Annotated in this window: 60 protein-coding genes and 3 tRNA genes (1 of these 63 cut by a window edge); 24 read left to right on the top strand and 39 right to left on the bottom strand. The window is 69.9% G+C overall.

Annotated elements, in window-relative coordinates:
* Positions 1-123: 123 nt before the first annotated feature.
* Positions 124-471: a thioredoxin gene (gene trxA / locus ASH02_RS00595; protein ID WP_056684583.1), complete on the bottom strand. Its 348-nt coding sequence runs from the start codon at positions 469-471 to the stop codon at positions 124-126.
* 99 nt (positions 472-570) lie between these two features.
* On the opposite strand from trxA, the gene ASH02_RS00600 reads away from it, so the two are divergent.
* Entirely contained in the window at positions 571-1,143 is a 573-nt protein-coding gene (locus tag ASH02_RS00600; RefSeq protein WP_056684580.1) for an NADPH-dependent FMN reductase, read from the top strand.
* A 27-nt stretch (positions 1,144-1,170) separates the two neighbouring features.
* Here the strand turns inward: ASH02_RS00600 and ASH02_RS00605 are convergent, their stop codons facing one another.
* The 5 genes from ASH02_RS00605 to ASH02_RS00625 form a co-directional block, all read right to left on the bottom strand.
* A complete protein-coding gene (locus tag ASH02_RS00605; RefSeq protein WP_235532616.1) occupies positions 1,171-2,232 on the bottom strand; it encodes an alanine racemase in 1,062 nt (353 codons plus the stop codon).
* Positions 2,233-2,257: 25 nt separating this feature from the next.
* Positions 2,258-4,282 carry a spermidine synthase gene (locus tag ASH02_RS00610; protein WP_056684575.1) on the bottom strand — a complete coding sequence of 675 codons (2,025 nt, stop codon included), beginning with the start codon at positions 4,280-4,282 and terminating at the stop codon, positions 2,258-2,260.
* A gap of 77 nt (positions 4,283-4,359) precedes the next feature.
* A complete protein-coding gene (locus ASH02_RS00615; protein WP_056684572.1) occupies positions 4,360-4,767 on the bottom strand; it encodes an arsenate reductase ArsC in 408 nt (135 codons plus the stop codon).
* A complete protein-coding gene (locus ASH02_RS00620) occupies positions 4,764-5,435 on the bottom strand; it encodes an aquaporin (RefSeq protein WP_082563928.1) in 672 nt (223 codons plus the stop codon). Before ASH02_RS00620 ends, ASH02_RS00615 begins: the two co-directional genes overlap by 4 nt.
* A complete protein-coding gene (locus ASH02_RS00625; RefSeq protein ID WP_056684569.1) occupies positions 5,432-5,791 on the bottom strand; it encodes an ArsR/SmtB family transcription factor in 360 nt (119 codons plus the stop codon). The genes ASH02_RS00620 and ASH02_RS00625 overlap by 4 nt, the downstream gene beginning before the upstream one ends.
* A gap of 78 nt (positions 5,792-5,869) precedes the next feature.
* Here ASH02_RS00625 and ASH02_RS00630 point away from each other — a divergent pair, with 78 nt between their 5' ends.
* Entirely contained in the window at positions 5,870-6,292 is a 423-nt protein-coding gene (locus ASH02_RS00630) for an ArsI/CadI family heavy metal resistance metalloenzyme (protein ID WP_056684566.1), read from the top strand.
* Here the strand turns inward: ASH02_RS00630 and ASH02_RS00635 are convergent.
* The gene (locus ASH02_RS00635) at positions 6,214-7,008 is read right to left on the bottom strand and encodes a VOC family protein (RefSeq protein ID WP_162251001.1); all 795 of its coding nucleotides are present in this window, start codon (positions 7,006-7,008) and stop codon (positions 6,214-6,216) included. The two genes, ASH02_RS00630 and ASH02_RS00635, sit on opposite strands and share 79 nt — an antisense overlap.
* Positions 7,009-7,156: 148 nt before the next feature.
* Here ASH02_RS00635 and ASH02_RS00640 point away from each other — a divergent pair, with 148 nt between their 5' ends.
* Positions 7,157-8,038 carry a pyruvate, water dikinase regulatory protein gene (locus tag ASH02_RS00640; protein ID WP_056684563.1) on the top strand — a complete coding sequence of 294 codons (882 nt, stop codon included), beginning with the start codon at positions 7,157-7,159 and terminating at the stop codon, positions 8,036-8,038.
* Complete coding sequence (gene ppsA / locus ASH02_RS00645) at positions 8,035-10,407, top strand: phosphoenolpyruvate synthase (RefSeq protein ID WP_056684560.1); 2,373 nt, start codon at positions 8,035-8,037, stop codon at positions 10,405-10,407. The genes ASH02_RS00640 and ppsA overlap by 4 nt, the downstream gene beginning before the upstream one ends.
* Positions 10,408-10,586: 179 nt before the next feature.
* Here the strand turns inward: ppsA and ASH02_RS00650 are convergent.
* A tRNA-Arg gene (locus tag ASH02_RS00650) sits at positions 10,587-10,659 on the bottom strand.
* 63 nt (positions 10,660-10,722) lie between these two features.
* Positions 10,723-11,058 carry an ArsR/SmtB family transcription factor gene (locus tag ASH02_RS00655; RefSeq protein WP_056685258.1) on the bottom strand — a complete coding sequence of 112 codons (336 nt, stop codon included), beginning with the start codon at positions 11,056-11,058 and terminating at the stop codon, positions 10,723-10,725.
* 141 nt (positions 11,059-11,199) lie between these two features.
* Here ASH02_RS00655 and ASH02_RS00660 point away from each other — a divergent pair, with 141 nt between their 5' ends.
* Together ASH02_RS00660 and ASH02_RS00665 are read left to right on the top strand one after the other, a co-directional pair.
* Entirely contained in the window at positions 11,200-13,035 is a 1,836-nt protein-coding gene (locus tag ASH02_RS00660; protein WP_056684557.1) for a phosphoenolpyruvate carboxykinase (GTP), read from the top strand.
* A 113-nt stretch (positions 13,036-13,148) separates the two neighbouring features.
* Complete coding sequence (locus tag ASH02_RS00665) at positions 13,149-14,135, top strand: hypothetical protein (protein ID WP_056684554.1); 987 nt, start codon at positions 13,149-13,151, stop codon at positions 14,133-14,135.
* Between the two features lie 521 nt (positions 14,136-14,656).
* On the opposite strand, the gene ASH02_RS00670 is transcribed toward ASH02_RS00665, so the two are convergent.
* Positions 14,657-14,747, bottom strand: a tRNA-Ser gene (locus tag ASH02_RS00670).
* A 60-nt stretch (positions 14,748-14,807) separates the two neighbouring features.
* Positions 14,808-15,254, bottom strand: coding sequence for a hypothetical protein (locus tag ASH02_RS00675; RefSeq protein WP_235529983.1), 447 nt, complete (start codon positions 15,252-15,254; stop codon positions 14,808-14,810).
* Positions 15,255-15,354: 100 nt separating this feature from the next.
* Between ASH02_RS00675 and ASH02_RS00680 the strand changes: the two genes are divergently transcribed.
* Both ASH02_RS00680 and ASH02_RS00685 read left to right on the top strand, forming a co-directional pair.
* Positions 15,355-15,729, top strand: a complete 375-nt coding sequence (locus ASH02_RS00680; protein WP_056684551.1) for a hypothetical protein — start codon at positions 15,355-15,357, stop codon at positions 15,727-15,729.
* Positions 15,730-15,780: 51 nt separating this feature from the next.
* Positions 15,781-15,868, top strand: a tRNA-Ser gene (locus tag ASH02_RS00685).
* Between the two features lie 140 nt (positions 15,869-16,008).
* Here ASH02_RS00685 and ASH02_RS00690 read toward each other — a convergent pair.
* The 3 genes from ASH02_RS00690 to ASH02_RS00700 form a co-directional block, all read right to left on the bottom strand.
* Complete coding sequence (locus ASH02_RS00690; RefSeq protein WP_056684548.1) at positions 16,009-16,245, bottom strand: biotin/lipoyl-binding carrier protein; 237 nt, start codon at positions 16,243-16,245, stop codon at positions 16,009-16,011.
* Between the two features lie 111 nt (positions 16,246-16,356).
* Positions 16,357-17,433: a hypothetical protein gene (locus ASH02_RS00695; RefSeq protein ID WP_235529984.1), complete on the bottom strand. Its 1,077-nt coding sequence runs from the start codon at positions 17,431-17,433 to the stop codon at positions 16,357-16,359.
* Positions 17,434-17,443: 10 nt separating this feature from the next.
* The gene (locus ASH02_RS00700; RefSeq protein WP_056684542.1) at positions 17,444-18,229 is read right to left on the bottom strand and encodes a carbon-nitrogen hydrolase family protein; all 786 of its coding nucleotides are present in this window, start codon (positions 18,227-18,229) and stop codon (positions 17,444-17,446) included.
* A gap of 58 nt (positions 18,230-18,287) precedes the next feature.
* Between ASH02_RS00700 and ASH02_RS25430 the strand changes: the two genes are divergently transcribed.
* From ASH02_RS25430 to ASH02_RS00715, 3 genes are read left to right on the top strand one after another with little or no spacing between them, the layout of a single operon-like run.
* Entirely contained in the window at positions 18,288-19,280 is a 993-nt protein-coding gene (locus ASH02_RS25430; RefSeq protein WP_082563991.1) for an NTP transferase domain-containing protein, read from the top strand.
* Positions 19,281-19,319: 39 nt separating this feature from the next.
* Positions 19,320-20,288: an NAD(P)H-quinone oxidoreductase gene (locus ASH02_RS00710; RefSeq protein WP_056684539.1), complete on the top strand. Its 969-nt coding sequence runs from the start codon at positions 19,320-19,322 to the stop codon at positions 20,286-20,288.
* Positions 20,289-20,339: 51 nt separating this feature from the next.
* Positions 20,340-20,951, top strand: coding sequence for a bacterial proteasome activator family protein (locus ASH02_RS00715; RefSeq protein WP_056684536.1), 612 nt, complete (start codon positions 20,340-20,342; stop codon positions 20,949-20,951).
* Here ASH02_RS00715 and ASH02_RS00720 read toward each other — a convergent pair.
* The 5 genes from ASH02_RS00720 to serS all read right to left on the bottom strand — a co-directional run bounded on the left by ASH02_RS00720 (position 20,948) and on the right by serS (position 25,148).
* Positions 20,948-21,568, bottom strand: coding sequence for a hypothetical protein (locus ASH02_RS00720; RefSeq protein ID WP_056684534.1), 621 nt, complete (start codon positions 21,566-21,568; stop codon positions 20,948-20,950). The genes ASH02_RS00715 and ASH02_RS00720 overlap by 4 nt on opposite strands.
* 14 nt (positions 21,569-21,582) lie before the next feature.
* Positions 21,583-22,179 (bottom strand): hypothetical protein, encoded by a 597-nt coding sequence (locus tag ASH02_RS00725; protein ID WP_056684532.1) that lies wholly within the window; start codon positions 22,177-22,179, stop codon positions 21,583-21,585.
* 70 nt (positions 22,180-22,249) lie between these two features.
* A complete protein-coding gene (locus ASH02_RS00730; protein WP_056684529.1) occupies positions 22,250-23,041 on the bottom strand; it encodes a Cof-type HAD-IIB family hydrolase in 792 nt (263 codons plus the stop codon).
* Positions 23,038-23,874, bottom strand: coding sequence for an HAD family hydrolase (locus ASH02_RS00735; protein ID WP_057294104.1), 837 nt, complete (start codon positions 23,872-23,874; stop codon positions 23,038-23,040). Before ASH02_RS00735 ends, ASH02_RS00730 begins: the two co-directional genes overlap by 4 nt.
* Positions 23,874-25,148 (bottom strand): serine--tRNA ligase, encoded by a 1,275-nt coding sequence (serS, locus tag ASH02_RS00740; RefSeq protein ID WP_056684522.1) that lies wholly within the window; start codon positions 25,146-25,148, stop codon positions 23,874-23,876. Before serS ends, ASH02_RS00735 begins: the two co-directional genes overlap by 1 nt.
* A 115-nt stretch (positions 25,149-25,263) precedes the next feature.
* On the opposite strand from serS, the gene ASH02_RS00745 reads away from it, so the two are divergent.
* Positions 25,264-26,844: a diacylglycerol kinase family protein gene (locus ASH02_RS00745; protein WP_056684519.1), complete on the top strand. Its 1,581-nt coding sequence runs from the start codon at positions 25,264-25,266 to the stop codon at positions 26,842-26,844.
* Positions 26,845-26,975: 131 nt separating this feature from the next.
* On the top strand, positions 26,976-27,461 hold the full coding sequence (locus tag ASH02_RS00750) for a nitroreductase family deazaflavin-dependent oxidoreductase (protein WP_056684515.1): 486 nt from the start codon (positions 26,976-26,978) through the stop codon (positions 27,459-27,461).
* Between the two features lie 136 nt (positions 27,462-27,597).
* Here ASH02_RS00750 and ASH02_RS00755 read toward each other — a convergent pair whose 3' ends face one another.
* Together ASH02_RS00755 and pheA are read right to left on the bottom strand one after the other, a co-directional pair.
* A complete protein-coding gene (locus ASH02_RS00755) occupies positions 27,598-27,993 on the bottom strand; it encodes a DUF4446 family protein (RefSeq protein WP_056684512.1) in 396 nt (131 codons plus the stop codon).
* Positions 27,994-28,016: 23 nt separating this feature from the next.
* Positions 28,017-28,955, bottom strand: a complete 939-nt coding sequence (gene pheA / locus ASH02_RS00760; RefSeq protein ID WP_056890451.1) for a prephenate dehydratase — start codon at positions 28,953-28,955, stop codon at positions 28,017-28,019.
* A 22-nt stretch (positions 28,956-28,977) separates the two neighbouring features.
* Between pheA and ASH02_RS00765 the strand changes: the two genes are divergently transcribed.
* Positions 28,978-29,583, top strand: coding sequence for a TMEM165/GDT1 family protein (locus ASH02_RS00765; protein ID WP_056684505.1), 606 nt, complete (start codon positions 28,978-28,980; stop codon positions 29,581-29,583).
* A 25-nt stretch (positions 29,584-29,608) separates the two neighbouring features.
* On the top strand, positions 29,609-30,844 hold the full coding sequence (locus ASH02_RS00770) for an arginine deiminase (protein ID WP_056684501.1): 1,236 nt from the start codon (positions 29,609-29,611) through the stop codon (positions 30,842-30,844).
* 5 nt (positions 30,845-30,849) lie between these two features.
* On the opposite strand, the gene ASH02_RS00775 is transcribed toward ASH02_RS00770, so the two are convergent.
* From ASH02_RS00775 to ASH02_RS00785, 3 genes are all read right to left on the bottom strand, one after another.
* On the bottom strand, positions 30,850-32,052 hold the full coding sequence (locus ASH02_RS00775; protein ID WP_057294105.1) for a hypothetical protein: 1,203 nt from the start codon (positions 32,050-32,052) through the stop codon (positions 30,850-30,852).
* Between the two features lie 273 nt (positions 32,053-32,325).
* Positions 32,326-33,261: a DUF5926 family protein gene (locus tag ASH02_RS00780; RefSeq protein ID WP_056890453.1), complete on the bottom strand. Its 936-nt coding sequence runs from the start codon at positions 33,259-33,261 to the stop codon at positions 32,326-32,328.
* Between the two features lie 10 nt (positions 33,262-33,271).
* A complete protein-coding gene (locus tag ASH02_RS00785) occupies positions 33,272-34,045 on the bottom strand; it encodes a glycerophosphodiester phosphodiesterase family protein (protein WP_056890454.1) in 774 nt (257 codons plus the stop codon).
* A 31-nt stretch (positions 34,046-34,076) separates the two neighbouring features.
* On the opposite strand from ASH02_RS00785, the gene ASH02_RS00790 reads away from it, so the two are divergent.
* Genes ASH02_RS00790 through ASH02_RS00800 form a run of 3 tightly spaced genes read left to right on the top strand, consistent with a single transcriptional unit; the run spans position 34,077 to position 36,756 of the window.
* Positions 34,077-35,252 carry a benzoate/H(+) symporter BenE family transporter gene (locus ASH02_RS00790; protein ID WP_235529985.1) on the top strand — a complete coding sequence of 392 codons (1,176 nt, stop codon included), beginning with the start codon at positions 34,077-34,079 and terminating at the stop codon, positions 35,250-35,252.
* A 53-nt stretch (positions 35,253-35,305) separates the two neighbouring features.
* Positions 35,306-35,899 (top strand): RNA polymerase sigma factor, encoded by a 594-nt coding sequence (locus ASH02_RS00795; protein ID WP_056890456.1) that lies wholly within the window; start codon positions 35,306-35,308, stop codon positions 35,897-35,899.
* Entirely contained in the window at positions 35,896-36,756 is an 861-nt protein-coding gene (locus ASH02_RS00800; RefSeq protein WP_057294106.1) for a hypothetical protein, read from the top strand. Before ASH02_RS00795 ends, ASH02_RS00800 begins: the two co-directional genes overlap by 4 nt.
* A 155-nt stretch (positions 36,757-36,911) precedes the next feature.
* Here ASH02_RS00800 and ASH02_RS00805 read toward each other — a convergent pair whose 3' ends face one another.
* Complete coding sequence (locus ASH02_RS00805) at positions 36,912-37,712, bottom strand: hypothetical protein (protein WP_056890458.1); 801 nt, start codon at positions 37,710-37,712, stop codon at positions 36,912-36,914.
* 144 nt (positions 37,713-37,856) lie between these two features.
* On the opposite strand from ASH02_RS00805, the gene ASH02_RS00810 reads away from it, so the two are divergent.
* The 3 genes from ASH02_RS00810 to ASH02_RS00820 all read left to right on the top strand — a co-directional run bounded on the left by ASH02_RS00810 (position 37,857) and on the right by ASH02_RS00820 (position 40,316).
* Positions 37,857-38,435: a hypothetical protein gene (locus ASH02_RS00810; protein WP_056890459.1), complete on the top strand. Its 579-nt coding sequence runs from the start codon at positions 37,857-37,859 to the stop codon at positions 38,433-38,435.
* 207 nt (positions 38,436-38,642) lie between these two features.
* Positions 38,643-39,194, top strand: a complete 552-nt coding sequence (locus tag ASH02_RS00815; RefSeq protein ID WP_156409677.1) for a calcium-binding protein — start codon at positions 38,643-38,645, stop codon at positions 39,192-39,194.
* A 192-nt stretch (positions 39,195-39,386) separates the two neighbouring features.
* Complete coding sequence (locus ASH02_RS00820) at positions 39,387-40,316, top strand: hypothetical protein (protein WP_156388564.1); 930 nt, start codon at positions 39,387-39,389, stop codon at positions 40,314-40,316.
* Between the two features lie 46 nt (positions 40,317-40,362).
* Here ASH02_RS00820 and ASH02_RS00825 read toward each other — a convergent pair whose 3' ends face one another.
* The 3 genes from ASH02_RS00825 to ASH02_RS00835 all read right to left on the bottom strand — a co-directional run bounded on the left by ASH02_RS00825 (position 40,363) and on the right by ASH02_RS00835 (position 42,654).
* Positions 40,363-40,953, bottom strand: a complete 591-nt coding sequence (locus tag ASH02_RS00825) for a TetR/AcrR family transcriptional regulator (protein WP_056890462.1) — start codon at positions 40,951-40,953, stop codon at positions 40,363-40,365.
* A gap of 97 nt (positions 40,954-41,050) precedes the next feature.
* The gene (locus tag ASH02_RS00830; protein WP_056890463.1) at positions 41,051-42,265 is read right to left on the bottom strand and encodes an ATP-binding protein; all 1,215 of its coding nucleotides are present in this window, start codon (positions 42,263-42,265) and stop codon (positions 41,051-41,053) included.
* A 104-nt stretch (positions 42,266-42,369) separates the two neighbouring features.
* A complete protein-coding gene (locus ASH02_RS00835) occupies positions 42,370-42,654 on the bottom strand; it encodes a hypothetical protein (RefSeq protein ID WP_200949901.1) in 285 nt (94 codons plus the stop codon).
* Between the two features lie 209 nt (positions 42,655-42,863).
* Here ASH02_RS00835 and ASH02_RS00840 point away from each other — a divergent pair, with 209 nt between their 5' ends.
* Together ASH02_RS00840 and ASH02_RS00845 are read left to right on the top strand one after the other, a co-directional pair.
* Positions 42,864-43,730, top strand: coding sequence for an Fpg/Nei family DNA glycosylase (locus ASH02_RS00840; protein ID WP_056684466.1), 867 nt, complete (start codon positions 42,864-42,866; stop codon positions 43,728-43,730).
* Positions 43,731-43,740: 10 nt separating this feature from the next.
* Positions 43,741-44,073: a rhodanese-like domain-containing protein gene (locus tag ASH02_RS00845; protein WP_056684462.1), complete on the top strand. Its 333-nt coding sequence runs from the start codon at positions 43,741-43,743 to the stop codon at positions 44,071-44,073.
* A 6-nt stretch (positions 44,074-44,079) separates the two neighbouring features.
* Here the strand turns inward: ASH02_RS00845 and ASH02_RS26545 are convergent, their stop codons facing one another.
* The 5 genes from ASH02_RS26545 to aat all read right to left on the bottom strand — a co-directional run bounded on the left by ASH02_RS26545 (position 44,080) and on the right by aat (position 47,122).
* Complete coding sequence (locus ASH02_RS26545) at positions 44,080-44,628, bottom strand: hypothetical protein (protein ID WP_200959025.1); 549 nt, start codon at positions 44,626-44,628, stop codon at positions 44,080-44,082.
* Between the two features lie 31 nt (positions 44,629-44,659).
* Positions 44,660-45,139: a hypothetical protein gene (locus ASH02_RS00855; protein ID WP_056890466.1), complete on the bottom strand. Its 480-nt coding sequence runs from the start codon at positions 45,137-45,139 to the stop codon at positions 44,660-44,662.
* 140 nt (positions 45,140-45,279) lie between these two features.
* The gene (locus ASH02_RS00860; RefSeq protein ID WP_056684452.1) at positions 45,280-45,624 is read right to left on the bottom strand and encodes a hypothetical protein; all 345 of its coding nucleotides are present in this window, start codon (positions 45,622-45,624) and stop codon (positions 45,280-45,282) included.
* A 193-nt stretch (positions 45,625-45,817) separates the two neighbouring features.
* Positions 45,818-46,345 carry a hypothetical protein gene (locus tag ASH02_RS00865; protein WP_057294108.1) on the bottom strand — a complete coding sequence of 176 codons (528 nt, stop codon included), beginning with the start codon at positions 46,343-46,345 and terminating at the stop codon, positions 45,818-45,820.
* 117 nt (positions 46,346-46,462) lie between these two features.
* A complete protein-coding gene (aat, locus tag ASH02_RS00870) occupies positions 46,463-47,122 on the bottom strand; it encodes a leucyl/phenylalanyl-tRNA--protein transferase (protein WP_057294109.1) in 660 nt (219 codons plus the stop codon).
* A gap of 18 nt (positions 47,123-47,140) precedes the next feature.
* Between aat and ASH02_RS00875 the strand changes: the two genes are divergently transcribed.
* Complete coding sequence (locus ASH02_RS00875) at positions 47,141-47,821, top strand: EcsC family protein (protein WP_056684441.1); 681 nt, start codon at positions 47,141-47,143, stop codon at positions 47,819-47,821.
* On the opposite strand, the gene ASH02_RS00880 is transcribed toward ASH02_RS00875, so the two are convergent.
* The 6 genes in view from ASH02_RS00880 to ASH02_RS00905 are tightly spaced (at most 42 nt apart) and all read right to left on the bottom strand, a layout consistent with a single transcriptional unit that may run on beyond the window.
* The gene (locus ASH02_RS00880) at positions 47,782-48,996 is read right to left on the bottom strand and encodes a hypothetical protein (protein WP_056684438.1); all 1,215 of its coding nucleotides are present in this window, start codon (positions 48,994-48,996) and stop codon (positions 47,782-47,784) included. The two genes, ASH02_RS00875 and ASH02_RS00880, sit on opposite strands and share 40 nt — an antisense overlap.
* Positions 48,993-50,132 (bottom strand): hypothetical protein, encoded by a 1,140-nt coding sequence (locus tag ASH02_RS00885; RefSeq protein WP_056684433.1) that lies wholly within the window; start codon positions 50,130-50,132, stop codon positions 48,993-48,995. The genes ASH02_RS00880 and ASH02_RS00885 overlap by 4 nt, the downstream gene beginning before the upstream one ends.
* A 4-nt stretch (positions 50,133-50,136) precedes the next feature.
* Positions 50,137-51,225: a hypothetical protein gene (locus tag ASH02_RS00890; RefSeq protein ID WP_056684430.1), complete on the bottom strand. Its 1,089-nt coding sequence runs from the start codon at positions 51,223-51,225 to the stop codon at positions 50,137-50,139.
* A gap of 42 nt (positions 51,226-51,267) precedes the next feature.
* Entirely contained in the window at positions 51,268-52,185 is a 918-nt protein-coding gene (locus ASH02_RS00895) for a hydroxymethylglutaryl-CoA lyase (RefSeq protein ID WP_056684427.1), read from the bottom strand.
* Entirely contained in the window at positions 52,182-54,098 is a 1,917-nt protein-coding gene (locus tag ASH02_RS00900) for an acetyl/propionyl/methylcrotonyl-CoA carboxylase subunit alpha (RefSeq protein ID WP_056684425.1), read from the bottom strand. The genes ASH02_RS00895 and ASH02_RS00900 overlap by 4 nt, the downstream gene beginning before the upstream one ends.
* A 4-nt stretch (positions 54,099-54,102) precedes the next feature.
* Positions 54,103-54,781: the 3' portion of a carboxyl transferase domain-containing protein gene (locus ASH02_RS00905; RefSeq protein ID WP_327152741.1), read on the bottom strand. It continues 914 nt past the right edge of the window; only the last 679 of its 1,593 coding nucleotides appear in the window; its start codon lies beyond the right edge, outside the window; its stop codon occupies positions 54,103-54,105.

A 54,781-nucleotide genomic window follows, 5' to 3' on the forward strand; every position in this document is an offset into this window, starting at 1 on the left:
TGAGACATCAACTGTCACCGATGTCCAGATGCAGAATCGTCACCGATGTCCTGAGACATCACAAAATGCGGCCACATCGACGTCACAACCATGCACGTGCACGATCGTGGTCGCCCGCTGCGGTCAGGCGTCTTCCTCGACGGGTGACAGGTCGAGGTCGCGCACGGCGGTGATGACCTGCTCAAGCGCCTCGGCGGGGAGCGCGCCGGGCTGGGAGAAGACCAGCTGGCCCTGCTTGAAGGCCATCAGCGTCGGTATCGAGGTGACCCTGGCCGCGGCGGCAAGCTGCTGCTCCTCCTCGGTGTTGATGCTGCCGAAGACGATGTCGGCGTGCTTCTCGGCCGCCGCCTCGTAGATCGGCGCGAACTGGCGGCACGGGCCGCACCACGACGCCCAGAAGTCGACCAGCACGATGTCGTTGCTGGTCACGGTGGTCTCGAAGTTGGCGGCACCCAGTTCGATGGCAGACATGGCATCGAGCCTAACCCGACACGCGTTGTGCTCAACCGGCCTCACCCGCCATGGTGGGTACGGCGCACTCGGCACCAATGACTGATGTGGAGGACTGCGATGACTGTGCACACCGTCGGACACCTGATCGGCAGCCTGTCGAAGGACTCGATCAACCGCCGCCTGGCGACGGCGCTGATCAAGCTCGCCCCCGACAACCTCACCTTCGAGGAGGTGGTCATCAAGGACCTGCCGCTCTACAACCGGGACCTCGACGTCGACTACCCGCCGGCCGCTCGCGCCCTCAAGGATCACCTGTCCCGAGTCGACGCGATGCTTTTCGTCACCCCGGAGTACAACCGCGACATCCCCGGCAGCCTCAAGAACGCCATCGACTGGGCCAGCCGGCCGTACGGCAAGAACTCCTTCTCCCGCAAGCCGTCCGCAGTCATCGGCGCCTCCGTCGGCGCGATCGGCACGGCGGTCGCCCAGCAGAACCTGCGCAGCGTGCTGAGCTTCTGCGACTCGCCACAGATGAACTCACCCGAGGCCTACATCCAGTTCACCGACGGCCTCGTGGACGACGACGGCAACGTCACCAATCCCGCGACCGAGGAGTTCCTGCGCGGCTTCATGGCCAACTTCGGCGAGTTCGTCACCCGCGTGCGAGCCGTGATCCCGCCCGAGGCCTGAGCCAGGACCGGGGTGACGCCTCGCCGTTCACGTGTTCCGCCCGCGGGCGTCGACCGGCCACTGCAGTCGTACGCCGTCCTCGAGCACAGTGAAGGTGTCGGCCAGGTTCACCGCGTTGCAGGCATGGTTCGGCACCACCCGGACCCGGCTGCCGAGCACCGGGAGCGGGCCGCCCATCTCGACCACCGCGTGGTGCTCGGAGAGCCCGACGATGCGCGCCTCGGGGTGCTCGAGCAGCCGGCCGAAGCCGGTCGCGTACACCGCACGGTCGGCACCGAGCGCCTTGCTGCCCGCGTCGAGTACGGCGCGACCGCCGGCGTGGCTGATCACCGTGGCGACACAGGTCAGCGCGATGTCGTCGGGCCGGGAGCTGCCGAGCTCCCACTGCTGGGCGTCGCCGAAGACGTAGACGCCGGGCCGCAGCTCGGTGACCGCCGAGTCGTCCTCGAGGCTGGCCGCCAGGCTCGGCGTCGAGCCGCCGCTGACGATGCGGGCAGGCAGCCCCACGGCCTCGAGGGCGGCGGCCGCTGCGGCCAGTGCCGCGGACTCGTCAGCCGCCGCGGTCGTCGTACGGTCCGGTGCGTAGCTGTGGCCCGGGAAGGTGAAGACGCCGACCACGTCGTGGCCGGCCTGGCGGGCTGCCGCCGCCACCGTGCCGGCGGAGTCGGGGGCGACGCCGGTTCGGTGATGTCCGCTGTCGACCTCGACCAGCACGCGTTGCGGTCCAGCCAGCGCCAACTGCGCGGCGGCCTCGGCGGAGTCGACACCGACGCTGAGCGTGGCGCGTTCGGCGAGTGAACGGAGGCGTGCGGCCTGGGCCTCGGAGACCCAGAGCGGGTACGCCACGAACACGTCGTCGCACCCCGCCTCCACGAAGACCTCGGCCTCACCGATCGTGGCCACGGTGATGCCGGCCGCACCTGCCTCGATCTGGCGGCGGGCGATCTCGACGCACTTGTGGGTCTTCACGTGCGGTCGCACCGCCACGCCGCGGGAGGCCGCACTGGCGGCGACCCGCGCGATGTTCGCGTCCATCCGCGCGGCGTCGATCTCGAGGTACGGCGTGGGCTGCTCGTCGACTCGGGTCACGCCGTGAATCTAGCGGCAGCGCACGTCACGCAGGCACGGTGGCGCGAGGCTTGAGCAGGAACGCGGCGAGGTAGAGCACCCCCACCACGATCAGCAGGTTGCGGTAGCCGGTGAGCAGCGCGGCGTACTCCAGACACCCGCCGACGATCGCGCCGAGAAGGTTCACGCCGAACGCCGCCTGGGAGTCGCCGGACTCGGCGAACCGTTTGGCGAACGCGATGTTGGCCAGGTAGATCGGCGCGAAGGCCAGCAGCACCGCCACCAGCAGTCGCGGGGTGAAGGCCAGTCCGAGCAGCCAGCTCGGCTGGACCACCCAGGCGACCGCGAGCGAGACGGCGACCAGGGAGAACACCACGGACAACGACGGCGTGCGGAACCTACGGGTGGTCTCCACGGCCGCCAGCACGATCAACAGCACGCCAGCGAAGACCATCGCGTTCACGAACCAGGTGGTGCCGAACAACAACGCGAAGGTGGCGATGTTCTTGGTCTCCAGCAGCAGGAACGCGGCCCCCATGAAGAACAGGTCCGCGTAGGGACGCATCGCCCGCAGCGGGCCGCCGAACGCCCGCACCAGGAGGAGCGAGATGAGCAGGATCCCGCCGAGCGCCCACAGGTAGATCGTCGGGATCATGCCGTCGTCGTAGTAGAGGAACGGTGCGTTGTCGGTGGCCGGCTCGAGGTACGACGACGGCAGCGCGTGGTTGTCCGGCCCGCACCTCTGGTTGGAGGGGTCCTTCGCGACCGAGACGACCGCCGTGGCCGCCCCGTAGGTGTCGATGCACGGCGCGTGGCCGAACGCCGCGGCCGCCGTACCGCCGAGCCGGTCGATCAGCCAGTCCTGACGGTAGTAGTTGTACATCGCGAAGACACCGTCGTCGGTGAGGTGATCGCGGGCGGAGCGCAAGGCCTCCTCGGTGAAGAGGAACGACTCGAGTCGGATCTGCGAGGCACCGCTGACCAGCGACAGGGAGTCGGGCAACGCGAACAGGATCAGGTCGTACTTCTTGTCGGTGCGCTCGAGGAACGCCCGGCCGTCGTTGATGTGCCGGGTCACCCGCGGGTCCTGGTAGGCGCCGTCGGGGTTGCCGTCCACCCCGATCTCCACGATCCGCGGATCGATGTCGACGGCGTCCACGTGCTCCGCGCCCTTCTCGAGCGCGATCGCCACGTCGGAACCGGATCCGGCGCCGACGACCAGCACGTCGCGCAGGCGCGTCTGCTCGCGCCGTTCGTAGGGAGCGCCGTAGATCTCCGAGGCGCGGTTCAGCTTCCAGTCGGCCGAGGACATCGACTGGTGCGGCACGCCGTTCACCGAGATGTAGACCCGGGTGCCCGAGGGTGCGTCGACGGACTCCGTCGTGACCTTGTAGTAAGGCGACCAGGAGACGCCCGCGGCGGTGGACTCGGCGACCAGCGTGGCCACGAGAACGACCCCCGCCAGCAGCGCGAGCCAGCGCTGCCATCCGCCGACCAGCACGAGCAGGGCGATGCCGACGATGCTTCCCCAGACGTACGACGGGGCGTGCAGCAGGGAGAGCACCGAGAACGCGACGATCCCGCACAACGAGCCGACCAGGTCCCACCGGTACGACGTGAGCGGGGGCAGCTGGGCGAAACAGCGGCCGACCGCCTCGGCGGGTCCGGCGAGGATGGCGGCAACCACGAGGAAGACGATCGGCAGCACCAGCCAGGCGGGAGGCCCGGTGGTCTTCAGTGCGGTGAAGAAGATGACGTCGGCGCCCTGCCGGTCGATGGAGACCGGGTAGTGACGCACGACGAGCACCAGGCCGGCGAGCAGCACCGGCGTCCACGGCAGCACCGACCAGGACTTGCGTGAGATGAGGAAGCCGATCCCGATGCCGAGGAACGAGCCGAGAAGCACGAAGTTCGTGAAGTAGGACAGGTGCACGATGTTCGCGCCGAGCCAACGGATGAGCGCCAGCTCCAGGAACAGCATGACGGCGCTGGCCAGCACCAGCCGGGGAGCCGGGCGCGCCACCGCGCGCAGGTCGAGCGAAGATGACTCCTGGGTCCCTGTGGTGACCATGACTCTCCCCGGTTCGCGCCGTGTGGTGCGGGCACGTCGAGCATGGCAGAACGGGAGTGCCGGCGGGAGGGACCGATCTAGACGTTCGGGGCGATCTCGGCGATCAGGGCCTCGATGCGGGTGCGGATCTCGTCGCGGATCGGGCGCACCGCCTCGACTCCCCGGCCGGCCGGGTCGTCGAGCTCCCAGTCCTCATAACGCTTGCCGGGGAAGAACGGGCACGCGTCGCCGCAGCCCATCGTGATCACCACGTCGGAGACCTGCACCGCCTCGGTGGTGAGCACCTTCGGCTGCTGGGCGGCGATGTCGACGCCGACCTCGGCCATTGCCTCGACCGCGGCCGGGTTGATCGAGTCCGCCGGCGCCGAACCCGCCGAGAGCACGTCGACCCGGTCGCCGGCGAGGTGCTGCAACCAACCGGCGGCCATCTGGGAGCGACCGGCGTTGTGCACGCAGACGAACAGGACGGTGGGCTTGCCTGTCATGGAAGCGCCTTTCCGGGCATGAGGTAGCGGACCAGGCCGAGGGCCAGGGCGCCGCCGACCAGCTGCATGAGCACGAACATCGGCACGTCGGCCGGGGCGATGCCGGCGAAGGTGTCGGAGAACATCCGTGCCACCGCGACCGCCGGGTTGGCGAAGCTGGTCGAGCTGGTGAACCAGTACGCCGCGGTGATGTAGCCGCCCACGGCGTACGCGACGGTGTCACCGCGACCGGTGCGCACGGCACCGAAGATGATCAGCACCAGCCCGAACGTCGCGACGACCTCGGCCAGCCACTGGCCGCCGCCGTCACGACTCGTGGCGGCGATCGAGATCGCGTCGAGGTCGAACATCAGGTTCGCCAGCACGGCTCCGGCGATTCCGCCGAGCAGCTGTGCGGCGATCGTGCTGGCGGCCTCGAGGCGGCCGATGCCGCCGAGGACGAGCTCGACCAGGGTCACCACGGGGTTGAACGCCGCCGAGACCGGCTGCAGGGCGAGGATCAGCGCGACCAGTGCGGCACCGGTGACCAGACTGTTCTCCAGGAGCTGGAGGCCGACGTCATTCGGCGACAGACGTGAGGCGGCGATGCCGGAGCCGATCACGGCCATCACCAGGAACGCCGTACCGACGAACTCTGCGACCGCGCGCCGAGTCAGATCCGGCGTCACCCGGCCACACCGCCGATGAGCGCGCCGAGGTCGGTCAGCGCCTCCGGCCGGACCGTGTAGTAGACCCAGACGCCGCGCTTGCTGCGGTCGAGGAGGCCGACCTCGTGGAGCACCTTGAGGTGGTGGCTGATCGTCGGCTGGGAGAGGTCGAAGGCGTCGTTGAGGTCGCACACGCAGGCCTCGCCGCCTTCGTGGGAGGCGACCAGGGACAGCAGCCGCAGGCGCACCGGGTCGGCCAGGGCCTTGACCAGTGGCGCGATCCGCTCGGCCGCGTCGGCGGTCAGCGGCTCCTTCATCAGGGGCGAGCAGCAGGCCACGGTCTGCACGGGCGTCAGCTCGATCAAGGACTTCGACATGAATCTATATTGACAGATGTCGATATCTGGGTGCAAGGTGGTGGGACATCGACATTCATCTATGTATTGGAGAAGCTCATGTCACGCGTCCAGCTGGCACTCAACGTCGACGACCTCGACGCCTCGATCGCCTTCTACAGCACGCTCTTCGGCACCGAGCCGGCCAAGCGCAGGCCCGGTTACGCCAACTTCGCCGTGGCCTCGCCGCCGCTGAAGCTGGTGCTCATCGAGAACCCCGGCAACGGCGGGTCCATCAACCACCTCGGCGTCGAGGTCGCCGACACCGACACGGTCGACGCCGAGCAGACCCGGCTGGCCGAGGCCGGCTTCGCCTCTGTCGAGGAGCGCGGAACCACCTGCTGCTACGCCAAGCAGGACAAGTTCTGGGTCGAGGGCGCCCCGAACGGCGAGCGCTGGGAGATCTACACCGTGCTGTCCGACAGCGAGTCGTTCGGCAAGGCCGCGATCGTCGAGGGCGAGGGCTCCGCCTGCTGCGCCTGAGGGGGCGGGAGGATGCAGAACTCGTTGCCCGACGGGTCGAGGTAGGAACGCCACGGCAGCTCACCCCACTCCGGGTGCAGTCGACTGCCGCCGTGCTCGGCGATGAGGGCCTCGACCTCGTCGGCGTCCTCGCCTCGCTCGAGTCGGACGTCGAGGTGCAGCCGGTTCTTCGTCGCCCCCTTGGGAGCCGGCTCCGCGCAGAACTCGAGCAGCGGGCCCTTCAGCGAAGGGTGGCGCAGCGACCGGGGCGCGGAGGCCGTCACCTCCGACCAACTGGTCAGCCAGGCCCAGAACTCCCCATCGCGGTCGGGGTCGGCGGAGTGGAGCACGAAGCTCGCGACGGGACCGCTGTCGGCGTACTCCGCGCGATCCTCCAGCACGCACAGGGCGTTGCCCTCCGGGTCGGCGAGCACCACCCAGGGCTCGTCGCCCTGGCCGATGTCGAGGTGTCGCGCGCCCAGTCCGAGCAACCGGTCGACCTCCTCGCCCTGGCGTACGCCGCCGGCGAGGTCGAGGTGCAGCCTCGGCGAGGCCTCCGGCGGCCCGGTCACCGGTTGGAAACAGAGATCGAGGGTCGGCCCGCCCTCGATGCTGAGCCGGGTCTCGAACCCGTGTTCCGGGTCGTCGGTCAGCGTCTCGCCGCCGACCACCGCCTCCCAGAACCGGCCCAGCCGCTGCGGTTCGACGGCGTCGATGACGAGGTTCTCCAGGTACATGAGCCCACCGTGGCGCAGCGGCCGCGACACCTCAAGCGATTAACCGCGGTCCGCACCACGGCCCTGACAGCCCGTACGACGCCCGGGTGCGCCATGCTGGTGACGCCGAGACACTGGTCTCGCCAGGAGCCGGGAAGGGACGCGCGGGGTGAACGACGACGACGACGGCGTGGTGCCGGTCTTCTTCCTGTCCGACAGCACGGGCATCAGCGCGGAGACTATGGGCAACGCCCTGCTGATCCAGTTCCCCGACCTGCGCTTCGACCGCACGGTGATCCCGTTCATCTCCTCCGTCGACGAGGCCCGCGAGGTGGTCGCGCGACTCGACCAGGCCCTGGACGAGAACGACCGGACGCCCCTGGTGTTCATCACGGCCGCCAGCGACGAGGTGCGGCTGGAGCTGCAACGCACCCGCTGTCCGGTCATCGACTTCTTCGACATGCACATGCAGGCGGTCGAGTCGATCCTGCAGACCCGCGGCACCCGACTGCCCGCCCGGCTGCACGGTCTGGGTGACATCAAGCGCTACAACAGCCGCATGCAGGCGATCGAGTACACGATCGAGCACGACGACGGCCAGAGCGTCCGTGGCCTGGAGAAGGCCGACGTCATCCTGCTGGCTCCGTCGCGCTGCGGCAAGACGCCGACGTCGATGTACCTCGCGCTCCAGCACGGCCTGTTCGTGGCCAACTACCCGATCGTCGAGGACGACTTCGCGACCATCGAGCTCCCCGAGCCGGTGCGGCACCTGCGTGAGCGCTGCTTCGGGATGACGACCTCGCCCCAGCGCTTGGCCGCCGTACGAGAGGAGCGTCGGCCCGGGTCGACGTACGCCTCGCTGGAGCAGTGCACCTTCGAGCTGCGCCGCACCACCGAGATGTTCGCGCGACACCGACTCCCGGTCGTCGACTCCTCGACCATCTCGGTCGAGGAGATCTCGACCATCATCCTGCAGCGGCTCAAGAAGGATGAAGTCGACGCCCCCGAGCTTTCCCGCAACCGGAACACCCGCACCAGGAGCACACGATGAGCGAGTCCCCCAACGTCCGACCCTTCGCCGAGCTGGGGCTCAGCGACCTCGAACAGGTCGGCGGCAAGAACTCGTCCCTGGGCGAGATGGTGAGCAACCTCGCCGCACTGGGCGTCAAGGTTCCCGACGGCTTCGCGACCACCGCCGACGCGTTCCGGCGCTTCATCGGCGACACCGGCCTGGCCGAGGAGATCTCCGCGGCCCTCCGCGAGCTCGACACCGACGACACGCAACGCCTCGCCGAGGTCGGCCGGTCGCTGAGGGAGGCCGTCGCGAGCCGACCGTTCCCGGCGGACCTCGAGGCCGACATCCGTACGGCGTACGACGCGCTCGTGGCCGGGCGTGACGACGTGTCCTTCGCGGTGCGCTCCAGTGCGACCGCCGAGGACCTCCCCGACGCCTCCTTCGCCGGCCAGCAGGAGACCTTCCTCAACATCGTCGGCATCGACGGCGTGCTGCAGGCGATCCGCGAGGTGTTCGCCTCGCTCTACAACGACCGCGCCATCGCCTACCGCGTGCACCACGACTTCGACCACGACGCCGTCGCACTGTCGGCCGGCGTGCAGCAGATGGTGCGCTCCGACATCGGCGCCTCCGGGGTCATGTTCACGATGGACACCGAGTCCGGCTTCGACGACGCCGTGTTCGTGACGTCGTCGTACGGCCTGGGCGAGGCGGTCGTGCAGGGTGCGGTCAACCCGGACGAGTTCTACGTCTACAAGCCCGCATTGCGCGCCGACCGCCCCGCGGTGCTCAAGCGCGGCGTCGGCTCCAAGGCCACCAAGATGGTCTACACCGACGACCCGGCGGTCGGGCGGACCACCGAGTTCGTCGACACCGACCCCGCCGAGCGCGGATTGCTGAGCCTGACCGACGCCGAGGTCGAACAGCTCGCCCGGCACGCGCTGACCATCGAGGAGCACTACGGCCGGCCGATGGACATCGAGTGGGGCAAGGACGGCCTCGACGGTGAGCTCTACATCCTCCAGGCCCGGCCCGAGACGGTGATGTCGCGCGCCGGCGTGCAGCAGCGGTTCCGGATGAACGCCAAGGACGGCACGGTCGTCGTCGAGGGACGCGCGATCGGCCAGAAGATCGGCGCCGGAGCCGTGCGGGTGATGACCTCGATCGACCAGATGCACGAGTTCGTCGAGGGCGAGGTGCTCGTCGCCGACATGACCGACCCCGACTGGGAGCCGATCATGAAGCGGGCCTCGGCGATCGTCACCAACCGCGGCGGGCGCACCTGCCACGCGGCGATCATCGCCCGCGAGCTCGGCATCCCCGCGGTCGTGGGCACCGGACACGGCACCCGCGAGCTGGCCGACGGGCGCGAGGTCACCGTCTCGTGCGCCGAGGGCGACACCGGCCTGGTGTACGACGGCACGCTCGACTTCAGCATCGAGGAGACCGAGTTGTCGTCGATGCCCGAGATCCCCACCAAGATCATGATGAACGTCGGCACTCCGGAGCAGGCGTTCGCCTTCGCGCAGCTCCCCAACGCCGGCGTCGGCCTGGCCCGGCTCGAGTTCATCATCAACCGCCAGATCGGCATCCATCCCAAGGCGCTGCTCGACCTCGACTCCCTCGACGAGCCGCTGCGCTCGCAGATCTCCGACGCGGTCAAGGCGTACGCCACTCCCCGCGACTTCTTCGTGCAGCGGGTCGCGGAGGGCATTTCGATGCTGGCCGCCGCGTTCGCCCCGGAGCCGGTGATCGTCCGGATGAGCGACTTCAAGTCCAACGAGTACGCCAACCTCGTCGGCGGCGACCTCTACGAGCCGCACGAGGAGAACCCGATGATCGGCTACCGCGGCGCGTCGCGGTACCTCTCCGAGGACTTCGCGGAGTGCTTCGCGATGGAGGCCGAGGCACTGAAGTTCGTGCGCGACGAGATGGGCCTGACCAACGTCAAGATCATGATCCCCTTCGTGCGCACCCTCGCCGAGGCTGAGGGCGTCATCTCGCTGCTGGGCGAGCACGGCCTGGTCCGCGGTGAGAACGGCCTCCAGGTCGTGATGATGTGCGAGGTCCCGTCGAACGCGATCCTGGCCGACCAGTTCCTCGAGCACTTCGACGGCTTCTCGATCGGCTCCAACGACATGACCCAGCTGACCCTGGGCCTGGACCGCGACTCCTCGCTCGTCGCCGCCTCCTTCGACGAGCGCGATCCCGCCGTCCTCTTCATGCTCGAGCGCGCCATCAAGGCCTGTCGGGCCGCCGGGAAGTACGTCGGCATCTGTGGCCAGGGCCCGAGTGACCACCCGGACCTCGCCGAGTGGCTGCTCAAGCAGGGCATCGAGTCGATGTCGCTGAACCCGGACACCGTCGTCGACACCTGGCTCGCACTGTCCAAGGTCGAGGTCTGACGCGGCGGTTCATCTCTGCGGAGCGACCCGGATTCGACACCTGCACGATCCGGGTCGCTCTTTCGCGGAAATCCGTGTCAGAGCTCGACACCTGCACGATCGTGGTCACCCCTCTCGCGACGAAGCCCGCCTGAAATGCGTGAAGGCCCCGACCAACTGGTCGGGGCCTTCTCGCTCTGCGCGCCTGTAGGGATTCGAACCCCAAACCTTCTGATCCGTAGTCAGATGCTCTATCCGTTGAGCTACAGGCGCTCATCCTCGCCGACGAGCGCGAGGACTGGAAGAGAATAGCCGAACCGGTGAGGTTCGGCGAAATCAGGAGCCCTCTCGCAGTTCGGCGAGCAGTCCCTCGGTGTCGCTCCAGACCGATTCGAGGATGCGACGTCCGGCCTTGAGGAGGTCCGCGATGTCGGTGGTGCTGATCGCGTAGACGACCGTCGTGCCCTCGCGCGCCGATGTGACCAGTCCTGCCCTGCGGAGGACGGCCAACTGCTGCGACAGGCTCGAGGACTCGACCTGCAGATCCGCGAGCAGCTCGCGCACAGGCATGGGCCGCTCCTGGAGGAGCTCGAGGACCCGGATCCGCACGGGGTGTCCCAAGGTGCGGAAGAGGTCTGCCTTAGCCTGATTGATGGGGATACTGGTCGTCATCTTCACCTCCCTTGGTCTCACCGGAGATGAACACTACATTAGTTGCAAACTTCTTCAACTAGTGTAACCCTGCATGCACGGGGTGGGACTTACGCAGTTCCACCGAAACCGACACTTCCACCGAGAGGGTCAAGGCACACGATGGCAGACGTTGAGGCAACACTGGATGCGGCAGGGGTCACCAACCCCGACGTTCGTGAGTATGTCCGTTACTACGCGGAGCTCACCGGCGCAGAGCGCGTCGAGGTCGTCAGCGCCGCAGACGACGCCCGCCTGATCCAGGAAGCGCTGGACGCCGGCGAACTCTTCCCGGCCGGCGAGGGGCGCTACTACTCGCGCAGCTACCACAAGGACACCGCGCGCTCCGAGGAGCGCACCATCGTCGCGACGAACGACGAGAAGGACCGCGGCGTCTACAACAACTGGAAGCCCGCCTCGGAGATGAAGCCGCTGCTCGAGGACCGCATGCGCGGCGCCTCGGCCGGCAAGACGATGTACGTCATCCCCTACCTGATGGCGCCTCCCGGCAACGACCTCGCCCAGTGGGCCAGCGGTGTCGAGCTGACCGACGCCCGCACCGTCGTGCTGCACATGATCCGCATGGCCCGCGTCGGTGTCGAGCACGTCAACGACGCCGGCAACGACTTCGTCCGCGCCGTCCACGTGACCGGCGACCTGGAGAACCTCGGCCAGGGCACGGACGCCGACCAGCGCTACTTCGTCACCGTCGGTGACGAGCGCACGATCCTGCACTTCGGGTCGTCGTACGGCGGCAACGCGCTCCTGGGCAAGATCGCCCACGGCCTGCGCCAGGGCGCGTACGACGGCTGGGCGAGCAAGAAGTTCCTCGCCGAGCAGTACATGCTCATCGGGATCCACGACAAGGAGACCGGCAAGGACTACCACATCTGTGGTGGCTTCCCGAGTGCCTCGGGCAAGACCAACCTCGCCATGATGCTGGCCCCCGACTCCCTCGGTGAGCGCTACCACGTGTCGTTCTACGGTGACGACATCGCGTGGCTCTGGGTGAACGAGGAGGACGGCAAGCTCTACGGGATGAACCCGGAGTTCGGTGTCTTCGGTGTCGCCAAGGACACCAACGAGAACACCAACCCCACGGCGCTGCACTCGGTCGACCCGGGCACCGGCACGATCTTCACGAACGTCGCCTACAACCCGAACACGCAGGAGGTCTGGTGGGAGGGCCGCACGCCCAGCCACCCCGAGGACGTGCACGGCTGGCTCGACTGGACCGGCTCGCCGATCGCCGACCGCAAGGACAGCGACTCGTCCCCGTGGGCGCACCCCAACAGCCGCTTCACCACGACGCTCGACAACGTCCCGAACATCGCGAAGGACTACAACGCCGCGGCCGGCGTCCCGATCGACGCGATCATCTTCGGTGGCCGCACCCGTGACCGCGAGCCGCTGATCCGCGCGATCACCGACCTCGCCGAGGGCGTCTACGACGGCCTCACCCTGGGTGCCGAGGCGACCGCCGCGGCCGAGGGCAAGGAGGGCGTGCTCCGCTACGACCCGATGTCGAACCGCCCGTTCATGGCGTACGGCGAGGGCGACTACGCGCAGCACTACCTCGACATCGTCGGTGCCGCCAAGGAGCAGCCGATCTTCGCGCACGTCAACTGGTTCCAGCGTGACCCGCAGGACGGCCACTTCCTGTGGAACGGCTACCGCGACAACCTGCGTCCGCTCCTGTGGCTCCTGCAGCTCAAGAACGGCGAGGTGAAGGGTCGCCAGACCGCAGTCGGCATCATCCCGCTCGAGGAGGAGCTCCAGCTCGAGGGCATGAACACCAAGCCCGAGGACCTCAAGACGATCCTGTCGATCGACAAGGCGCGTTGGCAGGAAGAGATGGCCAACCGCGAGGAGCACCTCAAGCAGTTCGACAACATGCCTGAGGCGATCTGGGAGGCCCACCGCCGCGTGGCCGCCGACCTGGAGAACGAAGAGGCCTGACCTCACCAGCACGTCAAGGACGGCCCCGGACTCATCGCGAGTCCGGGGCCGTCCTGCGTCGTCTGCCCGAACTCCGGCATAATCGGTCCCAGGCATCGAGTGGAGGGCGTGTCTTGGAACAACAGACTGGCCAGCAGCGTCGTGAGCTCTTCGAGTCCGCGGCGAGCAGGTTGTTCGAGGACGTCGCCGCAGCGGGCGGAGTCCCCGTCGACGACCCCGTGCTGTCGCGCGACCGGGCAGCCACCGACCTCCTGATCGAGCTCGGACTGCTGAGCCTCGAGGGCACCCGCTACGTCGTGGTCGACCCCCACTCGGCCCAGGCCGCGATCGTGGCGCCACTGGGCCAGCAGGGTGCGCAGATGATCGCCGAGTCCAGCCGCTGGGCCCAGGCCTTCAGCAGCCTCAGCCAGGCCTACCGGCGTTCACCCTCGACGGTCGACGGACCGATCACACGGTTGCGCGGTGACCAGATCGACCGGTTCCTCGCGGACGTCGTACCCAGCGCCCAGACCGAGCTGCTCACCGCCCAGCCGCAGACCGGCCACTCACTCGCTGCCCAGAAGGCCGCGGGCAACCGCGACGTCGCCGCGTTGCAGCGCGGCGTCTCCATGCGCACGATCTACCAGCACGCGGCCCGTCGCAGCCGCGGTGCGCGGGCGTACGTCGACCGGGTCACCGGTGCCGGCGGCGAGGTGCGCACCCTCGACGAGTTCTTCAACCGGCTGATCGTGGTCGACCGCGAGGTCGCGATCATCCCGGCCGGTGACGACCTCGACGTCGCCCTGGCGATTCGCGACGTCGACATGGTCGCCTACCTCGTCGACATCTTCGAACGCTTCTGGAACCGCGGCCGCCCCTTCAGCAGCAGCGAGGCGGGCGTGGTGAAGGGCATTGCCGACGAGCAGCGGGCGATGGCCATCCGCATGCTCAAGGAGGGCCACTCCGACGCCACCTGCGCCAAGCGGCTCGGGGTCAGCCCCCGCACGTACGCCGGCTACGTGGCGGAGCTGAAGGAGGCCTACGACGCGCAGACCCGCTACCAGCTCGGGTACCGCATGGGCCAGCAGGAAGCCCGCGACTCCCGACGCAAGAGGTCCTGAAATAGCGGCGAGGGCAACAACCGTGGTTGTTGCCCTCGCTCTGAGACGAGCCGGGGGGATGGCTCAGGGACCGAACATGTGGGGGGTTGGTTGGTCCTCGTCTCAGGTCTCTGTTGTTGTCCTCGTCGTGCGGCTACTCACTGCTGTCTGTGTTGGTCGAGGCGATGTGGCCCCAGCCGGTGTCGTCCAAGGCCTGCGCCTGCGCCCCAAAACTGCCTACCCCGAGAAGCAGTCCTGTCGTCAGCACCGTGGCCGCGACTCGACGGACGAAAGTCTTCATGTCGATTGTCCCCACTTCTATTCACATGTACCCCGCACAACCAGTGTGCGCCACCCCATTGCAGAACTCCACCAAATGGAACTGCACAAATCGGCATTGCAACTACTTGCAAATGTTACCCACTGTGACCATGCCCGCGACTCCCGAAAATGGGGGATGACCTGCATCGATCGAGACGGTCATGGTGCGCGGACACAGATGTCCCGCGGCACCTTCGACGGTGCCGCGGGACATCACAACGCGGAGGCGGAGGGATTTGAACCCTCGATGGGGTTGTAGCCCCAAACCCGCTTAGCAGGCGGGCGCCATAGACCGGACTAGGCGACGCCTCCAAGATGCGCGCCTAGGGTACCCAAAGAGGCGCGCAGGCACAGAATCGGGTGGCCCCGGTGTCAGCGGCGCGCGCCGGGGCGACCGTCGAGGTGGTCCTGCAGCTCGCGGACGAACTGCTCCCGGTCGACGGCCAGCACCTCGACGGGGATCGTCGTGGCACCGCCGCTGCGCAGGCGCAGCACGACGCACGGCGACCCGGCGATGGTGTCGGTGACGACCTGCTCGACGTCGAGCCATCGGGCCTGCCGGACGCCGGCACCGCGCACGAAGCGGACCCGGTAGCCGTCACCGGTCAGGCGGACGATCCAGGCCCTGCGGTTCAACACCCACCCGAAGCCGAAGATGCCGACGACGCAGACGACCACGGCCGCGGTGAGCAAGGCGATCGGGGCGGAGAACAGCACCACGACCGCCGTGGCGACGAAGACCAGGCCCCCGAGGACGAGCAGGGCAAGGCCCAACATTCGGGCGGCGAGGAGCGGAGCGAGGCGATAGTCGGACGACACGGGCACGATTCTCCCCGACGCGCCGGGGGTGGCCGAATCCGGTCTTGTCTGGGCGCGTGATGCAGGTCACACTCGATGCAATGACTCCCGGGAGGTCCGCATGAGAGACCAGGTGCAGCACGCGCTCGCGGCGCTTGCCCAGATGCTCGATGCTCCGGTGACCAACGGCACCGCTCTCGGGAACTGGCGTTGGACGGTCCGGCAACGCCTGGCCGCCGTACGCGACGGACTCTCGCTGGAGTCGGCCCAGGCCGCCGACGGGTGGCTGGTCGCGCGTGAGGGCAGCGTGCTGCGTGAGCGCACGGTGCTGATGACCAGACTGTCCGCGCTCGGACCGGCCGTTCTCGAGGCGGCCGACGTCTCCGCAGTGCGTGAGGAGCTGCGCCGGGTCGTCGCCGACATCAGCCACCACCGGCAGCGCCTCCACGACCTGGCCTACGACGAGGTCGAGCTCGAGCTCGGGGGCTCGGAGTAGCCGGCAGCCGCCCGGTTAGACTTCCCCGTGCACTCTCCCCGGAGAGGGCACGGAGGGGTGCCGGAGTGGCCTATCGGAACCGCCTTGAAAGCGGTCGTAGGGAGACCTACCGCGGGTTCGAATCCCGCCCCCTCTGCCAGTTGTCCTGACCGAGTCGATCGTGCCGGGCGTCAGTTCGGCCGTCTTCAGCTCGGCAGGGTCCAGCTCGGCCGGTCAGTTCGGCCGGTCAGCTCGGACGGTGAGTTCGGCCGGTCAGCTCGGACGGTGAGTTCGGCCGGGTCAGGGCGCGTCGAGCAGGGTGACCAGGATGTCGCCCTCCTGCACCACGTCACCCGAGGTGACGCGCACGTTGGTCACCGTGCCGTCCTTCTCGGCGAGCACCGGGATCTCCATCTTCATCGACTCCAGCATCAGCAGTGTGTCGCCGGTGGCCACCGCGTCACCGATTGCGACCTCGACGGACATCACGTTCGCCACCATCTCCGCCACGACGTCGGTTGCCTGCTCGCGTGTCATGCCCGCGAACCTACTGGCCGCAGTACGGCGCGACTACAGCGCCCCTGTGGACTCTTCGACACCTGCTGGCGGGGGCGAAGTGTCATGGACGCCGCGTTACACGCGGAGTGGTCAGCGGAGGGGGCGGAAGCGGCTCGACTCCGGACGCGAGGCGGTCTGCTCCTCCGCGCGTCGGGCGCGACTGCCTCGCGGTCCGGTCAGCGCGAGGTCGACGCGGATCACGACGTACCCGAGGCCGAGGCCCAGGATCGTGGAGTAGACGATGATCAGGGCGGCCTCGAGCCAGCCGGTCATCGGGTTGATCAGGATGCCGGAGACCGAGCAGGTCGAGCCCACACCGAACGCGCAGATCCACCAGCCCTGGCGCCGACGGGCCCGCAGGTGGGTGCCGTAGACCAGTGCCGGGACGCCCACCAGCACCTGGATCGGTCGGGGCACGGCACCGAGGTTGGCGCGCATCCAGCGGACGCCGTCGAGGATGTCGTCGACGAACTCCTCGGAGCCGTAGCGCCGGATCAGCTCGGCGTACGCCAGGGCCACTGTGAGGGCGACGGTGCCAACCGCCACGACGATCAGCCCGCGGCGGCCGAGGCCGTGCAGCCCGGCGCCGAGGCGGTAGACCAGCACGACGACGAGCATGAAGGCGAGGGCCAGGGAGACGTAGTCGTAGCGCTCGAGGGACACCGTCGGTCGGAAGCCCACGACACCGAGGGAGCCGACGCAGCCGACCACCACGGTCACGCAGACCTCACGGGCGGCGAGGCGGAACTTGCGGGCGGGCACGGTGGCCATCACCGCGAGCACACTCGAGATCACGGCGGTGAGTACGGCGGCACCGGTGCGCATCCGCTCCATGTCGGAGATCACGGTGGTCAGGCCCATCGCCAACGCGAGTGCGCCGAAGATGAACGGTCGACCCCCGGTGCGGGCCGCCAACGCCACCGCGTAGACCGTCGAGATCGTCACGGCCGCGGCCTGGTCCAGCCAGTCGGGGCCGAAGCCGAGCACCGAGCACAGTGCGGCCGCGACCGAGGCCAGCACCGCAGCCACCGCGAGCGCGATCGTGGTGGACCGGAGCCGCCCCGAGGGCGCGGACGCGGGCTTCTGGAACCGCTGTCCCATGCGCGACATCCGGGAAGGGGGACGCTCGGCGACCCGTCGACCGGTGGCGCGTTCAGGGCTGGACACGGCGCACAGGTTATCCCGGTGGGTGCCGACGGTTCGCCAGCGAGGGGTTGGTGGCCCGCGCCTCGTCGATGACCCGCCGCTCGAGACGCGCGGTGAGCACGGTCGGTTCGCCCCCGGCCTCGGCCAGCACCTCGCCGTACGGGTCGACCACCATGGAGTGGCCCGTGTAGCGCGGCGCGGCCTGACCGGCGGCCAGCACGTAGGTGGTGTTCTCGATCGCCCGGGCCCGGGCCAGCGTGCGCCAGTGGTCGACCTTGCGGGCGTGCTCGGGCTCCGTGCGACCGGGCACCCATGCGGCCGGCACGACCAGCACGTCGGCGCCCTCGTCGACCAGGGCCCGGGCCAGCTCGGGGAAGCGCAGGTCGTAACAGGTCATCAGGCCGATCCGGAAGCCCTGCACGTCGACCACGGTCGGCGTCCACTCCCCCGCCGTGAGCCGGTCGGACTCCTTGTAGCCGAACGAGTCGTAGAGGTGCACCTTGCGGTAGGAGGCCGTCGCGGCACCCCGCACCAGCAACGTGTTGAAGGGACGCGTCGGGTCGGGCGCGGTCTCGAACATGCCGGCCACGAGCGTGCGCTCCTGCGATGCCGCCCGCTCCACCGTCGTGCCGAACGGGCCGTCGACGGGTTCGGCGTACGCCGAGATGTCCTCGCCGGGCTTGCCGAAGTCTCGGGCGAAGGCCTCGGGCAGTACGACGAACGCGGCGTCGACGTCCAACGCCGCCACGAACGCGCGGTTCTCCGCGGGGTCGAGGGAGGAGGCCTGTTGCACCAGGGCCACGGTGAGAGCGTCCATGCCGTCCAGCGTGCCAGACGCCGACACGGCCGACCGGGCCGACTGGAAGGATGGGCCCATGCCACTGCCTCCCCTCGACCTCGGCGCGATCATCCTGGCCGGCGGAACCGCGGCCCGGATGGGCGGCGTCGACAAGGCGTCGATCGAACTGCACGGCCGCACGCTGCTCACCCACACGCTCGACGCCGTGATCGACGCGGGCGAGGTCGTCGTACTGGGTGACTGGGTGGCCACCGACCGTCCGGTGACGTTCACCCGTGAGGACCCGCACCACGGCGGGCCGGTGGCCGGGCTGCTGACCGGACTCGACGCCTTCGCCCGGTCGCCGCGCCTGGTGGTCGTGCTCGCCGTCGACATGCCGAACGTGTCGATGGCGACCCTGGCCCGGCTGCGCGCGGCGGTGGCCGAACGCGACGGCGCCGTGCTCTGCGATCTCAGTGGTCGACGACAGCTGGCGATGGTGCTGCGGGCCGATCGACTCCGAGCCGTGCGTCCGGCGTACGGCGAGGAACACGGCATGCCGCTGCACCGACTGCTCGACGGCCTCGACCTCGTCGACGTACCGGCCCTCGGCGCCGAGGCCCGCGACATCGACAGCTGGGCGGACCTGCGCGACCTTGCCGGTGCGGATTCAACCGTTCGGGGTCTTGCCATGAACCGCTCGGGGCACGAATCTGGAGGGGTGAACCTGCACGACTGGATCGATGAGCTGTGCGACGTGCTCGATGTCGAGCACGAGATCGACGAAGCCCTGGTGCTCGACCTCGCTCGGGTGGCGGCGCACAACGTGCAGCGACCGGCAGCACCCATCACGACGTACCTGCTCGGGTACGCCGCAGCCACGCATGCGGCCGACCCGGCGCGCGTGGAGGAGCTGGCCGGCCTGGCCAGCGGGCTGGCCGACACGTGGGAGCGTCCGGCGGATGCCCCCGACCCCGTGGACATCAACGACCCGATCCCCGACGACAGCTCGGTCGACCACAGCGGCGACAGCATCGCGGAGTTCGAGGGCGACGGCACGCCCGCCGACGAGGAGGAGCTCGAGGACTGACCGGCTCACCGACTGGGTCGGGGTCCTACGCTGGGACACATGCGTGCCGTGATCGTCGCCGAGCCCGGTGGCCCCGAAGCCCTGACCGTCGTCGACCTGCCCGACCCCGAGCCGGCTCCCGGGGAAGTCGTCGTACGGGTGGCCGCGACCGCCGTCAACCGTGCGGACACCCTGCAGCGACAGGGTTTCTACCCTCCGCCGCCCGGCGCCTCCGACGTGCTGGGCCTCGAGTGCAGCGGCACGATCGCTGCTGTCGGTGAGGCGGTCACCGAGTGGCAGGTCGGCGACAAGGTGTGCGCCCTGCTGGCCGGCGGCGGGTACGCCGAGCTGGTCGCGGTGCCGGCCGGCCAGGTCATGCCGGTGCCCGAGGGCGTCACGCTCGTGGAGGCCGCGGCCATTCCCGAGGTCGCCTGCACGGTGTGGTCCAACGTGTTCATGGTGGCCGGCCTGCAGCCGGGCGAGAAGTTCCTGGTGCACGGCGGTGCCGGTGGCATCGGCACGTTCGCGATCCAGCTGGCCTCGGCGATGTCGTCGAAGGTGTTCACCACGGCCGGGTCGGCGGAGAAGCTGACGATCTGCGCCGAGCTGGGCGCCGACGTCACCATCAACTACCGCGAGGAGAGCTTCCTCGACGTGATGAAGGAGGCCGGCGGCGCCGACGTCATCCTCGACAACATGGGTGCGAAGTACCTCACCGACAACGTCAAGGCACTGGCCACCGAGGGACGCCTGGTGATCATCGGCATGCAGGGCGGCGCGAAGGGCGAGCTCGACATCGCCCGCCTGCTCAGCAAGCGGGGCGCCGTGATCGCCACGTCGTTGCGCGCCCGGCCGACCGAGGAGAAGTCCGCCATCTGCGGATCGGTGGTCGAGCACATCTGGCCGTTGATCGAGGACGGCCAGGTGCGGCCCGTCGTGCACACCACCCTGCCCCTCGACCGCATCGCCGAAGCGCACCAGCTCATGGAGGACAGCGGCCACGTCGGGAAGATCCTGGTCACTCCGTGACGGCGGGTGGAGTCACTCCGTGACGCATTGGGTGCCGGATAGGGTGAGCCCATGAGCGAGAACCAGCCCGAGGACCACGTCGTCGTCATCGGCCCGGACGGCCAGCCGATCGGCTCGATCCCCGCAGACGCGCTGACTCCGTCCGCGGTGAACGCCGCGCAGCGTGAGGACGGCGAGGGTGGCGAGGACGACGAGAAGCACATCACCGAGCTGGTGGAGCAGCCGGCCAAGGTGATGCGCATCGGCAGCATGATCCGCCAGCTCCTCGAGGAGGTGAAGTCGGCGCCCCTCGACGAGGCCAGCCGCAACCGCCTCAAGGAGATCCACCAGTCGTCGATCAAGGAGCTCGAGGCCGGTCTGGCACCCGAGCTGATCGATGAGCTGGAGCGGCTCTCACTGCCGTTCGCCGAGGGCACGCCCAGTGAGAGCGAGCTGCGCATCGCGCAGGCCCAACTGGTCGGGTGGCTCGAAGGTCTCTTCCACGGCATCCAGACCGCGATCTACGCCCAGCAGGTCGCCTCGCGCGCCCAGCTGGAGCAGATGCGCCGCGCGCTCCCGCCCGGCATGCTCAACCAGGCCGCCGCCGGCCAGGAGCAGGGCGCGCCCGGTGAGGGCGCGCCGGAGCAGCAGGGCGAGGGCCCGGCGTCCGGCATGTACCTCTAGGAGGTACGCCGGGCAGTGATCGTGCCGGCGACCAGAGCGATCAGCACGACCCCGCCGATGAACGGCCAGGCCGGCAGGCCCTCGTCCGGATCGTCGGCGTCGGCACGCACGGCGTGATCGGGAGACGGTGACGCCGCCACCTGTCCCGGACCGATCGCCTTCTCGATCCGCGCCAGCGTGGGCTTGGCGGCGGGCTCAGAGCCGCTGCACGATCCGGTGAACACGACGTCGTCGCCGGAGGCGTCGTCGCCGCGGCCGGCGTACACGCCCTGCGACGTGGTCAGGAACAGGTAGGGAGTGCCCTCGGGCACGTCGAGCCCGCACGCGGAGGGCTGCGCGTTCGTGGCCACGCGCATCACCGGCGAGACCTCACCCTTGTAGGCCCGGTCGACCGCGACCGTGAACACGCGGTGCTGGGTGCCGGCCGGGGCGTCGACCGAGGTGACCGAGCCAGTGAAGACCTGGTCGGCTCCTTCCACGAGCCGAGACGTCGGGACCATCGCGCACGAACAGGCCTGCGCGGGCCCGCCGAGGAACACGAGCGAGGCGGCCGCCAGCGCCAGCACGGCCAGGAGCCGGCCGAGCAGGGCGCTGTGCAGCCCAGGGAGTCGGGACACCCGCCCAGGCATGGTCACGCGCGTCGGGAGCGACCGAGGAAGCGGGCCAGCACGAGGACCACCCCGCCGATCAGGGCGAGCAGCAGCCCGGGAGCTACCGCCTTGGTGGCGCCGGGGGGCGCGGAGTCGTCGACACGCTGGGTCGTCACCTCGGTCTCCTCCGGGGTGGTCTGCTGGTCGGCGGGGAGCGTGCCCTTGCCGAGCACGCCCTCGACGTCGGCGCGCACCTCGGGCGAGATGGCCTGCGTGCCCTGCCAGCTGCGGGCCTGGAAGTCGGCCCCGGTCACGGACCTGGCGACGAAGAGGTAGCGGCTGCCCTTCCTGACGCCGACGAGCCCGCACTTGTCGCGCTTGGTCGGCGAGCTGACGGTCACCTCACTGGTCACCCGGGCACCCTTGTAGACCCGGTCGACCTTGACGACGTACAGCGTGGTCACGCCGGCGTCGGCCGGGCTCGCGGTGACCTGCGAGACCGTGCCGGTGAAGACCGCGGTGGCCTGCTTGAGCTGCTGCGGTCGCTGGGGCGCGGGCGTGTCGCAGGCGTACGCCGTCGCCGGGCTGAGCGCCACCCAGCCGAGTGCGAGCAGCACGAGCACCATCAAGCGCCGCATGGTCACCTCCAGGATCGTTGTCAGGTCTCAGCGTCTCAGGTTAGACGGGTGGGCAACACGAAGGGGTTCCTCAGAGCGCGAAGAGGCGGGCGAGTGTCGTGGCGACACCGTCGTCGGAGTTGCCGGGTGCGACGTGGTCGGCCACCCGGCGTACGGCGGGGTGTGCGTTCTCCATCGCGTACGACGTGCCGGCCCACTCGAGCATGGGTACGTCGTTGGGCATGTCGCCGAACGCCACGACGTCGGCGGCGTCGATGGAGAGCTCGTCGCACAGGCGGGCCAGCGTGGTCGCCTTGGTGACGCCGCGCGCCGACATCTCCAGCAAGGAGAACGACGACGACCAGGTCACCTCGAGCTGGGTGCCGACCAGCTCCTCGGCCCGGCGCCAGTAGGTCTCGGGGCCGATCTCGTGGTGGATCGCCAGCAGCTTGACCACGGTGTCGTCGAAGATCGACTCGAGCGGGCCGGTCGGGATGCCGAGCGGCTCCCGGTGCCGACCCATGAAGCCCTCCTCGCGGGCGAAGCCGCCGGTCTTCTCGAGCGCGAAGAACGTGCCCGGCACCGCCTTGCGCAGGGTGTTCGCCACGGCCAGCGCGGTGTCGCGCGGCACGGTCAACGCGTTGCGCACCGTGTGTGTCGCGACGTCGTAGACGATGCCGCCGTTGGAGCAGATCGCCAGTCCGTGGCCGCCGACGTCGGTCCAGAGCTCGTCCATCCAGCGGATCGGGCGGCCGGTGACGAAGACGACCGGCACACCGAGGGCCTCGACGGCCAGCAGCACCTCACGGGTGCGGTCGCTGACCTTGCCGTCGGGGTCGAGCAGCGTTCCGTCGAGATCAGTGGCGACCAGTCGCGGCGTCATCCGAAGTAGAGGTCGAGCTCGGCCGCGGCGCCGTCCCGGTCGACCGGCAGCGTCACGTGGTCGGCTGCGGCCTGCACCTCGGGCACGGCCTGGCCCATGGCGACGGAGCGCCCCGCCCAGGCGAACATCTCGAGATCGTTGCGGCCGTCACCGATGGCGAGGGTGTCGCCGGCGTCGATGCCCAGCTCGGCGGCCACGTGGGCCAGGCCGGACGCCTTGGAGATGCCCTGGGGGGCGAGGTCCATCCAGGCGGTCCAGCCGATCACGTAGTCGGTGCCGTGCAGGCCGAGCTTCTTGGCGAGCTCCTGGAAGTCGTCGACCGTGGCATCGGGGTCGCGGATGATCACGCGGCTGACCGGCTCACCGACGAGGTCGGCCACGTCGGTGATCGTCATCTCGCCCGAGAGCTCCCCGTCGGGGAACAGCCGGTTGACCCGGTAGCCCCTGCCGCGCTCCTCGACGCCGACCAGGGCGGTCGGGTGGTGCTCGAGCACGGCGGCCACGGCGCCCGAGGCGTCGAAGGTCTCCTCGTGCACGACCTCGACGGGCGGGTAGCGCAGCACGACCGCACCGTTGGAGGCCACGATCCAGGTGCGGTCGCCGCCGTCGAGGGGCAGCCCGAGCTGGTCGGCGATCGGTGTCATGCCGTGGAGCGAGCGGCCGCTGGCGAGCACGATGTGCGCACCCGCTGCGGCTGCCCGTCGTACGGCCTCCACCACGGTGGGGGTCACCTCACCGTGCACGGTGCCGGAACCCTCGACCCAGCGCAGCAGCGTGCCGTCGATGTCGAGGGCGATCAGCTTCGGCGCCCAGCCGCGGTCGGGGCTGAGCACTAGACCACCGGCTCCAGCACTTCGCGCCCCTGCAGGAACGGCTGCAGCGCCTTGGGCACCCGCACCGAGCCGTCGGCCTGCTGGTGCGTCTCGAGGATCGCCACGATCGCCCGTGGGATCGCGGTGAGCGTGCCGTTGAGCGTCGCCACCGGCCCGGTCCCATCGTCGAAGCGGCCGCGGATGTTGAGGCGGCGGGCCTGGAACTCGGTGCAGTTGGAGGTCGAGGTGAGCTCGCGGTACTTGCCCTGGGTGGGGATCCACGCCTCGCAGTCGAACTTGCGCTTCGCGCTGAGGCCGAGGTCGCCGGCGGCGGTGTCGATCACCTGGTAGGCGAGCTCGAGCTTGTCGAGGAACTGCTTCTCCCAATCGAGCAGGCGCAGGTGCTCGGCCTCGGCCTCCTCGGGCGTCGTGTAGACGAACATCTCCACCTTGTCGAACCAGTGCACCCGGATGATGCCCTTCGTGTCCTTGCCGTGCGAGCCTGCCTCCTTGCGGAAGCAGGGGCTGAACGCGGCATAGCGACGCGGCAAAGTCTCGCCGTCGAGAATCTCGTCGGAGTGGTACGCCGCCATGGCGACCTCCGAGGTGCCGACGAGGTACATGTCCTCGCCCTCGATGCGGTAGACGTCATCGGCGGCCTGTCCCAGGAAGCCGGTGCCCTCCATGGCCCGCGGCTTGACCAGCGCCGGTGCGATCACCTGGGTGAAGCCCATCTCGCGGGCCTGCTCCATGGCCAGGTTGATCAGCGCGAACTCCAGCTCGGCGCCGATGCCGGTGAGGAAGTAGAACCGGCTCCCCGAGACCTTGGCGCCGCGCTCGAGGTCGATCGCGCCGAGCAGCTTGCCGAGCTCGACGTGGTCGCGGGGCTCGAAGCCCTCGGCGGCGAAGTCACGCGGGGTGCCGACGGTCTCGAGCACGACGAAGTCGTCCTCGCCACCGGCCGGCGCCTCGTCGGCGGCCAGGTTCGGGATGCTGAGCAACGCCTCCTGCCACTCGGCCTCGGCCGCGGTCTGCGCCGCCTCGGCCGCCTTGACGTCGGCAGCCAGGATCTTGGTCTTCGCCAGCAGCTCGGCCTTCTCGTCACCCTGCGCCTTCGGGATGAGCTTGCCCAGCTGCTTCTGCTCTGCGCGCTTCGCCTCGAACGCGGCGATCGAGCTGCGTCGGGCCTCGTCGGCGGAGAGCGCACGATCCACGACGTCGTCAGAGAGTCCGCGCTTGGCCTGGGCAGCACGCACGCGGTCGGGTTCGTCTCGGAGGATGCGGGGATCGATCATGCGGGCAAGGCTATCGGGAGGGTGGTCCGCCGGTCGCGCCGAATACCCGGTTGGCCCCGGGGTGACGGCATACTTTGGGGCTGACCGCCCAGTAACCCCACGAAACGGCCTGCCTGTGATCGACCGCCCACGCGCCATCATCCTGAGTTGGTCCGCGCTCTGCTTCGGCTTGTTCGTGCTCATCACGGTGCTGGTCACCAACGCCTGGGGGCCCCTGCACGAGCTCGACCACGACGTCACCCGCTCGGCCGCCGAGTGGACCCGTGACCGCGGCGCCCTGCCCGACGTACTGCACGTCCTGGAGCTGGCCACCGGCACCATCGCCAGCGCCGTCGCCACGCTGCTGGTCGGCGTGCTCCTGTGGGTGAAGGGCCACCACCGGGCCGGGCTGTACGTCGTGGGGGTGGTCGCGTTGACGATGGCCTCGGTGCACACGCTCAAGTGGGTCGTCGACCGCGACCGGCCGAAGTGGTGGGTCCCTGAGGAGCAGCTGACCAACGGCTCGTTCCCGTCCGGGCACGCGTCGTACGCCGCGGCGATCGGTGGGGCGCTGATCGTCATCTCGGTGATGCTCGTACGCCGGCGCGGACTACGGCACCTGACCGTGTGGGCCCTGGTGCTGGCCTTCCTGCTGATCTGCGCCGACCGGCTGCTGCTCGGACGCCACTTCCCGAGCGACCTGGCCGCCGGACTGCTGCTGGGTGCCGGCTTCGTGCTGCTCGGGCTGGCCTTCTACTCCCCGCTCCCGAAGAGCACGGCACTGACCACGGCGCCCCTGGTCGCCTCGGTGCCCGCGTCGAGCCGTGACCTGCACGTCGTCCTGAACCCGATCAAGGTCGAGGACGTCGGGCAGTTCCGCGCGATCGTGTCGTCCATGGCACGCGAGGCCGGCTGGTCCGAGCCCTCGTGGCACTACACCACCGTCGAGGACCCGGGCACCGGCATGGCCCACGCGGCCTCCGTCTCCGGCGCCGACCTGGTGATCGTGTGCGGCGGCGACGGCACGGTGCGCGAGGTGTGCGCCGAGCTGGCCGGCACCGGCATCCCGGTCGGCATCATCCCGGCCGGCACCGGCAACCTGCTGGCCCGCAACCTCGACATCCCGCTCTACATCCGCTCCGCGATCGACGTCGCCCTCAACGGGCAGGACCGCGCGATCGACATGGTCGAGGTCTCCGGCGACGGCATCGAGGACTCGCACTTCATGGTGATGGCCGGCATGGGCTTCGACGCCGCGATCATGGAGGGCGTCAACGAGGACATCAAGAAGCGGGTGGGCTGGCTGGCCTACGTGCTGTCGGCGTTGAAGTCGCTGATGTTCCCCGCGGTGAAGGTGGAGATGTCGGTCGACGACGGGCCGGCCACCGTGCACCGGGCCCGCACCGTGCTGGTCGGCAACGTCGGCTTCCTGCAGGCCGGCATGCCGCTGCTGCCCGACGCCTTGATCGACGACGGTGTGCTCGACGTGGTGCTGCTGCACCCCAAGAAGTTCCTGTCGTGGATCCCGCTGGCGATCCGGGTGCTGACCAAGCGGTCGAAGACCGACGAGACGATCGAGCGCTTCACCGGCCGCAAGGTCGTGGTCCGCGCCGCCGCCGACACCCCGCGTCAGCTCGACGGCGACTCGATCGGGTCCGGCCGCGAGCTGGTCATGGAGTGCATCCACGGCCGCCTGCTGGTCCGCGTCCCCCGCTGACCCGCCTCCGCTCCCCGACCCCTCCCCCGTCCCCCCGGTGTAACGCGGGGTTACGGTCGCTCCACACGCGTTCTGACGCGGGCGAACCGTCAACACCACCGCACAAGTGCCGCGGCACTAGGCTGCCCGCCATGTACGACGTCTACGCGCGGCTGGTCCGGCCACTCACGATCCTCCTGGGCAGCCAGCCGTGGCTGCCCCGTATCAACAAGCAGATCGTCGCGGTCGACCGGTTCCTCCAGCGAGTCACCCGGGGTCGGATCGGACTGGTCAAGCTGGGTGGTCTCACCGGACTGATGCTGACGGTGGCGGGCGCCAGGAGCGGCGTGCCGCGTCGTACACCGTTGCTGTGCGTGCCCCACGACGGGGGCTGGCTGATCGCCGGGTCCAACTGGGGCGCACCGAGGCCGCCGGCCTGGGTGGGCAACATCGCTGCCGCCTCCGACGCGTCGGTCAACTTCGAGGGGCGGTCGTACGCCGTCGTGCCCCACGAGGCCGTCGGCGCCGAGCGTGAGGAGCTGTGGGCAGTGATGAACCGCACCTGGCCCAACTATGCGAAGTACGAGCAGCGCACCGATCGCACGATCCGGGTCTTCCACCTGCGCCCGGTCGGCTGATCCCGCTCACCTCTCACGCCGCACGACGGCACTTGTGCGGTGTCGTAGACGGTTTGCCCGCGTCAGAACGCGTGTGGAGCGACCGTAACCCCGCGTTACTCCGGGGGGCGGGGGGACGGCGGCGGCGGGTTTCGGGCTACGGGCGGGCGTGCCCGATCGCTTCCTCTTCCTCCGGGGAGAGCTGCTGCTCGCACTTCCACGACGCGATGCTCTTCGCGTAGGTGCGGGCCTCGCTGCGCCCGTGGATCGAGGTGACCACGACGCCGTGACCGCCGTCGTCGAGCAGCGCCATCGACCAGCTGAGGTGACCGCCCATGTCGCCGAACGCGTCGTAGCGCACGACGGCGAGGTGCTTGAGCGCGTCGGTAGCCTCCCGACGAAGCGCCGCGACCTCCCGACGCAGACCGTGCACGTCCTCCGGCAGGGCGGCCTCACCTTCCCCGTTGCCGATCACGCGGCGGCGGGTCGTCAGGGACACGACGAGGGCGACTGCGGCAAGAACAATCGCAAGACAGGCAAGGACAATCTGCATGCCTCGCAGCCTAGTGAGGAGAGTCAGTGACCATCGCGCAGGCGCGCGAGCCAGCGCTCGGCTTCCCGGAAGTCCGCGTCGCCGGTGCCCGCTGCGATCTCCGGTCGTACGCCGTCCACGCGGGCGTAGGACCCGAGGAAGCGCACGTCGTCGCACATGCGGTGCAGGCCCATCAGCGCCTCACCGACCCGGGCCTCACCGATGTGTCCCTCACAGTCGATCGAGAAGCAGTAGCGGCCCAGGCCCTGGCCGGTCGGTCGGGACTCGATCCGCGACAGGTTGACCCCGCGCAGTGAGAACTCCTCGAGCATCTCCAGCAGCACGCCGGGGTGGTCGTCGCGGATGAAGGCGACCAGCGACGACTTGTCCGCACCGGTCGGCGGCGCCGGAGCCCCGGGCCTGGTGACCAGCACGAAACGGGTCTCGGCGTCGGCGGTGTCGCCGATCCGGTTGGCCAGCACCGCCAACGGGTAGTGGCTCGCCGCCAGTGGCGCGGTGATCGCCGCGTCCCACTCGACTCCGCCCCCGACCAGCCCGGCAGCGGCCGCGGCGGTCGACGACGTGTGCACCACCTCTGCGTGTGGCAGGTGGGTTGCCACCCAGCGCCGGGTCTGCGCCGCAGCGTGCGGATGCGTGGCGACGCGACGGATGGCCTCTGCCGAGGTGCCCCGCCGGGCCAGCAACGAGAACTCGATCGGCACCGTGATCTCGCGGGTGATCATCAGCGGCTCACCGGTGGCCAGCTCGTCGAGGGTGACCGGCACCGAGCCCTCGACGGAGTTCTCGATGGGTACGACGGCACCCGCCGCCTCGCCGTCCCGTACGGCGTCGAGCGCCACCGTGACCGTCGTGCACGGGATCAGCTCGGCGCGATCGGCGGCCGGCAACGAGCGCGCCGCCTGCTCGGTGAAGGTCCCCTCGGGGCCGAGGTAGGCGTAGCGGGCTGGGGGAACTCCGGGCATGGCCACAGGATAGGTTCACCGCATGGATCTGGTCGTGGCCGCACTCGCCTTCGGCGCCATCTTCGTCGTCGAACTGCCCGACAAGACGTTCATCGCCACCCTGGTGCTGAGCACCAAGTTCCGGCCCCTGCTGGTGTGGATCGGTGTCGGCCTGGCGTTCTTCGTGCAGACCCTGATCGCCGTGCTCCTCGGCAAAGCAGCCGGTCTGCTGCCGGCCGACGCCGTGCACATCGGCGCGACGGTGATGTTCCTGATCGGGGCCGCCCTGCTCTACCGCGAGGCCGCGAAGGCCGACGCCGAGGAGGCCGAGACCGAGCAGGAGTTCGCCGAGAAGGCGGGCACCGCCCCCAAGCAGGGCCTGGCCGCCGTCGGGGCCAGCTTCCTGGTGCTCTTCGCCGCCGAGTGGGGCGACCTGTCGCAGCTGCTGACCCTCTCGCTGGTCGCGAAGTACGACGACCCGGTGAGCGTCTTCGTCGGCGCCTGGGGTGCGTTGCTCGCGGTCAGCGGACTCGCCGTGATCCTCGGCCGGGTGCTGATGAAGTACATCTCGCTCAAGGCGCTGCACCTGCTCGGCGGCACGGTCTGCCTGCTGCTGGCCGGTTTGACGATCTACGAACTGCTCAGCTGACCCTGCCGGGACTAGAGTGCGTGGCATGTTCACGCACGGCGCCGACAGCGAGGTCGGAACCCTCAAGACAGTCATGCTCCACCGGCCCGGACCGGAGTTGAAGCGGCTCACCCCGCGCAACAACGACCGGCTGCTCTTCGACGGGATCCCGTGGATCAGCCGCGCCCAGGAGGAGCACGACGCCTTCGCGGAGGCACTGCGCAACCGCGGTGTCGAGGTGCTCTACCTGACCGAGCTGCTGACCGAGACGCTCGCCAGCGAGGACGCTCGCAACCACGCCATCACCACGGCACTCTCGGGGCTGCACCTCGGCGACACGTTGCGCACCTACCTGGCCACGGCCCTGCGCGAGAGCTCCCCCGCGGAGCTGACCGAGCTGCTCACCGCAGGCATCCGCAACGACGAGGTGCGCGGGGGCCACGGCCTGGTCACCTCGCTGCTGCCGAGCGACGAGTTCCTGATCGACCCGCTGCCCAACCTGCTCTTCACCCGCGACTCGAGCGTGTGGATCAAGGACCGGGTCGCGATCACCTCTCTCGCGATGCCGGCCCGGGCCCGCGAGACCCAGCTGACCGAGCTGATCTACAACGAGCACCCGCGGTTCCGCGACGCCCCCGGAGGCACCCGCAAGATCCACGGCTGGCACCACGAGCACGTCGAGGGCGGCGACGTCCTTCTGCTGGCTCCCGGCGTGATCGCCGTCGGCGTCGGGGAGCGTACGACGCCCGCCGGCGTCGAGCGACTCTCCCGCCAGGTGTTCCACGCCGGTCTCGCACACACGGTGCTCGCCGTACCCATCGCGCAGGAACGCGCCACCATGCACCTCGACACCGTGTGCACCATGGTCGACGTCGACAAGATCGTGATGTACCCCAACGTCGCCGACTCCCTGCAGGCCTTCACCGTGACCGCGAACCACGCGGAGACCGACAACTTCGCCGACCTGCAGCTGCACGTCTCCGAGGCGGCGCCGTTCCTCGTCGCGGCCGCCAAGGCCATGGAGATTGACACGCTCCACCAGATCGACACCGGCCTCGACCCGGTCACCGCCGAGCGTGAGCAGTGGGACGACGGCAACAACACCCTGGCCATCGCGCCACGGGTGGCCGTGGCCTACGTCCGCAACGACGAGACCAACGCGCGGCTCGAGGAGTCGGGCATCGAGGTCATCGCGATCGAGGGCTCCGAGGTCGGCTCCGGTCGCGGCGGCCCGCGCTGCATGTCGTGTCCGATCACGCGCGAGCCGCTCAAGGTCGGCTGAGACGACTACATCCGGGCGACGATCTTCTCCGCCATCGGCACCAGTCGCTTGCGCATGTCGGCCGGCGTCCAGTCGGCGTTGCCGTTGCTGAGCCCCGCAGTGAGTTCGACCTTGACGTTGCCCTTGAGCACGATCAGGGAGAGGCTGCTGCTCCCGACCAGCCAGGCCCGGTCACCCAGGTCGCGAACCTTCTCGCGGTAGTCCGAGACGTCGACCCGACTCTGTGCCGCCGCGAGCGCCGCGCCCGGCGTCGGGTGCGTCTCGATGCTCGCCAAGGGCGACAGCGAGCCGTCCATGTAGGGAAGCCCGTCTGCGCCCTGCTCCTCGCCGAAGGGCTTCATGGCGGTGGTCCGGCGGCAGGTCGTGTTCACGAAGTCGGTCGGGTACGTGCTCCCCGACGGCGTCGTGTAGGTGCGTGAGACGAGGTCCGGGGCAGCTCGATATCCCGCGCCCTCCTCGAACTCGTCGTGGGTGAAGACCGAGCACGCGTCGACCACGACGTCGCTGCCGAACTTCTTCGCCGGCGGGATCTCGGCCGCGTCGGTCGGGCGTTCGTCGACCCGCTCGTTCAGCACGCCGACGACCTCAGGGACTCCGTCTGTCGCAAACGCCCGGTCGTGACTGAGCGTGAGGGTCAGAGCGGCCGCGCCGTGGATCCAGGCCACTCTGGTGACTCGTTCGTCCGACTGGATGTAGCCGCCGTCGACGCCGGGGAGGGGCTCGCCGCCGTCGAGCAGCTCGGTGGGGTCTCCGAGGAGCTCCTTGTCGGCCGAGATGTTGATGTCCAGGACTACACGGGAGAGGTTCTCTCGCCTCTCCTCGACCGAGCCCACGCTGCACGACGAACGGGTGCGCGACAGTGGGTCACCGGGAGGCAGCGACTCGGCGTACTCCTCGCTGACCTCGTGAGGCCCTGCGGGGAGCGTGCCGATGAGTTCCTCCACGGTCGCCGGTTGCAGCACCGCGCAGGCGTTGGCATACGGCCCGGCCGCGGCGTTGCCCGCACCGCCCCCTGCGCCCCCGTCCTTCTCGTCTCCGTCGTCGTTCAGAAGGAGGAAGCCGCCGACGGCACCTCCACCGACGACGAGGACGACGAGTGCGAGAACCCAGACCCAGGCCCGCGACCTGCGCCGGGGAGGCGGCATCGGAGGGCCGGGCTGCTGCCAGTACGGCGGCGGAGGCGGCGGGGGTGTGGTTCCCGAGCTCATCGGAGTCCTCATCGGTCGGCCCGGGTCGTCAGCACCGCAGGGTGAAGGGTTGTGATCGTACGGCGACACTTGTGCACCGTTGTCGGCTCTTCCAAACCCGTCCGGAAACCACAAAAGGCCCGACCCACGGGGGTCGGACCTGAGGAAATGTGAAAGCCCGGCCGCTGTTGACGGGGGATACAACAACGACCGGGCGAGGAAAAACCTACGTCATGAGTGGCCCGAACACAACTACACGTCCAAAAGTCGATGTACGAAATGTCCGGGGACCCCTCAGCGGATCGTCACCTGCCGGTTGGCCAGGCCGGACCGGGCCGAACGCTCCTCGGAGGTGAGTTCCGCACCTGCCGCCAGGACCTCCGCGAGATCGGTCGCAAATGCTGCGGCTGGCGCCTCGAGCACGTCCGCACCCGTGCCCACCGGGAGGTCCCAGACCGGCACCAGGAGGCCGTGCGCGCGGAACATGCCGACGAGGCGACCACCCTCGACGAGCGCGTCCTTGCCCTGCACGTGGAGCTTCGCCAGCGCGGAGAGGAGCTCGTCCTCGGGCTCGGGCATCACCCAGCGCAGGTGCTCCTTGGGACCCACGTTGGTCCAGTACGCCGCATCGACGCCGGCCAGTCGCGCGGTCGGGTTGACCGCACCGTTGGCCTGCTCGAGCGCGGCCAGCATCGCCGGCGTCTGCTCCTCGACGTCGTCGATCCAGAACGCGAAGCCGTCGTGCACGGTGATGTCGAGGGGCGCGTCCTCGATCAGGTCCTGCAGGCGCGGGCCCTCGCAGGGAGCGTCGGTCAGCCCGACCACGCCGGCCTCGGCGGTCAGGGCCTTCTCCAGCACGGCGCCGAGGTCGCGGGCCGGGTCACCGAAGTTGTGCTGCACCTGGAGGCCGAGCCAGACCGCGCCGTCCTCGCGCACCATGGCCGGCGCAGCACCGGGCAGCAGCGTGCACAGCCGGACGGCGCGGTCGCTGTCCTTGAGCCGCAACGGGGCGCTCGCGGCCGGCACCAGCTCACGCAGCGCGATCAGGTCGCTCTCGGAGGCCAACCCCTCGAACGGCCGGGCCACGAAGGCCTGCGGCGGACCGTCGGCGGCACCGTGGCAGGCCTTGTAGCGGCGGCCGGATCCGCACGGGCACGGCTGGCGGGGACCGACGCCGCCCTCGGCCGGTGCTGCGGTGTCGCGGGTCTTCTTGCGTGAGCTCTTTCCCATGGCGGGCAGGCTACCCGCGCACGCGCTCCAGCATGTACGCCGGCCGGTCGGTGATGATCGCCTCCACACCGAGCCTGCGACACAACGCCAGCTGCTCGTCGGTGTTGACCGTCCAGACATGGACCCGGCGCCCTGAGTCCTGCAGCCGACGACCGAGCCCGGGGTGGTCGGTCAGCTCACGGATCCCCGGCCCGATGATCCAGTCCTTGCCGACCAGGCGCCGCAGCATCGGCCAGTGGTGCGCCTTCTCCACGAGCATCACGACCGGCAGGTCCGGGGCCATCCGCTCGACGCGTTGCAGGGCGGTGAACGAGAAGCTCATGACGCGGATCGGCGAGTCGGCCGTGGTCCAGCCGAACTCGCGGAGCAGCTCCACGAGACGACGCTCGACCAGGCCGCCGTACCGCGTCGGGTGCTTGGTCTCGATGGCCACCTCGATGCGCCGTCCGGCGTCGGCCACGGTCTCGAGCAGCTTGCGCAGCGTGAGCACCTTGCCGAGCTCGGGATCCATGTCGGGCGACTCGTCGTCGAGGTCTGACCACGGGTTCTTCCACGACGAGAAGTCGAAGGCGTTCAGCTCGTCGAGGTCCATCGTCGAGACCACGCCGCGGTTGCTCGCCGTACGCCGCAGGTCGCGGTCGTGCACGCAGACCAGGTGGCCGTCGGCGGTCAGTCGTACGTCGCACTCCAGGCCGTCGGCGCCGGTCTCGATCGCGGCGAGGTAGGCGCCCAGTGTGTGCTCGGCGATCTCGTGGCTGGCGCCCCGATGGGCAACGACCTGCATGCAGCGAATCGTGCCAGATACGCTGCCGTCCGTGACCTCACGCGCCGGTACGACGCACGCCGTGCTGGCCGGTGTCGTGTGCGGGGTCGTCGGGTTCACCAGCTCGTTCGCGGTCGTGCTGACCGGTCTGCGCGCCGTCGGCGCCTCGTCGGACGAGGCCGCCTCCGGCCTGCTGGCCCTGTGCCTGACGATGGGCGTGGGCACGGTCGCCTTCTCGTGGCGTCGCAGGATGCCCATCACGATGGCCTGGTCGACTCCGGGTGCCGCGCTGCTGGCCACGGCCGCCGTGCCGCACGGTGGCTTCCCGGCCGCGGTCGGCGCGTTCATCCTGTGCGGTGTGCTGCTCGCCCTGTGCGGGTTGGTGCGGCCGTTGGGCGAGCTGGTCGAACGCATTCCCACCTCACTCGCCAGCGCCATGTTGGCCGGCGTGCTCCTCACGCTGTGCGCGGCGCCGTTCCTCTCGCTGGTCGACGACCCCGCCGCGATCCTGCCGGTGATGCTGGTGTGGTTGCTGCTGACCGCCTTCGCCCGGCGTTGGGCCGTGCCCGGAGCTCTCGTCGCGGCGGTCGTCGTGATGGCCGCGCACGGCGTCTTCGGCGAGCTCGGAGCCGGTGACGCGACGCCGGTGGTGACGCTGGTGGCGCCGGCCTGGGACGGCGGGGCCCTGATCGCGATCGCGGTGCCGCTGTTCATCGTCACGATGACGTCGCAGAACATCCCCGGCATCGCCGTGCTCGCGTCGTTCGGCTACCGCCCCGGCATGCGCGGCCCGCTGCTCTACACCGGCACGGCGTCCGCGGTCGGCGCGGTCGGTGGCGGACACGCGGTCAACCTGGCCGCGATCTCCGCTGCACTGGCTGCCGGCCCGGAGGCGCACCCGGACCCTGACCGTCGGTGGATCGCCGGAGTGTCCTGCGGCGTCACCTATCTGGCCTTCGGGCCTCTGTCGTCGATCGTCACCGCCGCGGCCTCCGCGGCCCCGGCCGGCTTGATCGAGACCATCGCCGGCCTCGCCCTCCTGGGCACCCTCGCCGGCGCCGCGGCCTCGGCGCTGCGCGACGAGGACCACCGTGAGGCCGCGGCACTGACCCTCGTGGTGGCCGCGTCCGGCATGACGGTGGCCGGTGTCGGCGCCGCGTTCTGGGGGCTCGTCGCCGGGTCGGCGTACCTGCTGGTGACCGGCCTTGCGCGCCGTACCAACGCCTGATCCGGCGGCTCCGCACCCGCCGATTTCGGGCGGGTCTGGTAGAACCTCCGGCTATGCCGGGCGGTGAGGACGAACTCGAGCAGGCCCTGGGCCGGATGCTCGACGGTGACGAGTCCGGCTTCCGGTTCGTCTATCGCAGCATCCAGCCCGCACTGCTGCGCTACCTCAGCGTGCTGGTGGGTCCGGACGACGCCGAGGACGTCGCGTCGGACAGCTGGGGCCAGGCGGTGCGCGACCTCCGCAGGTTCCACGGCCGGGTCGACGGGTTCCGGGGATGGATCACGACGATCGCCCGCAACCGCGCCCTCGACCACCTGCGAGCCAGGGGCCGCCGTCCCGCGACGCCCACGCCCCACGAGGAGCTGCCCGAACCGGCTCCGGGTGACGACGCCGGGCAGGGGGCCCTGACCTCCATGTCGACCCACGAGGCAGTCCGGCTGATCTCGGCGCTCCCGCGCGAGCAGGCCGAGGCGGTGATGCTGCGCGCCGTGATGGGACTCGACGCGAAGACTGCCGGACAGGTGCTCGGGCGCAGCCCCGGTGCCGTGCGTACGGCGGCCCATCGCGGCCTCAAGACGTTGCGCGAACGCCTCGACGCAGGGGCCAGTAACACTTTCGGACCTCCCGACGCTGATGGAGTGAGATGAGCACGCGACACGGGTTCCGCCTCAGCCGCAGGTCTGCCGACAAGGCACTCGACCTCCGCGGTGGCACCGGCTCGCCCGAGCTGGATGCGCTGCTGGAGGCAGCCGCCGCTCCCGGCCCGACTTCTGGCGAGGTGCCCGGTGAAGCCGGAGCCCTGGCCGAGTTCCGCGTTGCCGGTCTCGTGTCCGCATCTTCGACCGGAAGGGCCACGTCCATGAAGCGCGCCACCTCACGCCTGCTGACCGCCAAGGCGCTCGCCGTCGGCGTCATCGCCGTCTCCGGGGTCGGTGGTGTGGCCCTCGCTGCCACCACCGGTCACCTGCCCAACCCGGCCGCCGGCGATCACCCCAACCTGGGCAGTTCGCAGGACGCGCCGGGCCTCAACGCCAACGGTGACGACCCGGCCGCCGACCCGACCACGGGTCCCGCCGACCCGAGCGACGCGCCCAGTGCCGAACCCACCACGGGTCCCTCGCTCGCGGGCCTGTGCAAGGCCTTCCAGGCGGGTGAGTCCAGTGGCCACGCTAAGAACCTGACCAACCCCGCGTTCACCGCGCTGGTGACCGCCGCCGGCGACGAGGCCTCGGTGTCGACGTACTGCGTCGGCCTGTTGGGTGAGCCCACGGCGAGGCCTGAGCACCCGGCGAAGCCGGAACACCCGGCCACGCCGACCCATCCCGCGAAGCCCGAGCACCCGGTCACGCCGACTCACCCCGAGAAGCCGGACACCCCCGCCACGCCGGAAGTCCCGGCCACGCCGAAGCGTCCCGTCACGCCCCCGGCGCCGACCCACCCCGAGACGCCGGCCACCGCCGAGGTCCCGACGAACCCGGAGCGGCCGGCCACTCCGGCCGACTGAAGACTTCGGACCGGCCTCCCCACCCTGCTGCGGCTGGTCCGAGCCCCTGAGATCGGGCGACAACCCCACATTGTCGCCCGATCTCTCATTTGTGAGGCCTCATCCGTCAGGTCTCAGCCTTCAGGCCTCATCTGCCAGGGATGGCGGGCCGTCATTCATTCGGCGGGAGCGGCCTCGGCGGTCGGCGAGCTGGTCGGCTCCTCGGTCGGTTCGGCGCTCGTCGTCGGCGACGGGTCGGTGCTGGGCTCGCTCGACGATGACTCGGTCGGCGTGGTCGACGCCGTCGCAGAGGGGTCGGTGCTCGGGTCCGCCGAGGGCGACTCACTCGTCGTGGGGTCGCTGCTCGGCGTGGTCTGGTCGTCGTCCTGCTGGTCCTTGGGCGAGTCGTTCGACGAGTCGCTGCCGGTCACCCGCGAGATCGTGGTCCCGTCCTTGGAGTCGGTGCCGCCGGTGATCGACGAGACCGTGCGCCCGGCGATCAGCTCGAAGGCGGTGATCACGAGCATGGCGGCGAGGAAGAACCCGGCCGCGACGAGGGCGATCTTCTTCCACGGCAACAGCGCGAGCCGTTGGCCCAGCGTCGGGGCGTCAGGTTCGTCGGTGGCGTGCGCCAGCTCGGCCCGCGCCTCGTCAAGGTCTTCCTCGGCCCGCCCCAGTCGGCCCTCGACCTCGCGCTCGTCCGACGTACGACCGGCCCGGCGCACCTGGGACTGCGCGGACTCCACGGCAGACTGGGCCGCCTTCTGCGCAACCGCGATGCGGTGCCTGCTGCGCGCCAGCCCCTGGGAGTAGAAGGCGCTGGAGACGGTCAAGGCGAGACTGCCCAGTGCCGCGCCGATCAGCGTGCCGGCGGCGCCCAGGGTCGAGAGCATCACGGCGGTCGAGACCGCGGCCAAGGCACCACCGAAGGCCTTGATCCAGTCGATCTCAAGTCGTGGCTTCTCGTCGTCAGTCATTACGCTCGAGTATGCCGGAGTGACCGAGGCCACGGCCGCCGTCCACCCTCACTGGAGGTGGGCTCCTCGGACCATTTTCCGCGTTCCGCAACGCTACTGGCGACCCGCTCCTAGCCTGAGCCGACTACAGAGAGCGGGTTCGGAATGAGCAGGTCCCGCAGTCGACTCCTGGCCGCAGGTGCCCTGGCCGTGGGCGTGGTGCTGGCCGGGATGCCTGTGGGCAGCCCGGCTGTCGGTGAGCCCGAGTCGTGCCGGGGCGTCGCGGCCACCATTGTCGGCAAGCCCGGCAGACCGATCGGCGGCACCAACACCCGAGACGTGATCGTCACCAATGGCGCCAGCGACGTCTACGCCCGTGGCGGTGACGACCTGATCTGCGTCACCAACATCGCCGGCCACAGTGTCGAGGACAGGGTCACGATCTCCGCCGGTGACGGTCGCGACACCATCGACACGACAGCGACTCACGGCGTTGGCAGCAGTGCCTATCTCGGCGCGGGTGACGACACCTACATCGGCGGCTCCGACCGAGACTGGGTGGAAGCTGCCGATCCCTGGAGCGAGACGAGTCCCGCCGAAGGCACTGACTCGATCGACACGAGCGGCGGGCCCGACTACGTCCTCACCGGCGGCACCCCGGCGGTCCCCGACGGCGACAGCATCGACCTGGGTCCAGGCGCCGACCAGATCGAGGTCATCGGCGCCCTCGCACCCACGTCCTAGGCGGCGGGAACCGGCTCAGACCTGTTGACCGTCGCACGACTGACACCGCGAGGCACGTGGGTCTTCGACAATGCGGCCGGCCGTGCGTCGCGCAACGGGTCGACCGTCCTGTCATGGACATCCTTCGAGCGATTCGAGCTCAACCACAGTCGCAACAGCACGGTGTCGTTCACCGGAGGCCCTCGTGCCGAGCACGTTCGCTCGCTCGTGGCCCTGGATCGGGCGTCGCTCGGTGAGGGCAACGACACCCTCGAGGTCTGGCCCGAGAGACTGGCCGATTCTCCGGCCATGAGGATCGCGGGCGCGGGCGGCAACGACCTCCTGCGCCTGGGGCGCGGTGACAACGACGGCAACGTCGACCTCGACCTCGCCGCGGGCACGGTCCGATTCGTACGTCCGACTCAGGCCGGCCGCACGTCGCGGGTCACTGGCTTCGAGCGCACCCACGTGTACGCCATGTGGGCCCGTGTCCTCGGCACCACCGGTGCCGACCGGATCGGCTGGGATGCGTGCCACGGTTCCGTGTCGGGCCGCACCGGTGACGATGCACTGATCTACCTCCCGATCCAGGAGGATTCCTGCGGCTACATGGGCGACGCGGCCACGATCCGCATCTACGGCGGCCGCGGCAACGACCAGCTCCGAGGCGGCTTCATGCCCGACGTACTCCTTGGAGGTAGCGGCCGTGACACCGCTGACGGACGCGCCGGCCGCGATCTGTGTCGGGTCGAGTTCGCTCAGCACTGTGAACGCCGCTGAGGCCACCGCCCCGATTCAGTGGCCGTGAACCCCGCCGTGCAGGACAGGCTGGCGCGAATGTCTCCTTGGGCCGACGCGGCAGAAACCGGTTGACTCCGCCACAACCGGCCCTCATATTAGATGGCGTCATCTAGATTGCCGTCTCTATCTCGGGGAGTCCCCATGTTCCGTCTGCGCAGGTCCGCGCCACACGTGGCGCTGGCAGCCGCTGCACTGGCAACCGTGCCGTACGTGGTCCTGAAGCTGATGTGGTTGAGCGGCTCCACGATCGGAATCACCGACGCCGCGGCGGACGCCGAGATGGAGGGCACCCGGTTCGTGGTGGGCAACGTCGTCACCGTCCTGCTGATCCTGGTGGCCCTGCTCTTCCTGATTGCCCTGACCAGACCATGGGCCCAGAGGGTGCCGACCGGGATCGTGTTCGTGCTGGGTGCTGGCGCCACGGGACTGCTGGCTCCGATCCTGCTGGGTCTGCCGCTCGGGATGGCGATCCAGCTGACAGTGCTCGGCGAGGTGAAACCGGCCGAGGACACCGGCATGGCGCCGTGGGTGTTCGGGCTCGTCTACAGCGGGTTCGGGCTTCTCGCGGTCGCAATGGCCGTTCTGGTGGCGGCATACGTCGTGGACCGGTGGGGTCGTCTCATCGCGCGGCCGCCGCGCCGGCCATCGTCGGCGGCCACTCTCGGTGGTGCCTTCGGATTGCTGCCCTTCGCCGGCGCCATGGGCTACTGGGGCACGTTCGGGCCGGGGACGAGCGGACCGCAAGGCATGGACCTGCCGGCCCAGCGAACCGTCCTGGTTGTCACGGGAGTCTTGGCCGTCGCGGCGTTCGTCGTTCCGTTCCTGTCGCAGCCCGCCCGTCGGTGGCCGCGAATCGCCTGGTTGATCACCTGGACCGGCTGCTGCGTCAGCGCACTGCAGGGGCCGACCCTGATCCTGCTCGCACAGGATGGCGACATCCGACCGGCGATTGCTCTCATCGCGCTGATGGCGGTCCCGGGCAGCGCCATCTACGGCCTCGCCCTGCTCCGCGCGCACACGTCCGCGCCATCCGCGGCCGCGGAGGATCCTCGGGTCGACCGGGAAGCTGATCTCCAGTCTCCGATCCCGGATCCGGGCTGAGCGCGAGAACGCAGTCGCGTGCCCCAGCCGACACGACCTCCAGCGTTCAGGTCAGGTCATCGTCCAAGAGCGCGATCGCGCGACTGGCGCTCGCGATCGGCACGTCCATCCACACCGGGATCTGACCGCCGACCAGACTCCGCACCATTCCGTACGGCGTGTCCCGGCAGGCCAGCGCCACCAACTCGAGACCTCTCGGCACGGTACGGCCGAAACGGCGTTGCGTGAGGCTCGCAAGGTGCGCGGCGACTGGGTCGTTGAGCCCCTCGAGTTCCGTCACCAGGTCGGCGGGCGGGTCGGCCATCAAGGTCGCGTAGCGGTAGAGGGTCAGCGTTCGAGCTTCGGCGGGGTGCTCGCGACAGAACGTGGGGATCAGGAGGCCGGTGGCCACGATGGCGTCGACCGGGTCATCAGTCGCAGGCAGGGTGGCGAAGGTGCCGTGGAAGCGTTTCACGCATCGCACCCACGCCGACACGAACAGCGAACGGCGGGAGGGAAAGCGGTGATAGATGGATCCCGAGGGTGCCCTCAGGACTGACGTCACATCGGCGATCGTGGCCGCGTGACCCCGCTGATGCACGACTCCTATCGCCGCATCCAGGATCTCCTCCCGCGAGTAGAGCGCGCTCCTGGCCATCCGCACATAGTAGTGCGGATCTAGAAGCGCCTCTCTAGTGCCTGAAGCACGCCGGGGCGAAGTGCCCCTGCCGACTCACCTGCACGGGTGGTTCAGGTCAGGCGTGGTCGCGCAGGTAGCGGCCGAAGTGGGGCACGGTGAACGCGATCCGGCCGCGTTCGCCTGAGTAGATCAGGCCCTTCTTCAGCAGCGAATCGCGTGCTGGGGAAAGGGATTGGGGCTTCTTGCCCAGCTCGGTCGCCACGTCAGCGGTCGGCACCGAGCCGATGTCGTCGAGCTCCTCCTCGCCCTTCTCGGCGATCGCGACCGCGGCGTCGGCCATGGCGCGGAGGTACTCGCGCTCCCCCGGCGTCGCGCGCTCGTAACGGCTCCCGAAGAAGCCGACGGCGAGCTCGGTCTCGGCCTCGGGCGCAGCGACGGCGACGTCCTCACCGGTGATCGGTGAACGGGGCGCGAGGTCCCAGACCGCCTTGCCGTAGGCCTGGATGAAGTAGGGATAGCCACCCGTCGCGGCGTACATCGCGGCCAGCGCCTCCTCGGTGTAGCAGGCGTCCTCGTCCTCGGCCGGCGCGGAGAGCGCGCGGTCCGCGGCCTCGCGGGCCAGCCGGTCGATGCGCTGGTAACGGAAGAGCCGCTCGGAGTAGGACTTGCTGGCCGAGAGCACGGCGGGCAGGTGCGGCAGTCCGGCACCGACGACGATCACCGGCAGCCCGGACTGGCTGATCTCGTGGCACGCCGCGCACAACGCGGACACGTCGTCGGGGCCGAGGTCCTGCATCTCGTCGATGAACACCGCGACACCTTTGCCGACGTCGGCGGCCAGGCCACCGAGGTCGGTGAACAGCTCGACCAGGTCGATCTCGATGTCACCGGAGTCGGCGCGGCCCTTGACCACAGGGGCGTCGATGCCGGGGTTCCACTGCTCACGCAGCTTCGCATTGGGTCCGGCGTCGCGCTGCGCGAACGCCCGGATCACGCCGAGCACGTGGTCGACGTCGTCGGACTGCGGGTGCCCGAGCTCGCGCACCGCCTGATGCAACGCCGACGACAGCGGACGGCGCAGCCCCTGGTCGGGTCGCGCCTCCAGCTTGCCGGTGCCCCAGTGGCGGCGTACGGCGGCCGAGCGCAGCGCGTTGAGCAGCACGGTCTTGCCGACACCGCGCAGCCCCGTCAGCACCAGTGACCGCTCGGGCCTGCCCCGTGCGATCCGTTCGAGGACGACGTCGAAGGCGCCGAGCTGTTCGTCGCGTCCGGCGAGCTCGGGAGGGCGCTGGCCGGCGCCGGGAGCATAGGGGTTACGGATCGGGTCCACGATCGAACACTATCGAGGAGTCTAGGAATCTCCGTAGACATTCCTAGCGAGTCCGATCAAGACGTCCTGCGTGGCGGTCGCCCGGAGAACCGGGCCGCAGGACGTTACGCCGGACGTCCTGCGTGGCGGTCGCCCGGAGAACCGGGCCGCAGGACGTCGTGAGCGGGGTGGGCTTCGTCGTACGCCGAGGCAAGGCCGGCGCGCAACGCGTCGATCAGGTCGGGCACCTCGTCGACGGCGAGCCGGAACGACGCGGCGCAGACGTTGTCGCGCCACAGCGACAGCACCACCACGCCGGCCTCGTGGTGCCAGGTCACCTTGAGCGCACGGTCGCCACCGCGGGCGTCGAGGTGGATCGACCCCGCCCGGGAGAACGGCGAGCGTGCCATGGACCAATGATGCCCCTGCCCCGGGCATCTGTCACCGGCTTGACCCGTCCGGCCGCCGCCGGCTCCACCGAGCAGCACCCGTGCGCGGACCGTTCAACATGCAGTTCGCGCGCCGGACCGGCCGGCTGAGCGGGGCCACGGGCGGCGTACGGCCGAACTGCATGTTCAACGGCACACCCGACGACCTGGAAGGCCACTAGGCTGGGCGCGTGCCCGAGCTGCCGGAGGTCGAAGCGCTCACCCGGGACCTCGCGTCCCGGCTGGACGGGCGCGCCATCGCGAAGATCCACATCGCCGCGTTCAGTGCACTGAAGACCTTCGACCCGCCGCTGTCGGCGGTGGAGGGCACCTTCGTCGAGGGCGTCACCCGGCACGGCAAGTTCCTCGACATCAGCACCGGCGGCCTCCACGTGATCCTGCACCTGGCCCGCGCCGGCTGGGTGCGCTGGCGCGACGAGGTGCCCAAGCTGCCGCCGAAGCCGAGCAACAAGTCGCCGATGGCCGCCCGCATCGTGCTGGACGACGACAGTGGCCTCGACATCACCGAGGCCGGCACCAAGAAGAGCCTCGCCCTGTACGTCGCCCGCTCGCCGCAGGACGTCGAGGGCATCGCCCGGCTGGGCCCGGACCCGCTGGCCGAGGAGTTCACGGTCGACGTGCTCCGCGAGATCCTGCACGACGCCGGGCGCGCGCAGATCAAGGGCGTGCTGCGCCACCAGGGCACCATCGCCGGCATCGGCAACGCCTACTCCGACGAGCTCCTTCACGCCGCGAAGATGTCGCCGTTCAAGCCGGCCTCCTCACTCGACGACACCGAGGTCGACGTGTTGTACGCCGCGATCCGCGACGTACTCGGTGCGGCGGTGGCCCGCGCCGACGGTGTCGCGATGAGCGAGCTCAAGGGTGAGAAGAAGTCGAACCTCGCCGTGCACGGCAAGACCGGCGCGAAGTGCCCGGTCTGCGGCGACGTGGTCCGTGAGGTGTCGTTCGCCGACTCCAGCCTGCAGTACTGCGCGACCTGCCAGACCGGCGGCAAGCCGCTGGCCGACCGCCGGACCAGCAAGTTCCTCAAGTAGCCTCGGGCGCATGCACGTTCCCACCGTCAGCATCACCGGCGTCCCCGATCCGTTGCCCGAGGGGCTGCACGTCCTCGACGTGCGCGAGCAGGTCGAGTGGGACCACGGCCACATAGACGGCGCCCAGCACATCCCGCTCTCCGAGCTCGGCAACCGGCTCGACGACGTGCCGCACGAGCAGACCCTCGTCGTGTGCAAGGTCGGCGGCCGCTCGGCGCAGGCGACCGCCTGGCTGGCCAGTCAGGGCCGCGACGTGGTGAACCTCGACGGCGGCATGCTCGACTGGGAGGGCGCCGGCCGTCCCATGGTGAGTGAGACCGGCCAGGCGCCCCAGGTGGTCTGAGACGACCTATTCGGTGGCCATGTCCGAGGGGAGCATGGTCAGCAGGCTGCTCGGGAAGTCACTGGGCAGGTTGGACAGGAGGTCGCTCGGGATCTCGCTGGGCAGGCCGCTCGGCAGCTCGCTCGGCAGGCCGGACGGGAGCTCGCTCGGCAGGTCGGAGGGCAGGCCCGTGGGCAGGCCCGTGGGCAGGTCACCGACACACTTCTCGGCGTAGTACTCGCCGAACGCCCGGCCCTTCTTCTCGTCGTCCTTGCCCAGGTCGTCGATGGCGGCCTCGAGATCCTTCTCGCTGTCCGCGTCGTCGTACGCGTCGACGAGGAGCTCGAAGCCCTCCCGGGCGTCGTCGGGGATGCCGTCGGGCGTGCCGACATCGGCCAGGTCCTTCACGGCGTCCTTGGCCTTGTCGAAGTCGTCACCCGTGGAGGAGTTGACCTTCTCCATGGCGTCACAGAAGTCGCCCTTCGACGCGTCGTCGGGTGAGCCGCCGCACGCGGCGGTCAGGCCACCCAGCAGGGTGAGGGAGGCCGCCACGGCGGCAAGTCGCTTGATCTGCACAGTCACTCCTGAGTCGGTGGTGCGGTGGGTGTCAGAGGCACTCGCGGTTGACGTAGGCCAGGAACGCGTCGACCTGGGCCTTCTCGTCGGGGGTGAAGGAGTTGCCGGCCTTGGTCAGCTCGGCCTCGGTCTTCGCACCGTTGACCATCTTGATCAGGATCTGCAAACCGGCGGCCTCGTCGGAGCTGAGCTCGGACGGCGGGGTGGCCTCGGCCAGGCCCGCGCCCCAGCTCTTGATCTCGGTGAAGCCGCCCTCGTCGAAGCCCTCCGCGGTGGCCGCGGTGCAGAACTCCGAGGTGTTCGGGTCGGTCGACTCGGTTTCCGTCGACTCCGTCTCGGTGGGCGTCTCGCTGACGTCATCGGTGGGGGTTTCGGTGGTTTCGGAGGTGGACTCACCGGGGCTGGCCGGGTCGCCGGCGCGGGTGTCGCCGCTCGAGTCGTCGTCGCCACAGGCTGCGGTGGTGCCGGCAAGCAGGATGGCGCTGGCACACAGGAATGCGATTCGACGCATGGGTCACACCTCTCGTCTTCGTCCCCGGGCAGAGCCCTGCCCGGGTACGTACATCAAACCAATGCCCCGGCCCGCAACGCGAACTGCGGGGCGGCCCGGAGAGGCCGCCCCGCAGTCACGCTGCACACCTTGGAACAGGCTTACTGGCATTCCTTGGCGTAGTACTTGCCGAAGGCCTCGGTGGCCTTCTTGTCGTCGCCCTTGACGTCGACGTCGTCGAGGTCCTTCTCGCTGTCGGCGTCGCCCACCTCGTCAACCAGGAACTCGAAGCCGTCACGGGCGTCGTCGTCGATGTTCTCCGGCGTACCGGTGTCGCTGAGCTCGTCGACGGCGTCCTTGTACTTGTCGAAGTCGTCGCCGGCCTTGCCGACCTTGTCCATCGCCTTGCAGAAATCGTCCTTGGACGCGTCGTCCGGGGAGCCGCCACATGCGGCCAGTCCGCCAACCAGGACCAGGCTCGCGCCCACGAGTGCGAGTCGTCGCATCCCGTCACCTCTTCGTCAATAGGGAATGTCTGTCGCCACGTTCCCATCCCAATGAGATTCCATGCATGTACGACACAGATTTCTTGAGAAATTCCTGAGAACAGCGGGCCAACCGCTCCACGATCCCGACATCCGGGGCAAAATCAGGTCGCCCGCCGTCAATTTGGGCAGCCGGGTCCGCCCGCCAGCCGGGTCAGTTGGACGGCGACGTGCTCGGCGCTGCCGGCATCGAGCAGGTCTCGGACTCGAAGGCGCTGTACGCCTGGACCGCTGCCTGCTGCTCCGGTGTGGCCTTCTCGACCTCCTGCACGAACTGCTTCTCGCTCGATGACTTCGCCAGGGCGGACTCCAGGTAGGCCAGGCCGGCCTCGGCGTCACTGCCCGCGTCGTCGGGAAGGTTCTCGACGAGGTCGCCGACGGCGTCCTTCAGGTCGTCGATCTCCTCGGCCGCCGTCGCGTCCTCGGCGGCCTGGCAGAAGTCGGCATTGGACGGGTCGACGCTGGCACCGTCGGAGGGCGCCTCACTGGACTCGTCGTCCGTGGTGTCGTCGGACTCCTCGGACGCGTCGTCGGACGCGTCCGCGGATTCGGTCGAGTCGGTCGGTGAGGCGGACGAGGTCTCGTCGTCCTTCTTCGAGTCGTCGCCGGAATCGTCACCGCAGCCGGCGGTGAGGCCGGCCAGCAGCAAGAGGCTGGCGCAGGCAAGTGTGGCTCGTCGCATCCCGGTCACTCCTCGGGTCGATGGAATTTCCCCGTTCAACTCCGCCCATCCTGACTCACGGCACCTGAGCCGACACCGGGGCGGGGTACGGCGCCGGTACCCGAGGATCGACAGTGCTCAGGCGAACGCCTTCGGCAGTGGGACCACGACGGCGCGCCGCAGCCGCTCGAGGTACGCCGACCGCGGCACCTCCACCACGCCCAGGGAGGCCAGGTGCTCGGTCTGCCACTGCACGTCGAGCAGCCGGCCCTCGACCCCGTCGTCGAGCAGGTCGACCAGTCCGACGAGGGCCACCTTCGAGGCATCGCGTTCGTGGTGGAACATCGACTCACCTGCGAAGAGGCCACCTGTCGCGACGCCGTACAACCCGCCGGCGAGTCGGCCGTCGCGCCAGGCCTCGACGGAGTGCGCCCACCCGAGGTGGTGCAGGTCGACGTACGCCGTACGGATGCCGCCGTCGATCCAGGAGCCTTCGCGCGAAGGATCGGCACAGGCGTCGATCACCTCCTCGAAGGCGGTGTCGACGCGGATCTCGAAGTCACGGCACGACCTGCGCAATGAACGCGTGACCCTCATCCCGTCGAGTGGCAGGACGCCGCGGAGCTGGGGCGACCACCAACCGAGGTCGTCGCCCTCCAGCGGCATCGGGAAGAAGCCCGCACGGTAGGCGCGCAGCAGCGTTCCCGGCTGCAGGTCCGCGCCGATCGCGATCAGGTCGTCGGCCACGGGCGAGGGATCGGGGAACTCCCACGGCGTGACGGGCGGTTCGACGGGCACCCACCTAGGATGCACCGCATGGGTATCGGATCGAGCATCACCAAGCGGATCACGCCGAAGATCACGCAGGCAGCACCCAACCTGACTTCCGGGTTCGTCCGCGAGGCGCTCCGGCGGGCGATCGAGGGCGTGGGCCCCCTGCCGTCGGCCGAGACGACCGCCCGGCGCAAGCTCGCGAAGGAGGGCGGCGACGTCGACCGCGCGATCCGCGAGACGATCGAGCTGCACGCCGCCTACGCCGGCGCCGAGGGCTTCGCCACGAACCTCGGCGGGCTGGTCACGGCCGCCGCCGCCCTGCCCGCGAACATCACGGGCCTGGCCCTGATCCAGTGCCGGATGATCTCGGTGATCGCGTCGTTGCGCGGCTACGACCTCGACGACCAGCGGGTCCGCAACGCGATCCTGGCCTGCGCCCTCGGTGAGGACTCGGTGAAGAAGATGGTGAAGTCGAAGAAGCTGCCGGCACCGCCGATGGCCCTGGCCACCGCGCCCGTGCACGACGCGGCACTCGACAGGACCATCGCGTCCGAGGTGGCCGCGTCGCTGATCGGCAAGGTCGCGGGCAAGCGACTGGCCACCACGATCGGGCGACGGGTCCCGGTGGTGGGCGGCGTCGTCGGCATGAGCGCCGACGCATGGAGCACCTGGCAGGTCGGCCGCTATGCCGGCCGCGAGCTCCTGCCCCGCACCCGACGGTAGAGGCCGAGCATCCGGCGCCCCCAGCCCTTGTCCTCGGCGGAGCGGACGATCTTCTCGCGGGCGCGGTACGTCGGTCGCAGGTAGGCCCGCTCCAGCGCGATCTGGGTGTCGCGGAGCTCGTCGCGCAGGTCGGCCTCGACCTGGCGCATGCGGGCACCCTCGAGCAGCAGCGCGTGGATCGCGTCGAGCGCGGCGGCGTTGACCTCGCGATGGCGCGGGCGGTCGGGGTCGCTGAACTCCACCGGGTTGCGGTCCGGGATGAGGTCGTCGAGATCACCGACCACGTCGTACCGCCGCGCGCGCAGCTCGTCGACCCAGGCGTGGGAGAGCTCGTCGGCCCAGGCCCAGACGTCCGGCGGGAGCGCCAGCCGCGGCGACTCCGCGCGCCGGGACAGGGTCTGGTGGGCCAGGAGCTCGCGCACCAGAGGCCGGTAGGCACTCGGCTCGACGTCGGCGTTCGAGGTCTTGTTGATCCGCCGGATCAGGGCCGTCTCGGGGACGCCGAGCGACGGGTTGGCCCGCTCGACGTGCAGGTCGAGGTCGAGGCCGCCGAGGTCGAAGGCCTCGGCGAAGCGCTCCCAGAGCAGCGTCTTGGGTGCGCCCGGCTTCGGCACGGTGACGACGTGGACGCGTGACGGATCGAGCTCGGCGCCCCATCGGTTGAGGATGTCGGGAATCTCCTGGACGCCCCAGAACCACGTGGCGATGCGGCCGGCGCGGTCGGGGTCCTGCACCTGGGCGAGGAACCTGCGGTAGCTGATCGTGCGCCGGTGCTTGACGTTCTCCTGCCACTCCGCCGGGATCTGGCGGACCAGGTCGCGCACCGACAGCACCACGTGGATCTCGGTGTCGGGGTGGCCCAGCGTCTCGAGGGCCCGGCGGATCTGCGTGCGGTCGGCGGTGGCCAGGATCTCGTGGCTGATGATCGCGGTTCCGGGCCACTCGCGCACCTGGGCGGCGAGCCGGTCCCATGCCCCGACAGCCTGGGTCTCCAGACCGCCCCACGGAAGCCGCATCAGGTCGAGCGCCGCCAGGAAGTGCCCGTCGAAACGGTCGGCCGGGTAGAGCACGCCCTGTCCGGCGAGGTGGTCGCGGTTGCTGAACAGCACGTCCTGGAGGTAGGACGTGCCGGTCTTCGGGGTCCCGACGTGGAGGATGACCCGCTTCGGGCTCACGTATCGATCTCCTTGACCTTCAGCAACGTTCTCAGGGCCACGTCGAGGACACCGTCATCGGTCGGACCGGCAGCACGTGGCTGGTCGGTCGGGACGAGGGCGTCCAGATCCCCGAGCACAGGGTATCCAGCAACCCGGAGTTCATCGCGCATTCGCATCGCCCGGTGGCGCACCCACTCCAGGTGGCGGGGCGGTACGACGCGGCGGCGGCCGGTCTCGTCGGCCAGCCACGGCAGCAGCACGTCACGGAGGAGGTGCTGGTGCCGATCGGGGTCGGCCAGCACCCGGAGCACCACGTTGACGTGGCGCACCACGTCGAGGGCTTCCGGTGAGAGCCCCACTCTCGTCGCGTCGACCGGTCGTCGGCAGCCGACCAGGCCGGCGACCAGTGGTACGTGATGGGCAGCCGCGACGATGTGCACACGGTCGGCACCCAGCCGGGCGGCCTGGTTGGCGGCCACCGACGGCAGGTCGAGCACCCGGGGCAGCCGGTCGTTGCGGGCCCAGCCGGCCAGCCACCAACGCCACGACGGGTTCACCGCGTGCTGCACCCGCCAGCTCCACACGTCGGCCAGCATGCCGGCCAGGTCGTCGGCCAGGATCACCGCGACGGGCGATCGACGTCCCGGCGCTGCCCCGGCGCGGACCAGGGTGGTGCGCACCTGCGACACAGCCAGCGGGTCGCCGTACAGGCTGTAGGCACGGCGCCACGGGAGCGCGGCCCGCGGCTTCTCGACCACCGGCTCGCCCGGGTCGTGCGCGACGACGAGGTCGGCGAGCAGGCCGACCGCCATCCGGATCAGCTCGTCGCCGGGCAGTTCCGCGGGATCGACGGGCCGGGGCCCGAAGCGGGAGCCGGTGTGCACGCCGACGAGCTCCAGGTCGGGTTGGCCGCGCCCGGGTCCGCTGGTCTCGAAGACCCGGTCGACCAGCGCTGCATGCTCCGCAGAGTCGACCCCGCCGACCAGGTTCAGCCGACGGGCCACCTCGAGCTGGATCGCCCCGGGCAGGAGGCTGCCGCGGGAGTCGACGCTGCCGGTGAAGTCGCTCCACGGGGTCGTGCCGCCGGCGCGGAGGTGGTCGACCCAGGCCCAGGCGCGATGGAGACCGGGCTCCCGATGCGCGTCACTGCTCAAACCGTCACCGCTGCCGCATCTGCTCGGCGCGCGCCTTGAGGCGGGCACCGATCTCGCGTGAGGGGTCGGGACGACTGGCCGCCTCGCGGGTCATCACCGTGAGCGCACTGACCGCGGCCTTGGTGATCGCCTTGGCCCGGACCTCGTTGGGGTCCTCCGGCAGGTCCGCGGGCGGCTCTCCGGAGCGCAGGTCGGCCAGGTCGCCGACCACGTCGACGCCGACGCGCTCGGCCCACGCGATCCACCGCTCGGCCTCACCCTGCGCCCAGGCGTAGTGGGCCGGCGGGAGCTGAACCTTGCGCGACCGGCGCCGCCCGAGCTCACTTCGGTCGAGCATCGTCTGGATCAGCTCGTCGTGGGACGCCGTGCTGCGGGTGGTGCGGTCGAGCTGACGGTTCAGCCGTCGCAACAGCTCCGTCTCGGCGACGCCGAGCCCCGCGTTGGAGCGCTCGCTGTCGAGGGGCGCCCACGTCGGGTCGACCCCGAACGCGGTGCAGAAGCGCTTCCAGAGCAGGTTGGAGTCGGTGCGTCCCTGCGGGACGGTGACCACGTGGAGGCGTTCGGGAGGGAGGCTCCTCCCCCACGCTTCGAGCACGGCCGGCAGGTCGAAGGCCTTCATGAACCAGGGGCTGCCGTGCTCGGCCTTGGCCAAGAACCGCTCGAAGGTCCACCTCCGGCCCTGCTTGACGCTCTCCTGCCACGCGGCGGGCAGCTGGCGGACCATGTCCCGGGCGCTGTAGACCACGTGGATCTCGCTGTCGGACAGGTCGTTCATCACGCGGGCGATCTTGTCGGCCGGTGCCGGCGCGAGGATCTCGTGGCTGATGATCACCGTGCCGCTGCGCCGGCGTACCTGCTTGAGCATGGTGGCCCAGGAGCCGTCCGCGTGCCCCGAGGGTCCGCCCCAGTCCTGGCCGAGGAGGTCGAGGGCCGCACGGAAGTGGAACAGGGTCGGATCGGCGAAGAGCCGCTTGTTCGGGAAGTGCACACCGTGGCCGGTCAGGCCGCGGGCGTTGAGCGCCAGCCTGTCCTGCACATAGGTGGTGCCGGTCTTCGGCGCCCCAATGTGCAGGTAGACCTTGCGCTTGCTCATGGGCGGCATTGTGCCGCACGCGTCATGACAGCACCGCACCCGTCATGACAGCGCGGTGACCACCCGCGAGGGGCTGGGCCGTCCGAGGTGTCCGGCCATCCAGGTGCTGGTCGCGACCAGCGCCTCGAGGTCGACCCCGGTCTCGATGCCGAGTCCGTGGAGCATCCAGACGAGGTCTTCCGTGGCCAGGTTGCCCGTGGCGCTCTCGGCGTACGGGCAGCCGCCGAGGCCGCCCGCGCTGGCGTCGAACGTCGTCACGCCGGCCTCGAGCGCGGCGTACGCGTTGGCCAGCGCCTGGCCGTAGGTGTCGTGGAAGTGGACCGCAAGGTGGTCGACGCCGAGGCCAGCTTCGTCGAAGGCGCCGATCAGCCGCTTCACGTGGCCGGCGGTGCCGACGCCGATCGTGTCGCCCAGGCTGAGCTGGCTGGCGCCGAGGTCGAAGAGCCGCTTGCCGACGCCGACGACCTGCTCGACCGGCACGTCGCCCTCCCACGGGTCGCCGAAGCACATCGACACGTAGGCGCGCACGTCCATGCCGGCCTCGCGGGCCCGGCGTACGGTCGGCTCGAACATCGCGAACTGCTCGTCGAGGCTGCGGTTGAGGTTCTTGGTGGCGAAGGTCTCCGTGGCGCTGCCGAAGATAGCGATGTGCTTGAGACCCAGCTCGAGCGCCCGGTCGAGGCCACGCTCGTTGGGCACCAGCACGGGCAGCTCCGGATTGGCCAACCCCTCCATCAGCTCCTTGGCGTCGGCCAGCTGCGGCACCCACGTGGGGTGCACGAAGCTGGTCGCCTCCACGATCGGGAGCCCTGCGTCGAGGAGCCGCCGGATGAACTCGGCCTTCACCTCGGTCGGCACGATCGCCTTCTCGTTCTGCAGGCCGTCGCGGGGTCCGACCTCCCAGATGGTGACCCGGTCGGGCATCGGCGAAGAGCTCTCGACGCGTTGCGGTTGCCTCATGCGCTTGCCTCCACTTCGAAGAGTACGGCGCCCAACGGCACCTGCTCGCCGACCTTCGGGTGCACGGCGACGACGGTGCCGTCGAAGGGCGCCTTGAGGGCGAGCTCCATCTTCATCGCCTCCATGGTGCCGAGCACGTCGCCCTCCTTGACCTCCTGGCCGCTGGTGGCGTTGACCGCCAGGACGGTGCCGGGCATCGGGGCGAGCAGGGTGCCGTCACCGACCACGGGCCCGTGGTCGCCGAACACGTCGGGGCGTTCGAAGTTGAAGCGCTGCCCACGCAGGGCGACGTCGATACCGTGCTCCTGGGCGTTGACGACGGCGTCGATGCGTTGGCCGTCGACCCGCAGGCTGGCGACGTGGTCGGCCATCGAGCGCTCGACCACACGGGTGTCGTCGACCAGTCCTGCGGCGCGGTCGACGCGGACCACCTGGTCGAGCTCGACCAGGGTGGGTACGGCGGGGCCGCCGTCACGCCATCCGTCGGCCATCAAGGGTCCGGGCCTCTCGACCAGGCGGGCGATCGCCACGTCGGTCCACGCCGCGATGGTGCGGGCCAACGACGGATCCGGCGCAGTCGGCGGGTGGCGGTCGAGCCAGGCCGAGTCGATCTCCGCGTCGCGGAACGCGTCGCTCTCGGCGATCTCGCGCAGGAAGCCGGTGTTGGTGGTCAGGCCCAGGATCGAGGTGCGCTCGAGCGCCGTGACCAGCTGGCGACGGGCCTCCTCGCGGTCCTTGCCGACGGCGATCACCTTGCCGAGCATCGGGTCGAAGCTGGTGGAGACGACCTGGTTGCTCTCCAGCGCCGCGTCGACGCGCATGCCGTCCCGGGTGCCCTCGAACGGCGGCACCGGCCAGCGCACGAGGGTGGCGTTGCCGGCCTGGGGAAGGAAGCCCGAGTAGGGGTCCTCCGCGTAGACGCGGGCCTCGATCGCGTGGCCGTCGAGCCAGAGGTCGTCCTGCGTGAACGGCAGCTCCTCGCCCGACGCGACCGCCAGCTGCACGGCCACGAGGTCGACCTTGTCGCCGCTCGGCGTACAGGCCACGACGGACTCGGTGACCGGGTGCTCGACCTGGAGGCGGGTGTTCATCTCCAGGAAGTAGGCCTCGCCGGTGTCGGCGTCGAGGAGGAACTCGACCGTTCCGGCGTTGACGTAGCCGACCTGCTTCGAGAGGGCGACCGAGGCGCCGGTGATCAGCGCACGGGTGGCCTCGTCGATGGTGGGCGCGGGGGCCTCCTCGAGCACCTTCTGGTGGCGCCGCTGCGTGGAGCAGTCGCGCTCGAAGAGGTGGACGACGTTGCCGTGGGAGTCGGCCATCACCTGCACCTCGATGTGGCGACCGCGCTCGACGTACTTCTCGATCAGCATGGTGTCGTCGCCGAACGACTTCGCGGCCTCACGCTTCGCGGCGGCGACCGCGGCCTCGAACTCGTCGGCCGCGCGCACGATGCGCATGCCCTTGCCGCCCCCGCCGGCCGCAGCCTTGACCAGGATCGGGTAGTTCATCGAGGCCGGGTCGTCGTCGATGCCGTAACTCGGCACGACCGGCACGCCGGCCGCGATCGCGACCTCGCGAGCGGCGTCCTTGCGGCCCATCCGGTCCATCACGTCGGCGCTCGGGCCGACCAGGGTGAGCCCGGCCTGCTCGACCGCGCGGGCGAACTCTGCGCGTTCCGACAGGAAGCCGTAGCCCGGGTGGATGGCCTCGGCGCCGGAGTCCTTCGCGGCCTGCACGACCGCGTCGATGTCGAGGTAGGCCTCGACCCGGACGGCGTGGTCGGCCTCACGGACGTGCGGCGCCGTGGCGTCGAGGTCGGTGTGGATCGCGACGGTCCGGATGCCGAGGGCGCGGGCGCTGCCGATGACGCGCAGCGCGATCTCGCCACGGTTGGCGATCAAAAGAGTCTTCACCTGTTCACATCCTGAAGATTCCGTAGGAGGGCTCGGGCACCGGCGCGTGCGCGGCGGCGGCCAGGCCCAGGCCGAGCACGCGGCGCGTGTCGGCGGGGTCGATCACGCCGTCGTCCCAGATGCGCGCGGTGGAGTAGTAGGGCGAGCCCTGGGCTTCGTACTGGTCGCGGATCGGCGCCTTGAACTGCTCCTCCTCGTCGGCCGACCACTCGCCGCCCTTGGCCTCGATGCCGTCGCGCTTGACCGTGGCCAGCACGCTCGCGGCCTGCTCGCCGCCCATCACCGAGATGCGCGCGTTGGGCCACATCCACAGGAAGCGCGGGTCGTAGGCCCGGCCGCACATGCCGTAGTTGCCGGCGCCGAACGAGCCACCGATGACCACGGTGAACTTGGGTACGACGCTGCACGCCACCGCGGTGACCAGCTTGGCGCCGTCCTTGGCGATGCCGCGGTTCTCGTACTCGCGACCGACCATGAAGCCGGTGATGTTCTGCAGGAAGACCAGCGGGATCTTGCGCTGGTTGCACAGCTCGATGAAGTGCGCGCCCTTGAGGCTGGACTCGCTGAACAGGATGCCGTTGTTGGCCACGATGCCCACCGGGTGACCCCAGATGCGGGCGAAGCCGCAGACCAGCGTCTCGCCGTAGTACTGCTTGAACTCGGTGAACCGGCTGGCGTCGACG

The organism is Nocardioides sp. Soil796 (assembly GCF_001429525.1).
GTDB lineage: Bacteria > Actinomycetota > Actinomycetes > Propionibacteriales > Nocardioidaceae > Nocardioides.

Coding starts and splice junctions, on each gene's coding strand:
- ASH02_RS00855 (WP_056890466.1), bottom strand. CDS start 45,139: ATGCGTCGAATCGCATTCCTGTGTGCCAGCGCCATCCTGCTTGCCGGC.
- ASH02_RS00775 (WP_057294105.1), bottom strand. CDS start 32,052: ATGAGCTCGGGAACCACACCCCCGCCGCCTCCGCCGCCGTACTGGCAG.
- ASH02_RS00750 (WP_056684515.1), top strand. CDS start 26,976: ATGTACGACGTCTACGCGCGGCTGGTCCGGCCACTCACGATCCTCCTG.
- ASH02_RS00875 (WP_056684441.1), top strand. CDS start 47,141: ATGGGTATCGGATCGAGCATCACCAAGCGGATCACGCCGAAGATCACG.
- ASH02_RS00865 (WP_057294108.1), bottom strand. CDS start 46,345: ATGCGACGAGCCACACTTGCCTGCGCCAGCCTCTTGCTGCTGGCCGGC.
- ASH02_RS00800 (WP_057294106.1), top strand. CDS start 35,896: ATGAGCACGCGACACGGGTTCCGCCTCAGCCGCAGGTCTGCCGACAAG.
- ASH02_RS00635 (WP_162251001.1), bottom strand. CDS start 7,008: ATGTACCTGGAGAACCTCGTCATCGACGCCGTCGAACCGCAGCGGCTG.
- ASH02_RS00710 (WP_056684539.1), top strand. CDS start 19,320: ATGCGTGCCGTGATCGTCGCCGAGCCCGGTGGCCCCGAAGCCCTGACC.
- ASH02_RS00625 (WP_056684569.1), bottom strand. CDS start 5,791: ATGTCGAAGTCCTTGATCGAGCTGACGCCCGTGCAGACCGTGGCCTGC.
- ASH02_RS00680 (WP_056684551.1), top strand. CDS start 15,355: ATGAGAGACCAGGTGCAGCACGCGCTCGCGGCGCTTGCCCAGATGCTC.
- ASH02_RS00780 (WP_056890453.1), bottom strand. CDS start 33,261: ATGGGAAAGAGCTCACGCAAGAAGACCCGCGACACCGCAGCACCGGCC.
- ASH02_RS00890 (WP_056684430.1), bottom strand. CDS start 51,225: ATGAGCAAGCGCAAGGTCTACCTGCACATTGGGGCGCCGAAGACCGGC.
- ASH02_RS00895 (WP_056684427.1), bottom strand. CDS start 52,185: ATGAGGCAACCGCAACGCGTCGAGAGCTCTTCGCCGATGCCCGACCGG.
- ASH02_RS00825 (WP_056890462.1), bottom strand. CDS start 40,953: ATGGCCAGGAGCGCGCTCTACTCGCGGGAGGAGATCCTGGATGCGGCG.
- ASH02_RS00755 (WP_056684512.1), bottom strand. CDS start 27,993: ATGCAGATTGTCCTTGCCTGTCTTGCGATTGTTCTTGCCGCAGTCGCC.
- ASH02_RS00630 (WP_056684566.1), top strand. CDS start 5,870: ATGTCACGCGTCCAGCTGGCACTCAACGTCGACGACCTCGACGCCTCG.
- ASH02_RS00655 (WP_056685258.1), bottom strand. CDS start 11,058: ATGACGACCAGTATCCCCATCAATCAGGCTAAGGCAGACCTCTTCCGC.
- serS (WP_056684522.1), bottom strand. CDS start 25,148: ATGATCGATCCCCGCATCCTCCGAGACGAACCCGACCGCGTGCGTGCT.
- ASH02_RS00615 (WP_056684572.1), bottom strand. CDS start 4,767: ATGACAGGCAAGCCCACCGTCCTGTTCGTCTGCGTGCACAACGCCGGT.
- ASH02_RS00805 (WP_056890458.1), bottom strand. CDS start 37,712: ATGACTGACGACGAGAAGCCACGACTTGAGATCGACTGGATCAAGGCC.
- trxA (WP_056684583.1), bottom strand. CDS start 471: ATGTCTGCCATCGAACTGGGTGCCGCCAACTTCGAGACCACCGTGACC.
- ASH02_RS00600 (WP_056684580.1), top strand. CDS start 571: ATGACTGTGCACACCGTCGGACACCTGATCGGCAGCCTGTCGAAGGAC.
- ASH02_RS00845 (WP_056684462.1), top strand. CDS start 43,741: ATGCACGTTCCCACCGTCAGCATCACCGGCGTCCCCGATCCGTTGCCC.
- ASH02_RS00765 (WP_056684505.1), top strand. CDS start 28,978: ATGGATCTGGTCGTGGCCGCACTCGCCTTCGGCGCCATCTTCGTCGTC.
- ASH02_RS00770 (WP_056684501.1), top strand. CDS start 29,609: ATGTTCACGCACGGCGCCGACAGCGAGGTCGGAACCCTCAAGACAGTC.
- ASH02_RS00610 (WP_056684575.1), bottom strand. CDS start 4,282: ATGGTCACCACAGGGACCCAGGAGTCATCTTCGCTCGACCTGCGCGCG.
- ASH02_RS00835 (WP_200949901.1), bottom strand. CDS start 42,654: ATGGCACGCTCGCCGTTCTCCCGGGCGGGGTCGATCCACCTCGACGCC.
- ASH02_RS00860 (WP_056684452.1), bottom strand. CDS start 45,624: ATGCGACGACTCGCACTCGTGGGCGCGAGCCTGGTCCTGGTTGGCGGA.
- ASH02_RS00785 (WP_056890454.1), bottom strand. CDS start 34,045: ATGCAGGTCGTTGCCCATCGGGGCGCCAGCCACGAGATCGCCGAGCAC.
- ASH02_RS00730 (WP_056684529.1), bottom strand. CDS start 23,041: ATGACGCCGCGACTGGTCGCCACTGATCTCGACGGAACGCTGCTCGAC.
- ASH02_RS00700 (WP_056684542.1), bottom strand. CDS start 18,229: ATGGACGCTCTCACCGTGGCCCTGGTGCAACAGGCCTCCTCCCTCGAC.
- ASH02_RS00795 (WP_056890456.1), top strand. CDS start 35,306: ATGCCGGGCGGTGAGGACGAACTCGAGCAGGCCCTGGGCCGGATGCTC.
- ASH02_RS25430 (WP_082563991.1), top strand. CDS start 18,288: ATGCCACTGCCTCCCCTCGACCTCGGCGCGATCATCCTGGCCGGCGGA.
- ASH02_RS00715 (WP_056684536.1), top strand. CDS start 20,340: ATGAGCGAGAACCAGCCCGAGGACCACGTCGTCGTCATCGGCCCGGAC.
- ASH02_RS00690 (WP_056684548.1), bottom strand. CDS start 16,245: ATGACACGCGAGCAGGCAACCGACGTCGTGGCGGAGATGGTGGCGAAC.
- ASH02_RS00810 (WP_056890459.1), top strand. CDS start 37,857: ATGAGCAGGTCCCGCAGTCGACTCCTGGCCGCAGGTGCCCTGGCCGTG.
- ASH02_RS00725 (WP_056684532.1), bottom strand. CDS start 22,179: ATGCGGCGCTTGATGGTGCTCGTGCTGCTCGCACTCGGCTGGGTGGCG.
- pheA (WP_056890451.1), bottom strand. CDS start 28,955: ATGCCCGGAGTTCCCCCAGCCCGCTACGCCTACCTCGGCCCCGAGGGG.
- ppsA (WP_056684560.1), top strand. CDS start 8,035: ATGAGCGAGTCCCCCAACGTCCGACCCTTCGCCGAGCTGGGGCTCAGC.
- ASH02_RS00660 (WP_056684557.1), top strand. CDS start 11,200: ATGGCAGACGTTGAGGCAACACTGGATGCGGCAGGGGTCACCAACCCC.